Below are 56,878 nucleotides of genomic sequence, written 5' to 3'. Positions count from 1 at the left end.
CGGCTCTGCGGGTGGCGGAGCGGTCCACCAGGTACTGGACCGTGAGGCAGCCCACTGTCCAGGCCAGCAGGGTGAGTACCGCGCCGGTGAGGTGCGCGTTGTGGAAGTAAGAGGCGCCGCGCAGACCCCGGACCGCGGCAGCCGGGGGCATCACCGAGGCCAGCGGGGACAGCCAGGCCGGGAGGAACGTGGGCGGGAGGATTCCCCCGGAGGTGGCGTTGCCGAGTATCAGCAGTACGACCGAGGCGACCGGCATGCCGATCGGCCCGAACAACCGCAGCAGCACGCCGGCGACCGCGGCCGATGCACACGCCAGCAGACCCACCAGGAGGGCGACGACGGCGAACGACGTCGGGAGTGCCGCGAAGGCGGTATGTGCGATCAGCGCCACCGTCACTCCCGAGGCGACGGAGAAGACCAGCATCGACAGGGCGCGAGCAGCGAGTCGCAGGCGCGGGGCGAGCTGGTAGGAGGACACGGCGAAGAGGAATCCTGCGAGCACCACGCCGAAGGAGGCGTAGAAGACCGACAGGCCGCGGGAGTCCCCTGCCGCCAGGGGCCGGACGTCCTGCACGGGCACCGCTTTCCCCGTACCCTCCGCCACCGCCATGGCGAGGCTGGAGACGGTCGACGGCCCCTGCGCGCCTGCCACCAGGAGGCGCGTTCCGCGGCTGTCGGCCACCAGGGCGGCCGGGACCTTGTCGTGGGTCACGGCTTGGCGGGCAGCCTGCGCGTCCGGGTAGCGGTAGAACGTGTAGCTGCTGGGTGCCGCGCTGTTGAGGGCGAGTTCCGTACGAGCGGCCACCTTGTCGGACGCGGCGATACCGAGGGGCTGGTGTCGCGCCGACGGCGCGTGGAAGGCGGCCAGGTACACGGCGACGAACACCGTTCCGATCGCCAACGCGGTGACCACGGGCACGAGCATCGCCTTACGCACTCCCGCAGCAGCGGCGAGCACCGCGCCGGGCAGGCCGGGCTCGGTGTCGACCAGCGCGTGCCGGGCGTGCCCGGCGCGGCCGGCCGCGGGGTCCTGGTCCGGGTCGTGCGGAGGGGGCGAAGGCGGGGCGTCGAGCGGCAGGGAGGTGGGATGGTGCATGAGGTGAGGACTTTCCGGGGTTGTGCGAGGGCCGAGTGACGGTCTTTCCCCGGGAAGGCGGCTTCTCGGGAAACAGGTGCGGGAAGCAGGGTCGGCGGCCGGGACAACCGGCCACCGACCGGAACGTGCGAAGGCCGAGCCCGCCGGTCGAGGGGTCCCGCCGGTCGCCTAGAACATCCCGCCGTCGACCTGAAGGGTGCGGCCGGTCATGTAGGCGGCGTCGTCGCTGGCGAGGAAGGCGTAGGCGGCTGCGATCTCGGCGGGGTCCGCGAGGCGCCGCAGCGCCACCTGCACATCGAGCCACTCGGACATGTCCTGCTTTCCGACCAGCTGCGGGTGCTGGTAGCTGGCTCCGTGCTCGGCGGCCATGTCGGTGGCCGTACCGCCGGGGGCGATGGCGTTGATGGTGACACCGCGCCGGCCCAGTTCGGCGGAGAGGTTGAGAACCATCGCTTCCACAGCGGCCTTGGACGCGGCGTACAGGGTGTGTCCGAAGAACACCTTGGACGCGCTGACCGAAGAGGTGAGCACGATGCTGCCGCCTGTTCGCATGTGTGCGGCGGCATGCTGGGCGGCGAAGAGCTGGCCGCGGGTATTGACGGCGAAGACGCGGTCGAAGTCGGCCGAGGTGATGTTCTCCAGTGCGTCGAAGTGCTCCACGCCTGCGCAGGAGGCCAGGACGTCAAGCTGTCCGAACTCGGAGACCGCCCGGTCGATCAGGATCCCGGTCTGGTCGGGGTTGGCCACATCCGCGCGCAGCGCCATGGCCCTGCCGCCCTTGGTCACCAGTGTCCGGACCAGTTCGTCGGCGGCTTGCTGGTTGCCGCGGTAACCGACGACGACGGCCGCTCCCTCGGCCGCCAGGCGAGTGGCGACCGCTGCTCCGATGCCCCGGCTGCCTCCCGTCACCACCGCGACCTTGCCCGCGAAGCGCTTGTTGTCCGCTGTCGTCATGAGGGGTTCTTCCTTTCGCGTCTACGGCCGGCTGGTCGCTTGTCCGCCTCGGCCGATGGCGCCCACCGCACCGAGTGACTGGTGCGCCGCGTCGCCTATACAACGACACTAACACCAAAGCGAAGGAAATCCTTCACTTACGCTGGGACGTACCCTCGACACACCGCAGACGATGAGAACAGCAGAGGTGGACACGGTGACTGCCAGCACACCAAGCGGACCGCCGGCGCCGCGGCTGCGGGCCGACGCCGCCCGCAACCGCGCCCAGATCCTGGCCGCGGCCCGCGCCGCCTTCCGCGAGTCGGGGACCGCTGTCCCCCTGGACGAGATCGCCCGCCGGGCAGGGGTGAACATCGCCACGCTCTACCGGCGCTTCCCCGACCGTGACGCCCTCATCACCCAGGTCGTCGTGGACGGCCTCAGCCTCGTACTCGACACCGCCCGGACAGCCGCCGAAACAGCACCGACCGATCCGCTCTCAGCCGTGGAGTCCTTCCTGAAAGGCATGATCGACAACCGTGAGCTGCTGTCCCTGCCGCTGATCGGCGGGCCGATGACGAACGACCCTCACGCTCGTGACCTGCAACAGCACATCGCCGTCACGCTGGAGGAGATCCTGGCCGCCGGACGCAGCCGAAAGGTGCTCCGGTGTGACATCACCGCGGTGGACCTGATCGCCACGGCCGCACTGATCTGCCGCCCCCTGCCCCACCTGCCGCACGAGCAGGCCGCCGCGCTCGCCACACGACACCTCGGTGTCTTCCTCGACGGACTTCGCCCGGAGCACACCCGCGCCCTGCCGTCACCGCCGACTCACGCAGAGATGACGGCTCATCTCGTCGCCCAAGACACGACCGCCCGCTAGCAGGGCACCGCGCGGCCGGGTTCGGCGGCGGTGTGTTACTCCAGTTTTCCTCCGCAGCCGCTCCACCTCCTGGCGCAGGGCCCGGCTGGCCGAGGCGGGCTCGATGATGAAGGTCCGCTTGCCGGTGGGGCACGGGAGGCGGGAGACGAGATGAGGACGAATCCCGCAGATTGATCACGCCCCGACACGCCCTGGCGAGGGCGCGGTCCGGCCTCGTGCCGGGGATTGTCTATGGCCTGTCGCTGGCTGAGATCGTGCGGGCTGGGAGGGCCAAAGCGATGATATGGCCGTCTCGGAGGGGCGCAGCGAGGGTTTGTGCTGACTGGTCAAGCCCGCCTCGGCGCACACCCGTGCCGCCGCGTCCCACGGCCGAGCTGGCCCGCGCCGAGCTCGCCTCCGCCCTCGGCAGCGCGCCAAGCCCGGAGGCCGAGACGAAGGCCAAGGCCCTGCTGGAGCGCCTCGGCGCGGCCCCGTACGGGCCGCGGGCGGCCGCGTAGTGGCGGGGATCGCGGTCGTCTTGGACCCGAAGGACCTGTACGCGCCGGTGCTGACGCTGACGGCCAGCGACGCCGAACGGCCGGCCCTGCTCTCCTACATCAAAGGGCTTCGGTTCGTCTGCATTCAGGCGTTCGACACCGACGCCGCCGTCACCGCCACCGAGGTATTGCGGTTCGGGCACTCCTGAGCCGCCGTCCACGCCATCCACGCCGCCCGCCCCTCCGCCGCCCACCCCACCGGCCGCTACCTGCTCACCCTGACACCGAAGGTCTACGCGGGCACCGGAGTCCAAGCCGTCCACCCCAACCCCCAGCCGCGGGCCGCCCGGCGGCAGATCGACACGATCGTCACGTTGCTCCGGCGGCACCCGCTCCTGACTGTCCTGGGGCGGTTGGGGCTTCGCCCGTGTACCCGGTGTCCCCCGTGAACGCGCCGGGCTCTACCGGCGGCGGTCACGCCACCAGGCGAGCCGGTGAGCGGACTCCTGGGGGAAGACTGCTCGGCGTCCCAGGCGTCGTCGCGCATCTCCTTGGCGTGGTCCTTGGCCTCGACCGCGTCATCCCGCCGGTCGCCGGCCGTCTTCTCCGCGGCCTCGGCCTTGTCCTTGGCGTCCTTAGCCTTCGTCGCCTCGGACTCGGCGCTCTTGCGGTGCTCGGCGGCCTCGGCCTGCTTGGCGGCCGCGTTCTCCTTCTCCGCCTTGGCCGTCTTTTCCTCGGCCTCCGCAGCAAGGCGCTTGGCGCGCGCGTCGGCGGCAGCCGCCTTCGCGTCGCCCTCGGCCTTCACGGCTACGGCGAGCTTGGCTTCCGCGGCCTCCTTGTCCTTCTTCGCGTTGTCCCGGTGCACCTTGGCCGCGTCCGCGGCGGCTTTGGCCTGCCACTCGGCCGCCTCGGCGGCCTTCTTGCGGAAATCCGCCCTCGACTGCGCCGCCTGCGCCAAAGCGCGCTGCGCGATGGCCGCGCTGTCCCCGGCCGCGGCACGGGTGGCGGCCTCCGCCGTCTCACCGGCCTTCTCCAACGCCGCCAGCGCGGCAGCCGCACCCTTGGTGACCTGGTCCTTCTGCAGACCCACCAGCAGACCACGCCCCCGCGGGGCGCCATTGGTGTCGGCGATGCCGTAGGCGGCCTGAAGCGCGGTGTCCGACGCAGTGACCAGTCGTCGTGCTGTAGCGGTGGAGGGCCTTGGAGGATTATCGGGTTCTGAAGCGGCGGAAGAGGTTGCGGGCCACGTACACGCCCGGCCCGCCGAAGCCGACGATGTCGACGCGTCCGTCACCGGTGATGTCGGCGACGAAGCGGGGGTGGTGGCCGACCCGCCAGGCGCCTGCGTCGTCGTTGTAGCCGAAGCCGCGGCACACCAGCTGCGCCTGCTCGAACCGGCCGCCGCCGCAGTTGTGCGACACCCAGACCCCTTCGTCGCCGAAGCCGACGATGTCCGGGTTGCCGTCGCCGGTGACGTCGGCGAGGAACCGGAGGTGCTTCTTGCTCGTCCACCCCTGGGCGGTTCCGAAGTCGTTCAGGACGAGCTGGGAGGGCTCGAACGTGCCGTCGCCGCGTCCGCGGGAGACGACGACGCCTTGCGGGCCGAACCCAACAATGTCCACCGCTCCGCCAGCGGTGATCTGGAGCAGGAACCGGGGGTGCTCCGCGACCGAGCTCCACCCCTGGTCCACCCCGAAGTCGTCGAGAACGTACAGAGGGTCGGCGAACGTCCCTTCCTCGTCCTGGAGTGAGATCCAGACGCCGTCGTCGTGGAAGCCGACGATGTCCGTGCGGCCGTCACCGGTCGTGTCGGTGACGAAGCGGGGATGCTTGTCGGCAAGCCAGCCACCCGCCTTCTCGTTGTGGCCGAATGCCCGGAGAGCCGGTTCCGCGGCGAGTGGTGCGAACTTCCCTTCCTCGTCCTGGAGTGAGATCCAGACGCCGTCGTCGTGGAAGCCGACGATGTCCGTGCGACCGTCGCCCGTGGTGTCGGTGACGAAGCGGGGATGCTTGTCGGCAACCCACCCGCCGGCCGGCTGCCCGTGGCCGAACGCCTTGATGACCGGCTCGCCGCTCGCGGGCGCGAATTTCTTGTTCTCGTCCTGCAGGAACACGCGCACACCGTCGGCGGCGAGGACGACGACGTCGGGCCTGCCGTCACCCGTCGTGTCCGCGAGGGTCCACAGGTCCTTGGGACTCGGGGAAGGTACGGGTGGGTGCAGGACTCGCTCGTCGTCCTTGAAGGTGCCGTCGCCTTCGCTGGCGGCCGTCACAGCCCCCTTCGCGGGTTTGAGCCCGACAATGTCCGCCTGGCCTGCTCCGGTGGTGTCGGCGAGGAACCGGTCACCGAGCCCGGCCCACCGGCCCGGTTGCCCGCCGGTCGAGCTGCTGGCTCCGACGTTCTGCCACGCGCCGGCGTCCTGGTCGCTTCCGAACCGCTTGACGACCAGCAGCATGTCGCTGAAGGAGGGTGTCGCGTCGGGTGCCGGCCGCAGCGCGGCCGAGCGGGCCAGTCGCCAGGACTGGCGGCTGTTCCAGTGGCTGAGTGGTGCCCAGTGCAGGACGAGATCGCTCGTGCGCTCGGGGGCGGCCGGGACGAGCCGCCAGTGCTGGCTTGCCGCGCTGTCGTCGTACTCGCGCAGGACGACCCGGATCTCGTCCGCTGCGGGGTCGGCGAGATCGAGAACGGCGCCGTCGGTCGCGTCTTCGATGAAGTAGAGGCCGGCTTCGCCCTCCACGGGGACGACGCGCCACTGCTGGGCCTTCTTGCCGGCGGCGGCATCCCATTGGCGGATGCCGCGGTCCGCGGCGGCGGGGTTGTCGAGGACCTTGCTGCAGAGCGCGTTGCGGATCACATAGGCCTGTTCGTCTTGTGTTTGTCCGCCTTGCGCTTGCACGGGGGTGAGCTGCCATTGCTCCGGGTCCGGGCCACCGTCAGGGAAGTCGCGTACGACCAGTGCCCCGTCCGTTCCCGGCGTGGACCTGGCGCCGAGGATCTTCCCCGTGGCGACGTTGACGATCTCCAGTTTCAGTTCTTGCGTGGGCACGGGCATCGTGGTGCCTCTTCCAGGCGGTGCGGGCGTGGACTCGGGACAGGTGCAGTGGGGTGGGGGCCGCGGGTCACGTGAAGACGTGGTGGTAGGGGACGCTCCACTCGTTGGGCAGCCGCGGGTAGAACGTGTTGATGACCGTCCCGGTGAAGTCCCCGCCCCAGTTGTAGGTCACGCGCACCTCGCTGTCGGCTGCCACCGCGTGGTCCTTGAACCCGAGGATGGTGTCCGGGTGGGTGATCGGCACAAAGGTGATCCCGCCCCACGGGGTCAGCGTGACGACCCAGAGCTGAGTGTCCTCCGGCGCGCCGTTCTTCCCGCGCCACAGGTCACCGACCTTGTCGGGCAGGCCCACCTGGACGGTGTCGGCCGTGGTGCCCGTGGTGCCCGTGGGGGCGTCCTGGTGGACAGTGATCCGCCGGCGCTGCGGCCTGGGCACGCCGTCGTCGCCGCGCCCGGCATCGGCCTGGCCGGCGCCGGCGCCGGCGGGCTTGGGTGTCACCTGGCCCGCAGCGCTCTCGATGAAGTACAGCGGCCGCTGCCCGAAGAAGCCTGCCGGGGTGATGTACCAGAGGTGGCCCTGCGCCTCCTTGGTGAGCGTGTCGAGCTTGGTGGACAGCTGGACCCCCTTGTCGTGGACGCTGTCCTTCAGGTCGGCAGGCCGCAGAAAGCCGCCGTTGAAGGCGTGGACGAGCATCACCGGCCGGTTCTCGACCAGCGCGGCCACGATCGCGTTGTCGTAGCTGTTCACCGCCACCGGGCCGCCGACCACCAGGTTCGACATCGTCGTGCGTTCTTGGGTGTACATCGCGGAACCTCACCTGTTGTTGAAGAGGAGAACAATAAACCAGCCAAAAGGGCAGCGCTTTCCCGCACGGCATCACCGCCGTATTCAACCGTCCCGCAGCGCAGCGAATAATCCCGGTGTTTGAGAAGCGCCCGACTCACCCCCTCCACCCAAGCACCCCCAACATGCGCGTGAAGAAACGGGAATAAATGTGTGAAGGATTATGCGCAGGAGCCCGTAGCGACTGACAGCGCCTCAACCTAGCTCAATCGGCGGCGAGTTGGAGCGGGCGGCGATTTGTTTTCACTCGATTGAGCGTGATGAGCCAAGACGTCTTCCCGTGGAATTTCGCCTCTGATAGTTTCGAATTTCGGAAAGCGCGCGGATATCTGTTCCATTCCATCGAGCGCGTTTCGGACAGATCAGTCTAGGACGGGGAATGCCTTCCACTGCATACAACCTGGAACGGTTCAAGCGTCATCCGCTGACGAAAACGAACCTGCAGGAACTCAACATCGACCTGCAGGCCCTCCTGAACCACCCCAATCTGATCTATACCGACAACAACGGCGTGCAGCACAAGCCTGTCGGCGTCTCCATCAACAAGGCAAGGTCCTCCAACGCTTTCCCGGGCTCTGCGTTCGATCTGGGCTGGCTCGCCTACATGAACCTCGGGGAGCCGCTGATCGAGGAGCGGGGTGACATCACTCCGCCCCGGGCCGACACGTTCTCTTCGCGCGCCTACGTGAACCGCAGCCAGAAGAGCTCAATGACCTTCACCGACGCGGTCGAATTCACCGTGTCGAACGGGGTGACGTGGTCGCTTCACGGGGACGCCAAGCTCACCTTCGGCGGGAGCATCGGCGCGCAGCTGCAGTTGCAGTTGCAGAACCAGCTCAAGATGGATCTCCAGGCGCAGTTCGGGACGCAGATGCGGAACGACATGGCGAACAAGAACGCCAACACGGTGACCAACAAGAACAGCAAGGACAGTGTCGGGGTCGACAACGCCAACGGCACGGAAACGGCCACGACGAACTCGACGGGGAACTCGACTTCGAATTCGGTGACGGACTCGGTGGCGTTCACGACCCAGGGCAGTGCCTCCGGCAACGCCTCGCTCAACGCGCAGCTGGCGCTGGGTCTCGCGGCCACCGTCGGCGGCTCGTTGACGACCAGCTGGACATCGAAATCGCAGATCGGCGGCACGGTCCCGGCAGGATTCCGCGTGGAGACCATGGCCACGCAGCGGCGCGTCCACAGGCATTACGAGTACGAGATCCCGGTGACCTTCGCCGGGTACCTCGCGGTGCAGTACGCCGTACCGGTTCCGGTCCTCTCTCCCCCGCAGCCCGGGAGTCCCGGGCTCGCCCAGGTGGTCGCCCACGACATCGCCAACATCAACCTGGCCGGCGGCGGATTCCGGATGAAGGGGCGGATGGAGGTCGTCTCCGCCCTGGACGTCCATCACACGATGTTCGAAGAAGAGAGCCTGGTCTACAGCCAGCGAGCCCTGTACAAGGGCCCTTGAGCGGGCGGCGACACCACCACCGTCACGACGACGAGAGGCCATGACCATGGTGTTCGACAACATTTTCGGTTTCGCGAAAGGCAGTGCGGGCCTCTTCTCGGTGAAGCCCGGCACCGCGCAGTCGCAGCCGGCTGCGGACGTCGACTTCGAAGACGTCACGCAGGACGCGTACGACGACAGGAGCACGGACCTCTTCATCCATGATCTCCACGGGGCTTCCTGCCGGGCGAAAGTCGTCCGGGAGCAGTCGCCCGAAGCGCGGGTCATCATGGGCATCCTCGGCTCCTTCATCCAGACCACCCAGGACTCGGCCCACACGCAGAGCCAATCGGCCCATGCCGGCACGGTCTCCGGCACAGCGTCCGCCGGCATGGCCAAGGCGAGCGAAACGATGAAGAAGGAGGAGGGGCTGCAAAAGAACGGGGGCCTCCGCAGCAACCCGGACAGGGCGGCATACGCCAAGGCCCCCGAGGCGCCGGAGACACCCAAGGCCGCAGAGCCCCCCAAGCCGCCTCCGGCGGCCGCCGAGACCCCGCAGAAGCTGGGGGAGACCAAGACGACCGGGACGACCGGGACGACCGGGACGACCGGGACGACCACCGAGGAAACATCCGGTTAGCGTCCAGGTGGTGAGGGGGCAGGGGCATGACCGCCCCTGCCCCCTCGGGCGTCATACCGGGATCAGCTGCCACTGGCGGTCCCGGGGGTCGCCCTGCGCCTCCTGCTGCGTGAGCACCGTGCGGGCGTTGGTGTCGACCCGCAGCAGCAGACCGCTGTTGCGGTTCGCGATCTCATAGACGCGCGGGGAATCGGTCACCGGACCCACCGGGATCAGCCGCCACTGCTGGTGGTGCGCGTCAGCACCCTCGTAGGCGCGCTGTGCCACCACCGCCCCCTTGGTCTCCTGCGCTCCCACGACCTCAAGGACCTTGCCGCTGCGCACATTCTCGATCCGGTACAGGACGTTGCCGTTGTCCTGGCCCGCCGCCACCAGCCGCCAGCGCTGATGCTCCCTGGGGACGGCGAGGGTCTGGTGCACCTCGGCCCCGTCCATGGTCGACTCACGCACCACCGCCATCCGCAACCTGCTGCGGACGTTGGCCCAGGAGACCACCGTGCCCGAATCGGGCAACCCCGCCAACTTCGCCGAGCTGACTTTTCGGACCCGGTTGTTGTTGTAGTCGGCGATGTAGAGAGTGTCGACGCAATCCACGGCTAGCCCGTGCGGGCCGCTCAGCTTGGCCGAAGCGGCCGACTCGCCGTCACCACCGAAGGTCGCGGTGCCCGTGCCGGCGAGCGTACTGATCGTTCCGTCAGCCGCCACCTTTCGGACCCGGTGGTTGCTGGCGTCGGCGATGTAGAGAGTGTCGGTGCTGTCCACCGCCACTGCCATGGGCGAGTACAGCGGTGCCGAGGCAGCCTGGACGCCGTCACGGACGTAGGTCGCGGCGCCCGTGCCGGCGACCGTGCGGATTTTCCCATCGGCCTTAGTGACCTTCCGGACCCGCTGGTTGTTGACGTCGGCGATGTAGAGGTTGCCCGCACTGTCCACCGCCACGGCGCTTGGGTTCTTCAGCTGGGCGGCGGTGGCGAGGGCACCGTCAGGGGCCAAGCCAGGAGCGCCCGTCCCGGCAACCGTGCTGATCTTCCCGTCAGCCGTGACCTTCCTGATCTGATGGTTGCCGTGGTCGGCGATATAGACATCGCCCGCGCTGTCCACCGCGACATCGTGCGGCGTGTTCAGAGGGGTAGCGGTGGCCAAGGAACGGTCAGTGGCCCCGGTGCCCGTCCCGGCGAACGTGTGGATCTTCCCATCGGCCATCGTGATCTTCCGGATCCGATGGTTGCCGCCATCGGCGATGTAAAGATTGCCCGCGTTGTCCAGAGCAATCCCGCGCGGGTAGCTCAGCGGGGCCGAGACGGCCGAGACACCCTCTGCCCCCCGTCCCGCGCTTCCCGTCCCCGCGACCGTACTGATCTTCCCGTCAGTCGTGACCTTCCGGACCCGATGGCCGGCGTACTCAGAGAAGTACAGGGTCCCGTCGCGGTCCACCGCGACCCCGTACGGACCGCTCAACTGAGTCGAAAGGGCCAGCTCCTTGCCCTCCTTGGGCACCCCTGGGGTAGCTGTTCCCGCAACCGTGCTGATCAGGCGAGCAGCATGCTCACCATCTGCAGTTCCCGTGTCAGTGCTCATCTTCGTCCCTTCGCCCGTTCACGCGACCGCCGACCTGATGATGACGTCGAGAGCGGACAAACAGAACGAAAAGCAGGACGCCGGATCACACCCTTGTCTTGAAACGGAGCGTTTACCCATCTGCGGCCTGTGGGGCGCCTCCTGCACAAGGCGAACCACACCTCGACACACGACCGAAAGATCAGCCACCCTCACGAGGGGACGACAAGCGTGGCGTTGACGAAGCCCGGATCCGCCGTCGCTGTTGCGTCGCGGCATGCGGCGGCGAAGGCGATGAGCCTGGTCGTGGTCCCGGCCGCGACGCCGGATACACCGCCAACTCACAGCACCTGATCAACCCAAAGTGCGGAAACGGCTGGGGGGCCGCCACGACGTGGCGGCCCTCCAGCCCGTCCCCCTGCCCACCCGACGCTCACACCCGGCATCCGATACCGCCTCCGCGCTACCACTCCATCGCGAGTACCGCCCCGCTCGAGAGGTGTAGGTAGCCGGTGGCCATGTAGTCGCCGCTCACCCAGCCCCGCTGCCCGCGGGGGAAGCCGGCGTACCGGCCGGAGACGACCTCGCCGTACGCCCACCACGCGCGGCCGGCCGTGATGCCCCATCACTGGGCATAGAAGTCGGTGTTCTTCGCCAGGACGGCCAGGAAGCGGTAACGGGTGCCCTTGCCAGTGCGCAGACGCCGATGTGCGGCTGCCCCCTGTCCGCGGCCACAGGCCTGACGCACTCAGGCCTGTCCACACCAGACAGAGGAGACACCATGCTCGCGCCCCACCGCCGCCGGATCGACCGGCCACGCCGGCGGACGCTACGCTCCGCCCTTCCCACCGCGCCGAGCTCGCGCAGCGCCAGGAGCTCATCGGCGCGGACGGCGATCCGGACGGCTTCGCGCAGCTCGGCTTCCCGGGCGGCCGGACGGCCGCACAGCGGCTCTCTGCGAGCAGGGTCGTCGGCGGCGCGGTCACTGTTCTGCGAGGGATCGGCGCGGGGCGAGTCATCACGGGGGGCGTGCCGAGGACTCCTCGGGCGCGCAGCTCGGCGAGGTCAGGCAGGCGGACACCGAGCAGGGAGCCGAGCAGGTGTTCGGTCGTGCGGACGGTAACTCCGTAGGTCACCGGGATTTCCCCGCCGACCCAGAAATGTTCCGGGCCCGGGCCAAACGTCCCCATGAACGCGGGGATGATCCCCACATGCCCCTCGGTCCCGCTCGCAGGGGGCGGCGGCAGGAGTGCGCGTGCTAGTTCACAGCAGGGAGGTGAGCTGCCGTAGCTGGCCGACCAGTCCGAAGGTGGGCAGGGGGACGGTGCCGATCTCGGGGTGCTGCTGGTGGACGATGTGGGCGTGGATGGGATCCATGCCGGGTGGGTTGAGGACCGGGGCGGTGGAGCGGTCGCCGCACAGCAGGTCGGGTGAGAAGTGGTGGTGCACAAGTTCGGTACGCCAGTGGTCGGCGTCGTCGTACTCGCCGCTGTGGGCGTGTTCGAGGAAGAGGCAGTACTCGGCGACGGGGTGGCCGAAGCCGGCGGCGAAGCGCCACCAGAAGCGGGCGCCGCTGCTGTCGCCGCTGAGGTGGAGCAGGCAGGCGAAGGCGAGGGCGCCGGCCTTGTCGGCGTAGCGGCTGGTGATGAACGCGGCGAGTTGTTTGTCTGCGTGGGGCCGAGGGTCAGCAGGCAGACGGCGTTCAAGTCCCACCAGGCGCGGTCGGCGTCCGGGGTGCGTTCGTCCTCCGGCGCGGTCCACTCGGTATGAAGAGGGGCGGTGTCGGTGGTGCGCTGGCGTGGTGGGCGGTGGCGGGCGGCCTGGCGGGCGCGTAGCCGGGCTTCGGCGGCGGCCATGTCGTAGGCGGCGTAGCGGTTGCGGGTGCGGGCGGAGGTGAGGAGGTCGTCGATGGTGCGGTCGTCGTCGGGCAGCACGGTCATGAGCGGTTCTTCCCGTCGGGGTGCTCCGGGCAGCGGAGTTTGAGCAGGGTGGTCAGGCGGCGGCCGGTGCGCAGCTGGGAGCGGACGGTGGATTCCTGGTTGCCCATCACTTCGGCGGCTTCGGCGGCGGTGAAGCCCATGCCGTAGTGCAGCAGGATCGCGTCGCGCTGGCGTTCGCTGAGGACGCTGACCGCGGCATACAGGGTGATGGCGTCGGTCAGCGTGTCGTAGGGGTCCTCGACGTGGTCGGCGAGCGCTGCCTCGAAGGCGGCGGTCTCCATCAGCTCCGGGCGGCGCCGGCGCTTGCGGTACAGGTCGATGATGCGGCGCTTGAGGATCGTCCAGGCGTAGCCCTCCAGGCTCTCCATCTCCATCTCCAGCATCCGCAGCCAGTGGTCCATGATCCGGTCGAAGGTCAGGTCGACGGCCTCCTCGGCGTCGGCGTCGGAGCCGAGCTGGAGGTAGGCGTAGCGCATGTAGTGAACGCGGCGCTGCTCGTGGAACCCCCAGTACGACATCTGCGCGGCGACGGGCCGGCCCGGCAACCAAGCAGCCCAGCGACGGCCGAACGAACCAAGCGCCCCAGGCAGCGGCCGCACCCACGCCGCGACCACCCGACAGCGGGACGGCGCGGCCGGCGGCGAGCGCCGGCCAGGCGGAGCGCACCCACGGCCAGGCGGGGCGCACCACGGCAGAGCGCAGCAACGACCGTGCGGCGGCACGGCGGACGGACGGCCGGGACCACGGCGGCATCCCAACGAACCGCAGCGGACCGCGAACGGATGCTGACAGGACGCACCGACGCCGACAGCGGCCGGACACCCCCGGCCACGGCCAGCCGACGGCCGGCACGGGAAGCAGTGACACAGCACCGGGCGGCCAACAGCGAGCGGCCGGCGGCGAGGCCGCAGACGAGGCACAACCCCGGCGGCCGGACAGGACTGAGACGCGGACCAGGCACGGCACAGCAGCCAGAACGGGTAAGGGAACCCGCCGGCAGCCGGACAACCCTCGACGACGGACGAGCGCCAGCGGACGGCGACGCGGTACTCAACCCGCCAGGGGGGAGCCCCGGACCACGGCCCGGCGCACAGGTGACAGTGACGCAGCGGCGGAACCGCGGGACCGCGAGCCCGCCCACCGCCGGGCAGGCGCGGCGCGCCAGCGGCCGGACGACGGCCCGGGACGGCGACCGGGCGGGACGCGGCACATATGCGTCACCTCGCGCACGGTCGCGTCCCCCGGCACACCCCCGCGACGGCGGGGAAGACAGCGAGTCCGTCTCCCTCGCAACCCCCACTTACGGCACACCCCCGCGACCGGCGGGGAAGACTTTCTGACCTGCACCTCAAGAGCGCTGGCTGGGCGGTCATGTGAATCAGGGAAAGGCCGTCGAAGTCGACGAGCACGGCTGAGCATCGACGGCCCCTGCTCCGTCCTGCCGGCGGCGCCCTCACATGCCCCCGCACCCCCAGCGCGTACCCCGACCCTCCCCCACACAGCGACGGCAGACGGCCCGCGACAGCGCGACCACGGGCGACAGCCTCCGCCGGCCCACAGCGGCCCGCCAGCACGGCGGGCCTGGGGCGGGCGTCGCCTCACCTCCGGGGGGCGCAGTCGTAGAGGGTGAAGCTGCCGTCGGTGCGGACGCCGTAGGCCGTGGGTCGGACGCGGGTGCAGTGGGACTTCACCCAGGTGGTGGCGGCAGTGGTGGGGCGCTGGGTGGTGAGCAGCGCATAGCGCAGCTGGTGGGCGGTGACGAGGCTGCCGAGCTGCTGGGCGCTCGGGAAGGGGGTGCTGCCGGTGAAGCCGCCCATGACGAGGATGGGCTCGGACTTCGCGCGCAGCAGGGGCTCGGCGGTGTAGGCGGCCTGGGTGGCAAGCAGGTACTTCTCGCCGTGGCGGTGCGCGGTGAGGTAGCCGAGCAGGGCGGTGTCACGGGCGCTGGGCCGGTCGAGTCCTCTCCTCCGCGGAGCGTGACGGGGATGCTCGTGGTACGACTTGCCGACCGGACCGGCCATCGGCGAGGTGGCGGCGCCCGCGTAGAGCGGGTCGAGGCTGGAGACGGCCCAGCCGGCCGGTACGACCAGGGTGGCCGCGATCCCGGCGGCGAGGGCGGCGTGGATCTTCCGCGGGGAGGTGCGCGGCCCGCGGCTGCACAGGCCCACCACGCCGCACAGCGCGAGCATCACGGCGACCGGCAGCAGCCAGGAGACGAATCGGGTCGGCCAGTCGAGCACCAGCGCCCACGCCGCCGTCAGCACGATCACCGCCGGGAGCACAAGGTGTCGCCGGCCGGCCGCCTCGTGGTCCGCCGCCGGCTCCGGCTCGTACGTCGCCTCGTACTCCGAGCGGAAGAGCGCGAGGCCGCCGCCGGCCAGCGCGGCGAGCGCCGGGGCGGTGACGGCCGTGTAGTAGGCGTGGTTGCCGTTGGAGACGCTGAACACCAGCGCGTGCACGGCCAGCCAGCCGCCCCACAGCAGGAATCCCGCGCGCGGCAGGTCGGTTCGCGGCCGGCCGACGCGCCGGCCGACGCCCAGGACCGCGGCGAGCACGGCGAGCGGCAGCAACCAGGCGACCTGCGGGCCGACCGTGTCGTTGATCAGCATGTCCCAGCCGGTGTTGCCGGTGGTGCGGCTGGCGGCGGTGCCCGCGACGGCGCCGAACGCGGTGGGATCGCTGCTGAAGCGGCTGAGGCCGTTGTAACCGAAGACCAGGGCGAACGGATTGTTGTCGGACGTTCCGTCGAGGTACGGGCGGTCGGCGGCCGGTGTCGCCCAGGCGATGAACATCCAGGAGCAGGAGACCGCCAGCGCGACCGCCCCGCCCACCAGGACGCGCGCAGCCCGGTGCAACGGCCTGCCGGGCGCGACGAGTTGGTACACGGCGGCGAAGACCGGCAGCACCAGCCACGCCTGCAGCATCTTCGCCTGGAAGGCGAGCCCGACCCAGATCCCGCAGGTGATCAGCGGCAGCAGCCGCTCGGTGCGCACCGCCTTCTGCAGCGCTCCGGCGGCCGCCACCAGGAGCAGGGTGAGCGCGGTGTCCGGGATGGTGGCACGGTTGAGCGCCACGGTGACCGGGGTGAGGGTGAGCGCCAGTGCGGCGATCAGCGCCGCGAACGGACCGGCCCAGGCCCGTACGATCCGGTGCAGCAGCCATATGGTGAGCACGCCTTCGACGACCTGCGGAAGCGCGGCCGCCCAGGTGTGCGGGCCGAAGAGCCAGACGGAGACGGCGTCGGGCCAGAAGGCGCCGGGCAGCTTGTCGATGCTGATCGAGCCGGCGGCGTCGAGCCCGCCGAAGAAGAACGCACGCCAGCTGCCGGCCATCGAGCGTATCGCCGCACTGTAGAAGGGGTGGAGCGCGGCCTGCCCGATGCCCCAGGAGTACAGCACCGTGGCGACGGCCAGTACCGCGGCGAGCGCCGGGCGCTCCCAGCGCGGGGCGTCCTCCGGCCGGCCGGAGCGGCGGTTCGCCGCCCGGCGGCCTTGCTGCGCTCCGGTGGGCTGGGCGGCGGGGATGGCGGTCATGGCAGTGGTCCTCGGATCAGCAGGTCAGGTGAAGCGACGGAGTCACACGCGGCGCGGTCACAGGCGGCGGGCCGCCCGGAAGCCGCGGGCGTAGAAGTCGGTGCCGTCCAGCAGCGCGTGGCCCGACAGGTCGCCCAGGGTCGGGCCATTGGCGGCGGAGCGGCTGGAGTAGAAGCGGTGCCGGCCCTGGTCGTCGAGGCCCATGTACATGCCGACGTGGTCGATGAAGTCCGGCCGCTCCTTGATGATGGCGAAGAAGACCAGATCCCCGGGTTGCAGGGCGTCCAGATCGGTGGCCTGCTTCTTGCCGGTGTGGGGGATCACCGTGCGGCCGGGACCGTAGGCGGCGATGGCGTAGGCGCGGCGCGGCAGACCGGCGCCCTTGGTGTTGGTGTTGTGCAGGGGGATGCCCATGCGGTAGCCCCACACCAGGCGCTGGAAGCCGGAGCAGTCGACATCGCCGTAGCGGGCCTGCTCCGGCTGCGCGCGTGTGCCGTCGGGGAACGTCCAGTCGATGCCCAGATAGTCGTAGAAGTCGGACTGCTCGTCGTAGTAGGCGAAGTCCAGCGGGTTCTTGACCGCGGAGTTGCGCGGGCCGAAGTGCGCGGTGCCCGCGTAGCGCACGCCCTTGGCGTCGTGCTTGTCGGGCGCCCCGGCGCTGCTGTACTGGAACGCCACGGCGAAGACGTCCGGGCTGCTGTCGCCGAGGGCCTTCTTGAACCAGCCCTTGAACCAGGCGGACTTCTCCATGCCCGGCTGCCACGCGTGCGGCAGCACCCGCACCCAGGCGTCCGTGATCACCTTGGCCTCGGTGGTCCGCGGCTCGCTGAAGGTGCGGCTGGGCCCGGTGAGTACGGCCGTACGAGCGCCGTCGGTGAACGTGGCGAGCGTGCCGCCGTCGCCGGCCCGGACCACGGTGCGATCGGGGGCGGACAGCCGCTCGAAGGTGTGGGGCCCGGTGGACCGGGCGCCCGTGCCGGAGCCCGTGCCGTCGGCGGCCGTACCGCCACTGTCGTCGTTTCCGTGCCCGAGGCGGTCCCAGGCGTACCCGCCCGCCACCCCGGCGGCCGCCACGCCCGCGATCGTCCGGAACACGGCGCGTCGAGTCGGGCGGCTACGTCCGCCGTCATGTGCGGAGTGCATGGCCGATCCTCCTTGGAACTGTGAGGTGAGGGGGGTGAACAGGTCAGCCGGTGGGCAGTGCCCCGATCAACAGACCGGCGACCAGCACCACGTACGTGGCCAGGGTCACCGCCGTGGTCGAGATGACCGTGGCCGCCAGCGGCTGGCGGGCCATCTGGTAGGAGACCAGGCCCGGGACGATGAAGCCAAGCGTTTGTGACGTGTACAGCAGCGGGAACTCGTGGCTGAGGGCGAGCATTACGGTGGTCTGCATCAGCACCGCGCACAGCACGACGGCGGCGAACAGCCGCTTGCCGTAGAGAATCACCGTGCGCTGCACCAGCTTCGTCAGGAAGTACGTTGCCGTCGCCACGGCGACCATCAGTCCGGCCATCCGCACGTCGGTGACGAGCGTGAGGGCGATCCAGCCGGGGGTGATCATCCCCCCGGGGGAGAGATTGGTGGTCAGATAGCAGACGAGCGAGAAGATCAGCCCGAGGGCGATCCCGAGCGCGGCGGTCTGTGCGTTGAGATTGGCGGGGATCACGGGTTCCTCGTGAACTGGGACGGATCGTAGGAGTGGTGCTGCTCGTCCGCGGTGCTCCGGTCGTCGGACCGGCCCTGACGGGCGGCGGCCCGGCGGGCGAGGTCGCGCTGATCCGGGATGCGGATGGCTTGCGTCGGTGAATCCAGCGGTGCCACCCAGCTGTACGGCTCCGGCTCGGGCGGCCGGGCCACCGAGACCCACGGCCGGGGTATGGCGAACTGCATGGTCTCCTGGTCCAGGCCGTCGCCGTCGGGGACGACGTCGAGCGGGTCCTCGGATTCGTCCAGCGGCAGCTCGGCCAGGCACTCCAGGAACAACTCGCCCTGGCCGTGGATGTTGCCGATCGCCACCAGCGAGGAGTCCGGGCCGAGTTCCGCGAGGATCGCCGCGGTCAGCTCCTCGGGGTCCCGGCGGTCGCCGCCGAGATCCACCACCCGCCCGGTGAAGCCGGCCGGAATCGCGTCGGCGGCGCTCTTGGTCGGGTGGCCGATCAAGAACACCGTCTCGGCGGCGAGGTCGGGAACGATCGTGCCCATCTGGCCGTTGCGCTCCACCCGGTCCGGGCGGCAGTTGATGACCACGCCGATCGGCCGTCTGATGGCCCCCAGATCCTCCAGCTGCTTGACGTTCATCAGCGTGGACTCGGGGTCGTTGGCCGCGAAGACGTTGGCGAACCGCAGTCGCTTGCCCTCGGGGGTGACATAGCGTTCCACGGACAGCACGCCCGGGTCGGGCGGCGCGTCCCACATGCCCTGCATCGCGGTCTGCCGCTCGATGCCGAGCAGTTCGGCGACGGCGAGCGCGATCGCCACGTTCTCCTTGAAGGTGAACCAGCTGAAGCCGCGCAGTTCGGCGTCGGTCACCGTCTCCGGATCGACCGCGATCAGCCGGCAGTTCCGCTTGTCGGCCTCCTCCTGGAGGATGTGCAGCCGGTCCTTCTCCGCCGTCACGCACACCCCGCCCACCGGCATCGAGCGGGAGAGCGAGCGGGCGACGTCGTCCAGCGTCGGCCCCATCTCCTCCAGATGGTCCTCGCGGACGTTGCACAGCACGCCGATCGTGGAACGGATCAGCTTCTCCTGGTTGATCTCCTGCAACGCGGGCATCACCGCCATGCACTCGATCACCAGCGCGTCCGGCCGGTAGGTCGCCGCTCGCCGCACGATGCCGATCTGCTCGACGATGTTGGAGATGTTGAACTTGCGGTAGATCGGCTCCTCGGTGGCATCCGGATGGATGAACCGGGCCGCGGTGCCGGTGGTCTTGGCCACCGTGACCAGGCCGCCGCCGCGCAGCGCGCCCGCGCACAGCCGGGTGATCGAACTCTTGCCGCGGATGCCGTTGACCAGCACCCGAATGGGTATCTGCTCCAGCGAGGCGAAGTGCCGCCGCTGCTCCAGGGCTCCGGCGATCCACAGTCCGGCGCAGCACAGCAGGACGATGACATAGAGGAAGAGCACGCCGATTCCGTCCTTCTACCGCTGGAGGGTGTTCTCACGCAGGGACCGCGGCGGCGCGGCGGCGTGGCCGGACCTGGCCGCCCGGTCCTGTTCCGCCAGGGTCTGGCGCACCAGCTCCAGGCCGCGGGTGACCGAGCCGATCTCGTCGTGGTTGACCGGGTGCAGCACGGTGCGGCGGTCCCCGCCCGCGAGCCGTTCGACGAGCACGGCGACCGCGCGCAGCGGCCGGACCACCACGACGTGCAGCCAGCCCAGGCAGGCCGCGGCCACGGCGAGGCCCAGGATGCCGGCGAGCATGGTGCGCTGCTCGGCCTGCACCGCGGGGATCTGGAGCGCCGCCGCGGGCTCCGCGGTCACCACGTGCCAGCCGAGGCGGGCCGTCGGGCCGCTCTGCGCCAGCGGTGCGGCGGCGTCGACCGACGGTCCGGAGGAGGTGCTGTGCACCGCCGAGGTGGCGGTGCCCGTGGTGCCCGGGGCGCCCTGGGTGGTGCGGACGAGCCGGGTCAGGCCGGAGTCGGGCAGCGACTGGAAGGCGCGGTAGCCCACGCTCGCCGCCAGCACCCTGTCGTGGCCGTCCGTCACCCAGACGCTGCCCAGCTTCGGCCTGGGCAGGATGGAGTTGAGCGCCTTCACGTCGATCTCGCCGAACAGCACCACCCCGGCCGCCGGGGCCTTGCCCTTGACGGCCCGGACCTGGGCGTAGGCGGCGATCGCCGGGATCCGGCCCGAGGTGTTGACCGTGGTGATCCCGCCGCCACGGGGCACGTGGACGAGGGTCCGCAGCGGTGTGCCGCCCACTCTCAGCGTGATGCCCCCCGAGCGGTCCAGGAGATACAGCGAGCGGTACTGCCTGTGGTCCGCGAGGGACTGCCGCAGGACCTCGGTCTGGGCGTCCCTGCTCCTGCCCGCCAGACTCGCGGCCGCGTCGCTCAGGTCGGTGTACGACTGATCGAGAGACTGCCGGATCCGATGCGTCGCGATCTCGGTGCGCGCCTGCTGGTCGGCGAGGACCGGAGCCGGAACCGCGGTCGCGGTGTCCGCCCGGTTCAGCAGGAAGACCATCGGAACCGACCAGCAGGCCACGACCACCAGGCAGACCACGGCCAGCGCCCGGTAGCCCGGTCCGCGCCGGGCCGGGAACTCCTGCGGGCCGCTCTCGCCGAGCAGTTGCCGACGCAGTGAGTCCAGTGCCCGCCCGATCCGGGCGAGCTCCCCGAAGCCGTGCACCGGAACCGGCCTGGACAGCTCCTCCGACGCGGCCGGCCCGTCTCCGGTCGCGCCCCGGGCCAGGCGGCCGGCGGACAGGTAGAGCCGCAGCAGTGGCTGCTGCACGGAGAAGTACAACGCCAGCCCGAGCAGCAGCGCGACCACGGCCAGCGCCCCGGCTGCCTCGAGCGCGAAACGCGAGTAGTCGGCGGCGGTGGTCGTGACGGGCACCGTGCGGGAGGTGAGCACCACCAGGCCAAGGTCGTCGGTTGTGCCCGGACCGGTCGTCGAGGCGACCTGGGCCCAGGCGGCCACGGTGCGCCGGCTGCCGGTGGCGGCGCCCAGCAGGCTTCCCGAGGCGTCGGTGTCACTCCCCGACCCGTTCGCCGCGCGGGTCGCCGCCGCGGACAGACCGCTGTGGGCAGCGGCCGGCGAGGCCTTGCCGCGGACCGCGGTGGCGAGCACTGTGCCGCTCGCGTCCAGCGCCTGTGCGGTGCGTCCGTCGCCGTACGCCGCGAGGGCGGGGAGCGCCTCGGAGACCACCAGCAGCCACTGCCGCTCCGTCCCGTTCTGCGCCTGGTACTGGTCCTGGTCGGGGTCGTCCTGCGCGGGCAGCGTGACCCTGGCGAAGTACAGCATTTCCCGCGTGCCGCCCGACGTCACCAGCCGGGGCGGGATCTCCCCGTGCCCGGACGCCGTCCTGGCGACGTCCACCCCGGCCAGTGGCACGGTCCTGCCGCCGGTCGCCAGCAGTTTGCCGGTGCGCGCGTCGAGCAGCGCACGGCCGAGGAACGCCTTCCTGCCGGAGGTCAGCGCCTTGAGCGTCGTCGTGGGGGTCGATGTGCTCGTCGCCGGGTACGCGTGGGCCTTACGTCGTACCGTGCCCGCCTCGGCTTCGATTGCGGTGCGCATCGACACCGCGGTGTCCGCGGCGATCCGCTGCTCCCCGTCCAGCACGGCCTGGGGGACGCCACCGGTGTGGATGCCCTCGAGGCCGATCACGGTCAGGGCGGCGACCACCAGCAGGAGTACGACCAGTGAGGCTATCGGCGGGCGCACCCCGCCGAGCATCGGCATATCGGCGCGGCGGCGAGTGCGGTGCCGGCGCGGGGCACGGGGTGCGGAGGACAGGGGAGCGGGTCCTTCCTCAACTGGCGCCGAGCGCCCAAATGTTCGACAAGGCGAACATTCTAGCTCGCGGTGCTCGCAACACCATCACACTTTGGCGCTGTGTGTCGTAGTAGACAGCAGGACTCCGCGCGGCGGCGGCACATGCTGGGCCCCGCACGCGCCGAAGGCCGGACCCACGAGCGGGCCCGGCCCTTCGGATGTCCGGTCAGCCGTCCCGTCACGGGACGAAGGAGATCTCCGGGTACTTGCTGGTGGGCCCGTCGAGCAGGGTGCTGTGCTTCTTGCGCAGCTCCTGGTCGAAGAACGCGGCGAGGTAGTCGCGTTGGACCTTCACCGCCCGGTTCGGGTCGATCGTGCCGTACTGCTGCTGGACCTGGGTCTGGGACATCCCGACCAGGCGCGCCCACTGCGGCACCAGGTACTCGTTGTCACTGAACGACAGGTGCGCCGCGCCCTTCAGCTTGATGTCGACCTTGTACCCCTTCAAGTGCGACCACAGCGTCCGCCACGACGAGTCGTTGTTGCGGTTGTGGGAGCCGGAGCTGAAGAGCATGAAGGGCCGGTCGAGGTCCTTGCTCGGCGCCGTCCCGAAGAACTGGCCGTCCAAATTGACACCGGCGGCGATCCGCTTGTCGAGCTGCATGGCGGTGTCGACCGCCGCGCCGCCCAGCGACCAGCCGAACATCCCGATACGGGACATGTCCACGTTCTTCGACAGCCCGGAGGGCAGCGTCGCGTGGCCGTAGTCCGGGTTGCCGCCACTGCTGATCTTGCCGAGCCCGTTGATGACGAACTTGATGTCGGCCGCGCGCACCTTGAGCGTGTCGGAGGAGTGGGCGCCCGAAGGCATCCTGTTGAGTTCGAGCCGGTTGGCGGGGAACTGCACCTCGTTGGCGTCATGGGTGTGGTCCACGATGACGACGAGGTAGCCGCGGCTGGCGAGGTCCTGGGCGAGCGCGGTGCCCATCGCGCGGTCCGAGTGCAGCCCGGTCGAGTACAGCAGGACGGGCAGCTTGCCGAGCGAGGTCTTGACCGGGGCGAGGACATGGCCCGCGGTCTTGGGCAGCGTCACCTGCTGCGGCGACAGCCCGCGTGTACCGAGGAAGTGGGCGCCGGAGACCGACGGCATCCACGGCGCCTGGTAGTGCCCGGACGTCGAGGTGGCCGGATAGAAGAGCGACACCATCAACTCGCGCTTGCCGCCCACGTACGGATCCGTACGGGACGAGTCGACGAGGTGCAGGCCGACCATGCCCACGCTGTTCGGCCCGGTCGGCGCGGGCATGGTGAGCTGGAGACCGGACCCTGCCGTGCGGGCGGACGCGAGCGCCCCGGGATGGACGGGCTTGTGGTGCAGCGGCAGCTCGTCGTTCTCAGGCGCCCAGGGTGTCTTCGGGGCGGGCGTGTCCGCCGGGGACCCGGTGGCCGAAGGCTGGTCGGGCGTCTTCCCGGCGGCCATCGCCGGCGTCGTCCCCATGGCCAGCGCGACGGCCAGCGCACCCGCCGAGCCGACCGCTCTGGCGATCACTCCACGACGGTGGCGCGGGCGGCGGTGTGTCATAAAACCCCCTAGTCGGTCAGCGATCGCAGAACGCGCGATCGACTGCCGCACACCGTACCGCCGCGGCAGCACGCGGACTCACCCACCCGGGATGCCGCCGTAGCGAATTCCAACGCCCAGGCCACTTCGTGCGGTGTGGGAGGGACGCGTGCCCGTTGACCCGCTCTGGAACAGCAGGACAGCACTGCAGTCAGCCGCGTAGCGGCGCCCCGGCGCGCTCATCCGGATCGGACGCCGGCACCGCTGCTGGACGCTGGCCGTGCTCGCAGACCGGATCGGCTGCACGCCCGCCACCGTCTCCCGGTTGGAGCGCCGCACCCAGATCGCGGACCTGGCCCTGTGCACCGTGCCGCACAAGAAGTCGGCGTGCCCCGGCACATTCTCATGGCATCCCTCGCGCCACCGCCCGCTACCGCCACGGCGGCCACTAGAGTGACGGCCAGCCAGCGTGACGCCGAGAAGGACCCCATGCGCCGCCGTACGCTGCTCGCCGCCGCGGCGGCCGCAGGCCCCGCCGCCCTGCTGGTGGGCCTGGACGATGCCCTGGCCGATACCCCCGCACGGTGCGGGGCCGCTGGAGCGCCGCCTGGTGGGCGCCCGCGCACTGTACGACCAAGGTGAGCACGCACGGCTCCTGGCCGCCATGCCCGGCCTCATCGCCGACGCGCACCACGCCGCCGGCTCCCGCCGCAGCCTCGACCAGGCCTGGCTGTCCGCCGTGTACAGCATCGCCTCCACCGTTCTCATCAAGCTCGGCTCCTACGACCGTGCCCGGCTCACCGCGGACCGCGCCCGCACCTGGGCCGAGATCTCCGGCTCCCCGCTCGCAGCCGCGGCCGCAGCACGTGAACTGGCCATCGTCCTGCGCCACCAGAGCCAGCACGGCGCTGTCCAGCGCCTGATGTCCTCGGCAACCGACGACCTCGAGGCGAGCGGGCTGCGCACCGACGCCACAACGGCCGCCTACGCGCAGATGTTGTGCACCCTGGCCTACACCGCCGCCCGGGCCGGGCAGCGCGCCGAGGCCCTGGCGATGACCAAGGAGGCCCGCCGCGCCGCCCGCCGCCTGCCCCAGTCCCTCCCCGCCGGCCGGCTGTTCACCATCAGCCCAGCCGCCGTCGGCCTATACGCGGTCGGCGTGCACTGGGCACTCGGCGACGCCGGCGCCGCACTCGACGCCGGGAAGAACCTGCGCCCTGAGCGCTTTCCCACCGGCGAACGCAGAGCCCGCCTGGGCACCGACATGGCACGCGCCTGGTGGGCCTGGCAGCGGCCTGAACAGACCACCCGCGCACTGCTGGACGCCTACCGCGCCAGCCCCGGCGAAGTCCGCGACCGACCCGCGATCCGCCACATCGTCACCGAGCTCGCCGAACGACACCCACGCACCAGCGGCGTACGCGAGCTGCACACCGCCGTAGCACAGGCCCTCTGACGCCCGTACTGCGGCACAGGCGCCAGGCGATGGTTCGGTGCGGGGACGGGCTCCGCTGGTCCGGCCCGGCATCCGACTCAATCGATCTGTGTGCACACGCTCGCCCGCAGCGCGCGCTTGATCACCCATCCCGCGCCGCTGCGAGGGTCAGTGGGGTCATGCCTGCCAAACCCGCCCCGACGCAAAGGTGTTACGGCGTGAGGCCGGAGATCACCCGCGCGAGACACGGCCCTAACCAGCCCGCGACCGGGCGGGGGAACAGGCAGACTTCTCCTCGCAGCGGGCTATCAGGACGAGCCAAGCCCCAACCTGGGCAGCGGCGCTTCGAGCACCGACCCGAGACAACCGACATCCCCCACATCCTGCTGCTCGCCATCAAGGGAGAAGCACTCGGGAATCAGGCCGAGGGCATCACCCAGCTCGACCTCGCCGCCCGGGAAGCGGAAGCGGCCGGCTACGACGACGGCGCGCTACGGGCACTCACCGCCCTCCTGCGGGCATCGGCGAACCCAGAAGTCCAGGCACGATACGACGCGGCACTCACACGACTCACCACACGCACCTGAACCCTGACGCCCCCCGCATTGGTCCGCCGCCCGGCCTCAGGGCCGCCCCACAGGTTGCGTCCCTGAGCCCCCGCACGCCGCCGCACCGTCACCCAGCGCGCCGCCTCCACCTCGTCCACCACCGCCGACGCCGCCGAGATCGGCTGACCCGCGCTCCTTCCCGAGTGGTGCCGCAGGCACCAGCCCCCTCCCCCCGGTGCATCGCCTGATGCACCGGGGGAATCACAAACGATGCCCCACCCCGGAGGACCGGGAATGGGACACCAAATATCACCCGCACTTCAATCCGGCAAGCCGAAATACCGGCGCCCGCCCTCAAGGGACTTCCGATAGACCTTCTCCCCGAAATGAACGGCCTGCGCCGGAGTTTTGTGTCGTCGTAACAGCCGGTCCGTAGCTGGAGGATGTTGACCGCGACGGCGGTGCGGCGCAGGACCGGCTTTCGGGTCCTGCGCCGCGGCTTAATCACTGCCAGATCTGCCAGTCACTACCATTGCACTTATTGGTGTAGACGGCGCCATTGGCGTCACCGTCGAGGCACAGGCCGGTCTGCCGGTTGACGATTTGCATGCCGTCGCCTGTCCAGTTCTCATACCACTGCTGGTAGTAATTCGCCGGACTGCCGCAGGGCTCGATGTAGACCTTTCCAACGCCACTCCCGTCGGCGTACCAGCTGGCCAGGCAGCGGCCATAGAAAAACGTGTTTCTGGTGGTGATCTTCCAAGCGCCGTTCGCGTTCTGGAGATTACTCTGCGAGTCGTCCCAACTGAGGCTGGGCCCCTTGGAGACGTCGACGCAATGCACCATGGCCCCGGCGCTACTGTCGACGCTGGCATCATTCCAGACTCGGAGACAACCACCTGTGTGTTTGTTACGCCATACAATATCGTCGGATGCCGATGCAGGTGTAGAGACGGCGGCCAGAATCGCCGGGACTGCGGCTAGCGCTAGGACAGCGCGCATTTTCGACGCCATAATCATGATTCTCCCCGTTCGTTCTGAATCAAAGGCGAGGGAGGGTAGAAAGAGCAAAAATCCCCCGCGCGCTTTTGATTCTAGGTGAGAGGGTTTGAGGCACACAAGGAAGTTGATCAAGACTTGAGAATAGAACATTTCACCTCTCCCCCTTGTGGGAACAGCCACCTCCACAACAGCCGACCCACCCCACACCGGTCAGAAAACAACAGCCGCTTGTCACCCCAACAGCGAACCAAGGGCCTTGCTGCGCCCTGAAGCCCACGCCGCGCCCCTCGCGGCCCCACGAGGGCGTCGAGGGGCGTCCGGGGCCCCCTCAGCGCGGCGCACAGAGCGCCTGTGATGGCGGCCTACGCCTGACCGCGGGTTCCTTCTTCGGAAGGTTCTCTGCTGGCCGGTACCCCGTGCCACCCGCTCCGGCAGACTGAGGGATGCCGGCCTCTGACACCTGTCTCGACCGGGGCCGACGTCGGCGGCTGGCCTGCCGATGGTGGGGGGGCCAAGGGGCCGACCCGGGCCGTGCACCCCTCATGACAAGGGCGCCCCACAAGCGGGTCAGATGGCGCCAAGCCGGCGTACCGGCCGGAGACGACCTCGCCGTACGCCCACCACACGTGGTCGGTCGTGATGCCCCAGCACTGGGCGCAGAAGTCGGTGTTCGTCGCCAGGACAGCCAGGGAGCGGTAACGGGTGCCCATACCCGCGCGCAGGTGCACGGGGGCGGTGGTAGGCACTGCCGCGTCGGCCCCTTGGGTGTTGCAGGCCCGGGGCTTGTGCGGTGCGACTACCGCGGGGGCCGGCGAGGCCGAGACGAGGGTGGCGAGGACGGCAGCCGTCACGGTGGCCGCGCTCATGAAGCGTCGGATCATGCCCCGCCAGCTGCCGCCCACGTCGCCGTCGTCACGGGTGGGCAGGGAGGATCACCGGGCGAGGCCTTACACGGCGCGGTCCAGGCCGTCGGAGACCAGACCCATCGGGACCCACCTTTCAAGATCGGCTGTATGGCGCCGTGAGAGCCGCTCCCCCGCCCAGCAAGCGCTGCCCGATCCTCTCCGGGACGTGCGGGGACGAGGCTTGAGCGAGGGATCGCAGCGCTCGTGGCCCTGGCCGTGGACGGCACCACCCGGCGGGGCCGCCGAGCCGCTCCGCACGGGAGGCCGGCCACCCCGGCCCGGGGACCGGACTGCCACGCGCGGACCCGAACTGACGAATCATCAGCTGTGGGAGGCGAATTCCATCGGTCGCCCTTAACAGAGTTGACACCCTCTCCAGAACCCGACCATAAACACGGAGTGGCCTCGGAACACAATCGGTCCCGAGGCCACTCCAAGAGAGTCTTTTGTAATTGATGGGTCAGGCGGCGGCTTCGAAGGACTGAGCCTTTTCCAACCTGCCTTATGGCAGTTCAATGGGACCCGTTTGCGCGCGCACTTACGGTCGATCGGCAGCCGTTGAAGGCGCCTGAGCGCAGGCCGGCAGGCCCTGCTCACCCTCGCCCACTTGCGCAATGGGTACTCCCACGGGCAATTCGCGGCCGGTTTCGGCACTCGCCCATTGCCGACCGCTACATCACCGAGGCGTCGAGCTCCTGGGCGTTTTCGCTCCCCCACACTCACCGAAGCGGCCAGGACGGCGGGGCATGCGTTCTACCGGACGGCGCTGCGCAGCCTGCGCCGGTGCGGGCACACCGCCGCAGAGTTCATGCCTTTCTGCGGGTGATCGCCTGTGTCATAGCAACTGCGGCCGCCAAGAAGCCCGCGGTGACGGCGAGCAGGGCACCCGTGGGTGCCAGGGCGTCCGCCGAGTCCGACGCGTTCTGCAGGTGGGTAAGCATGATGTTGACCGGGGAAACGCCCTTGCCCAGCAGAACGGCCAGGAGGAGCACCAGGGCGAGGACGAGCGCGTAGCCCTGCCGTCGGAATACCAGCCGCGAGCAGACCGCTCCGATGGCGATGCCGGTGAAGGCGCAGGTGAGTTGGGCCGCGGTCCCCAGCGCCAGATCCGCGAGGCCGGGTGTGTGGGTTGCGAACAGCAGTGGCAGCACCAGGCCGGCAGACGTCAGCAGCAGGCACCCTAGGGCGGCCGTCCCGACCGTCGCGAGCAGGACGCGTAGAGGGCCGCCGGCGCTGACGACGACGATCGAGCGGTGCGCCTGGTCCTCGAGACCGATCAGTGTGATGGTCAGCCAGACCGAGCACGGCAGCATGGCCCCGGCCACCGCGGCGTAGGTCGCGGTGAGCGGGCCGGTGTCACTGCTGGTCAGCACGGCCACCAGGCCGAGGAACAGCAATAGCGGCGCGAGGTAGCGCTGGGAGAGCAGCAGCACCGTGGACATATAGCGGACCAGCGCGATCACAGGGCGGTCCGCCACGCATCGGCCCGGCAACTGTGTTCGTCCGCAGCCCCGGCCAGGCCGGCCACCGACCACCGGTGCTGCAGTGCCGTCAGCAGCACGGCGTCCAAGTGCTCTCGCGCCACCCGCAGGACGACCTCCCCGCCGCGCTGGGCGGTGTCCGTCACACCCGGCAGCGCGGACCAGTTCACGTCGATCGGCATGACGCCGGTGGGCGGCACGGTCAAGACCAGCTCGACCATCGAGGTGCGGCTCCCGGCGTGCCGGCCGCAGTGCGAGGTGACCCGGCCGTCGCTGATGGTGTAGGCGCCGCGGGCGTGCGTCTGGGTGATCGCCTCGCGGTGGTCGGTGAAGACCACTGCTCCGCCCTGTGCAGCCACTTCGTCGATGAACTCGGCGAGGACACCGTGGGCCGAGGCATCCAGACCTGACCAGGGTTCGTCGAGGACCAGCAGGTCGGGCTGGACAAGGAGGGCCTGGGCGAGCGCCACCTTCTGCGCGTTGCCCTTCGACAGCGTGCGCAGCGGCGCGTTCCCCCCGCCCACCAGGGACAGCCGCTCCAGCAGTTGATGGCCTCGGGCACGGGCGGCGGAGCCTGACAGGCCACGGATACGCCCCATGTGAGTGAGATAGGAGATCGCCGAGATGCGGTCATGGCCGGTGAAGCGGTCCGGTACGTAACCGATGCGCGGTGGTCGGCCCGACACGCTCCCGGTGGTGGGTTGCGACAGTCCGACGAGGATCCTCAGCAAGGTCGACTTCCCCGAACCATTGCTGCCGACCACCGCGAGGACGTCACCGGTCGCGACTTCCATGTCCACGTCACTGAGGATCCATCGTCCTCCGCCGTACCGTTTACCGACCGCCTGACAACGTAACAACTCGACTCCTCACTGTGGCCTACACGCCTGGTCCTTCCAGCCTGGCGGACAGGCTTGGCAGTTAAGCTGACAGGCAGGTAAAGCCCCTGGTAGATGGGTTTTCGACCAAGACAACCGTCTCCACCAGAGGCTTCGCATGCTTGTCTACCCGTCCGGCGTCGACGTGTCCAGCACGGCCCTGCGCTTCCTCGCCGCCCGTCTGAAAGAACACCGCCGCGCTCTCGGAACCCGATGGCGGCGCCTGAACGCAGGCCGACAGGCCCTGCTCACCCTCGCCCACCTGCGCAACGGCCAGCCCTACGCCCAGCTCGCGGCCGGATTCGGGATCGGCACCACCACCGCCTACCGATACATCACCGAGGCCGTCAACCTCCTCGCTGCCCTCGCCCCCACCCTCGCCGAAGCCGTACGAGCGGCGTCGACGAAGGCGTACGTGATCCTTGACGGGACGCTCCTGCCCATCGACCGAGTCGCCGCCGACCGCCCGTTCTACTCGGGCGAACACAAGAAGCACGGCATGAACGTGCAGGTCATAGCCGATCCGAAGGGGCGTCTGATGTGGGCTTCACCAGCCTTGGCCGGCGCCGTCCACGACGTCCGGGCCGCGCGCGAGCACGGCATCATCGAGGCACTCGCCGAGGCCGGCATCAGCTGCTGGGCAGACAAGGGCTACCAGGGTGCAGGCGACACGGTCCGTCTCCCTTACCGCGGCCGATGGGACAGCCTCTCCACCGGCCAGCAGGCCGTCCACCGTTCCCACGCCAAGATCCGGGCCCTCGTCGAGCAGGCCATCGCCACCCTCAAGTCCTGGCGCCTCCTCCGCAGACTCCGCTGCTCGACCACCCGCATCACGAGTCTTGTTCAGGCCGTCCTCTGCCTGCATCTGGCCAGCTCAAACTGAGGGTGGAAAGAGCTCACTGCATAGGAATGGCCTGAATCGCAATCCGAGCGTGCACGTTCACCCAGTCCCAAAGGTCGTCCATGTCCTCGAAGCCGTCCACGCCTGTGGCAACGCCCTGCACCGGCTGCGGTCACGCCCGCCCCGGGGCCACGAGGGGCAGATCGTCGATGTCCAGGTCGTCGCGGACGCGGACGAAGCGAACCGGATGCCTCCAGCGGCCCTCATCGACCGCGGTATCGGCGAGGAACTCGGCGACCAGCCCCGGCTGCACGAGGGTGAAGTCGAGATCGCCGCGCCCTGAGCCGGCCGAGAAGCGGACGCCGTGCCACGGGTGATCGGCTCCCGCCAGGGTCAGCAGGGCTCCCACCGCCCGGCGTGCCGCAGCCGGCAGCGGTGCGGTCAGGACGACCAGATGGAGACGGCCCGCCGTGTCGTAGCGACCCACCAGCAGGGCGCTCGGCTCCTGAACGGTCCCCGTAACCGCGTCGATCGGTGTGAGAAGAGGATTGGCGGGCGGCGATGCTGCGTACTGGGGAAGGGGGTCATTCGGCGGTAGAACTGCCGGGGGTGACCAGGCCCGTCTCGTAGGCGAGGATGACGGCTTGGGCGCGATCGCGCAGGGCGAGCTTGGCGAAGATCCGGGCGACGTGGGTCTTCACGGTGGCCTCGCTGAGGGTGAGGGTGTCGGCGAGTTCGGTGTTCGACAGGCCCCGGCCCATGAGGACCAGCACTTCGCGTTCGCGGGGTGTTAGCGGAGCGAGGTCCCGGTGCAGCGGGGGTGTACCGTGCCCGGTTGCCGCAGTGGCGGGGCGGTGAGCCGCCTCGGCTTCGGCCTCCTGGGTGGTCGCGTAGCGTTCGACTAGGCGGCGGGTGATCGAGGGGGCGAGCAGCGCGTCGCCCGTGTTCACGAGTCGCACGGCTGCGGCGAGGTGTGCGGCGGTGACGTCCTTGAGCAGGAATCCGCTCGCCCCGGCGGCGAGCGCCGCGTAGACGTAGCGGTCGAGGTCGAACGTGGTGAGCATGAGGACCCGACAGCGAGGGAGTAGCCGCAGGACGCGCTTGGCGGCTTCCAGGCCGTCCAGTTTGGGCATGCGGATGTCCATCAGAAGAACGTCTGGGCGTAGCCGTTCGGCTTCCGAGATGGCCTGTGCGCCGTCTGCGGCCTCGCCGATGACCTCGATGCCGCGCGAGGTGAGGATGAGGCGGAAGCCGGTTCGGATGAGTTCCTCGTCGTCGGCGATGAGGACTCGGGGCGCGACGGTTTTCTTGCTCGGGTCCGGTTCCTGCTCCTGGCTGTCCGGGATCCGGTTCGGGGCATGGGGGGTGCCGCGGTCGGCGGCGGGCTGGGTCACGGGCGCTCCAGAGGGATGCGTGCGCGGACACGGTACCCGCCACCGACGCGGCGACGGGCGTCGAAGTGGCCTCCGTAGACGGCGACGCGCTCGCGCAGACCGATCAGGCCGTGTCCCGCTCCGTCGTTCCGGCGCTGGTGGCCACCGGATCGGGCTCCCGTACTCGCGGGGCCAGCGGACAGCACGCTCGGCCCGCTGTTGAGCACCTCGACCCGTAGACCGTGGTCCGCATAGCGCACCACCACGGTCGCCGTGCCGCGGTCGCCGTACTTGAGTGCGTTTGTCAGCGCCTCCTGGACGATCCGGTAGGCGGTGACGTCGATGCCGGGCGGCAATGGGCGTGGTTCCCCGGAGATGCGCACCTCGACCGGGAGGCCGGCGAAGGCGATCCGGTCGACGAGGGCGCCTAGCTGCCGCAGGCTCGGCTGAGGGGCTAGTGCGGAGGGGTCACCTTCGCCGTCGCGCTCGGTTCGGTCGTCGTCGCCGTTGGGCGACGGTGCCAATAGGCCCAGCAGGTGCCGCAGTTCGGTCATCGCGTCGCGTCCGGCACCCTCTACGGCCTGTAGCGCGGTCTCAGCCGCGTCCGGCAGGATGGCGAGCACCTCGCGGGCGGCGGTCGCCTGGACGACCATCAGGCTGACCTTATGGCTGACGATGTCGTGCAACTCCCGGGCAATGCGGGAACGTTCTGCGGCCACCGCCGTGCGGGCGGCAGCCTCCCGCTCGCGCTCCAGCAACCAGCGCCGGTCCTCCAAGACCTTGCGGTAGCGGCGGCGAGCGCGCGCCAGCAACAGGGTGGCGCCCCCGGTCACCGCCACGCTCACGGTCACCAGGGCGATGAGTAGCCAGCCCGTCTCCGATCTCCACACGTCGTCCATCGTGCCAGTCGGCCGAGGAGCGGGCGTCCCTCTCCGGGGCCACCCCGTACATCGCCAGGATGACCGTCGCCGCGGGATACCTCCGGGGGCTGATGCTTGGCGCTGCCCACGCCGCCTACCGTCCCCGTCATGACCACCGAAGACATCAGCGGCACGACTGCGGAGGCCGGTCCGGCGGCAGTGCGCGAGCAGAACGTCGTCCGGGTGAGCGACTTGCGCAAGGAGTACGGCGACACCGTCGCCCTGAACGGGGTGTCGCTGGAGATCGGCGCCGGGGAGGCAGTGGCGGTGATGGGGCCGTCCGGCTGCGGCAAGTCCACTCTGCTCAACATGATCGCCGGCCTTGACCGGCCCAGCGCCGGCCGGGTGCACGTGCACGGCGAGGACCTGGGCGCGATGAACGAGACCGGGCTGGCGCTCTTCCGGCGCCGCCGGATCGGCATGATCTTCCAGTTCTTCAACCTCATCGACGACCTGTCCACGATCGACAACGTCGCTCTGGCTGCCCAGCTCAGGGGAACGTCCGCCCGGCAGGCCCGGCGCCGGGCACTGGAACTCCTGGACGAACTCGGTATCGCGGACCGCCAGAACGTCTACCCCGCTGCTCTCAGCGGCGGCGAGCGCCAGCGCGCGGCGGTGGCCCGCGCGCTGATGAACCGCCCCGCGCTGCTGCTCGCGGACGAACCCACCGGCGCGCTGGACAGCCACGCGGGCGAGCAGGTCATGGACCTCCTCATCGACCTCAACGAACTCGGTCAGACCCTGCTGCTGGTGACGCACGACCAGACGCTGGCCACCCGCTGCGCCAGCCGCCTGGTAATGATGGCGGACGGCCGGATCACCGGCGAGCGGACCCTGGAGCAGTCGGCATGAGCGCGGTGTGGCGGGCCTCGCGCGCGGCCGTGCGTCGCCGGCGGCTCCAGACCTCCGTGATCGCGGCGGTGGTCCTCGTCTCCAGCACGGCCCTGGTGGTCGCCCTCGGCCTGCTCGACGTCGCGTCCGGTCCCTTCGACCGGCTCTTCGGCCAGGCGCACGGCGCGCACGTCGTCGCCACGTTCGACGCGGCGAAGGTCTCCGGCGCGGAACTGGAGCGGTCTGCGGAGCGTCCGGGCGTACGGGCCTCGGCCGGGCCGTTTGCGCAAGCCGTGATCGACATGCCGGAAAGCGCGGCGTCCCAGATGCCCGGGATGGCGCCCGGCCCCCTGACACTCGTCGGACGGGCGGACCCCGGTGGCGACGTCGACCGACTGGACCTGTTCGCCGGGCACTGGGCCGCCGGCCCGGGCCAGATCGTGCTGGCGTTGCCGGACGCGCCCGGGATGGGCAATGGGCCGCACTCGCCGCTCGGCAAGCGGATCCAACTGCCCGGGCAGCGGCCCCTGACCGTGGTGGGCCTCGCCTCCAGCGTGAGCGGCACCGCGCAGGCATGGGTCTCCCCGCAGCAGATCACGGCACTGCATCCCACGACGTACCAGATGCTCTACCGGTTCGACCGGGCCGCGACAGCCCGCGAGATCAGTGAGAACCTCTCTGCGGTGAGCGCCGGCCTGCCCACCGGATCGCTGGTCGCCCACCAGACGTACCTGACCTTGAAGGCGCAGTTCGCGGCCAATCCCAACGCGTACGTGCCGTTCCTCGTGGCCTTCGGGATCCTCGGCCTGCTGGTGGCCTTCCTGATCGTGGGCAACGTAGTCAGCGGCGCCGTCGTCTCCGGCTTCCGGCACATCGGTGTCCTCAAGTCACTGGGCTTCACGCCCAATCAGGTCGTCGCGGTCTACCTGGTGATGGTCTGCGTCCCTGCCACTGCGGGCGCGCTGGTCGGCACGGCCCTGGGCGGGGTGGTCGCGCCGTCGCTGCTGCACCAGGTCTTCCAGGGCGCAAAGCTCGGCACTGCGACCGTGAAGCCGACGATTGGCTCCTGGTCGTACGCGACCACCGCACTCGGCATGCCCCTGACGGTACTGCTGGCCGCGCTGATCCCGGCCCTGCGCGCACACCGGCTCCCGGCGGCACGCGCCATCAGCGCGGGCAGCGCACCGCACGGTGGACGGCGACCGGCCGTACAGCGGTGGCTGAGCGGCGTCCGGCTGCCGCGCTCGGTGACCCTCGGCCTGGGCCTGCCCTTCGCCCGGCCCGGACGGGCGCTGCTCACCGTCGCCTCGGTCCTGCTCGGCGTGGCCACGGTGACCTTCGCAACCGGCCTGTCGGCCACCATGGTCTCCTACGGCCGCGCGGCACAGGACTACGGCAAGGCACAGTCGACCGTCTGGCGAGGCCAGACCAGGTTCGGTCAGACCGCCCCGCATCACAACGACGCCGCGGCACAGAAACTCCTGCGCGGTCTGCCGCATGTCGCAGACGTGGCCGCAGTGGGCTTCATCAACGTACGGATCCTCGGCCGACGTGAAGGAGTGGCGATCGAGGGCGTGCGCGGGGGACCGTCTACTCTCCCGGACAGCCTGGCGAGGGGCCGCTGGATGAGCAGACCCGACGAAGTGGTGGCCTCCGGCAGATTCCTCGCCAAGCAGGGACTACGGCTCGGCGACTCCTTCACCCTGACCACGGCGGACAGCCGCCAGGAGCGCGTGACCCTGGTCGGGGAGATCCTGGCAGGCCCGGAGGACTGGATGCGCGCGGACTGGTCGACGCTGACCGCTTTGGCACCGCACGCGCAGGCCAACCAGTACTGGGTGCGCCTCACCCGCGGCGCCGACTTCAACGCCTACAAGAAGGTCGTACAAGCCGCCGACCCGGGGCTCTACCCGACAAAAAACACCATGCTGAACGCGGACGCCGTGACCGTCATCAGCTCCGCGTCCGTACTGACCCTGATGCTGACGCTGGTCGCAGCGATGGGCGTGTTCAACACCGTCGTACTCAACGCACGGGAGCGTCGGCGCGACCTCGGGATGCTCAAGTCGATCGGCATGACGCCACGCCAGGTCACGGGGATGATGGTGGTGTCCATGGCCGGACTCGGGCTGGTCGGCGGGATCGTGGGACTGCCGCTCGGAGTCGCGGCGTACCACGTGGTGATCCCGATCACCGAGCACGCGGCCCAACTCACCTTCCCAGACCGGATGCTGGATGTATGGCACCCAGGAGTGATGACCTTGCTGGTGCTGTCCGGGGTGGCGATCGCCGCACTGGGTGCGGTGCTGCCGGCACGTGCGGCGGCCCGGCAGACCATCGCCCGCGTCCTGCACACCGAGTGACGGCCAGCGGTCGTCCCTGGTGCGGCGTCGACGCGTCAGACGAGACCTCCTTCGGCCCCAGCCTCACGGAGGCCAGGAGCGCGTCGGCGTGCGTCTGCCAGAACTAAACGCGTGCATGGGACCGGGTCCCTCATGTTGGGGGATCCGACCCAGTTTTCATTGCGGACAACGGACAATCTCAAACCCTGTCCCTAACTTCTGCTCCATCACCAGCCCGCCCGCAAGTGCCCGCTCCGGCGGCAGCGCAGGGCAGGCCTCGGCGAGCATCGGCTCGATCGGCGGTAGCAGGACCACAGCCCACATGTACGCGCTACCCGACGACCACGCACACGCACAGACCCCCCGCGCACCCGAGCGGATCCGAACGAGGCGGCTCACGCGCTGCATGGCCGGCTGCTCCATCACGGTCGCCCTCTTCGGCCGCAGCAGCTCCTGCACCCTTTCGCTCGGCGTGCCTCCTGGGTGCGCGAGGCCTTCGCCTTCTGCACCGACTCGTGCAGCGCAGGCCGAAGAACCCGGGCCGGCTGCCCGGGCTCGGGCACGTGCACAAGCGGACTCCAGAGCGTCAGGCGTTCGTGAGGATGCTAGCCGCGCACCGCGGCCGGGCCCTGGTCGTACAGGTCAAGAATGTCGCTCTGCCCGTTACTTTCGATCCACGTCGCAGTGGCGGCATCGAAGCATGCGAACGCTGTCGCCACGATGGCGCGGGCTTGCCCTTTGTCGGTCCCCGAGGGGGCCAGTCTGGCTTCGAGCAGTGGCAGAAGTTCCTCCTGACAGCGCACGCGCTTCCCGAGATAGGCGGCGCGCAGCGAGTCGGTGCGGTGCACCAAGCGGAAGCGCTCCAGTGCCTGCTCGGGGGTTGCATGGAGGGAGAGCGCAGCCTTGAAGGCCGCGCGCAACGCCTCCCAGACGCCGGCATCGGCGGGCTGCTCGCGGACGGTTTCCGTCAGGAGGGTCACGAACCGCTCCTGGCTGCCGGCGACGAGGTCTTCTTTGGTGCCGAAGTAACGGAAGAGGGTGCGCTGGGAGACGCCGGCCTCGCGGGCGATCTGCGCGATGGTCGTCTCGTCGTACCCCTGCTGCGTGAACAGGCGCAACGCGGTCTGGAGGATCTCCTGGGCAGCCAGTTGCCGCGTGCGATCCCAGAGCGGGCCGGCGACGCTATGGGGCACAGATGGGGCCGCGGCCGGACTCACGGGGGCCCGCGGCGGGACTACCCCGGGGGGCGGCCGCGGCAGAACCCGGGAGTATCGGCTTCCGGGCCTCGGAAAGTACTGGTCTGGGGCAATGCACCGCCGGGCTGCGCCACCCCACCACCTCAGGCAGACCTCACCCGGAAGTGAGTAACAGCCCTGCCCAGACAGCTCGGAGGCGGCAGCGGCCCGCCGACCGTTAACGCCGTTGCCACTCCCGACGCTGAACAGGGGCCCTGGTGCACAGCCCGCCTGACAGCACGCTGGGACTACTGGGACAGGGGTGGCCTGAGGAGGCCGGCGGCGGGACGGCCAGCCTCCTGGGCCCGGTCGGTGTCGTCGGTGCGCAGGGCCCTCGCTGTCCGCTCACAGGCGCTGGCGACTGCCTGCTCGGTTCCCCGTCCGCCGCCGGGGAGGGGTGGGACGACTACGTCTCCGTGGAGCAGCTGGTGCACCGCGGCGCGGTCCGCGCCTCCTGCGCGACTGGCAAACTGCCGCTCGCCGAACCGTTCCGGGAGACGGGGTTCTTCATCCCATCGACCCTGGCCCCCGACTTGCTGGACCAGGTCGTGCAGCTCGCCACGGACGCCGTACGCGCCCTCGGTATCCGGGACGCGGTGGCCCATACGGAGGTCAAACTCACCCCGAGCGGCCCCAGGATCATCGAGGTAAACGGCCGCGTGGGCGGACACGTGGTGGACATCGTGCCCCGCGCCTGCCGGGGCAGCCTGAGCACCGCCGCCCTGGAGCTGGCCCTCGGACGGCTCCCCGATACCGAGGCGTTCCGCTTCACCGGCGTCACGTTCGAGTGGGTGCTGCTTCCTCCGGTCGACGCCCGCGAGCTGATCTCGCTGTACGGTGCCGACGATGCGCGGGCCCTCGAAGGAGTCACGGCGGTCGATGTGCACGCCCGCCCCGGCGAACCCATCGACTGGCGGCTGGGCAACCAGTCGCTGGGCCTCGTGCACGGGCAGGTCGCCGACCACGCGGCACTGCGCCGGCTCGTCGAGCGGCTGGAGCGGACGGTGGGTGGCACGTACGAGCGCATGGGCTGACGCCCGCCGGCGGGCCGCCGCCGGCAGACACCCCGCACGCATCGCTCGGGGTCGGCCGGACAGCCGGCCCCGTACCTCGACGGCACGTCCCCATGGTGTGCCGTGTTCAGGAAGGGCACGTCATGTTGGACCAACTGCGCCAGCCGCTGCGCTCCAGGCCGTTCCGGTGGGTGTGGGCGGGCGAGAGCGTTTCCATACTCGGCGACCTCGGCTTCGAAGTCGCCTTCATCTGGCTAGTGCTCCAGGAGACCGGTTCCCCCACGGCACTGGCCGGCGTGGTGCTCGCGCAGGCGGTGCCGCGCGGCCTGCTGATGCTGCTCGGCGGCGCGCTCACCGACCGGCTGTCGCCACGGGCCGTGATGCTCGCCTCGCACCTCGCGCGCGGTGTCGCGGTACTCGTTCTCGGCGTGGTGAGCGCGTTCGGCGGGGTGCAGGTGTGGCAGCTGTACGTCATTGCGGTCGTGATGGGCGTCGCCGAGGCGTTCTTCTGGCCCGCGAGCGGGAGCATCCTGCCGTCCCTCGTCGAGGAGGAGGCGCTGCCCCGGGCCAACGCCCTGACCGGCTTCAGCGAACAGGGCGCAAGGCTGCTCGGCCCGGTCCTGGGTGGCGCGGCGGTCGCCGCGACCGGTCCGACCGGCGCGATCTTGTTCAACGCCGCGACCTTTTTTCTCGCCGCGCTCACCCTGCGCGCGGCCCCCGCGGCCGTCCCGGCCGAGGACGCCAATTCGCCCTCGCTCGCGGCGATCCGCGAGGAGATCGTGTCCGGGCTGCGCTACGCCCGGCGCAGCCAGGAGGTCCAGACGGTCCTCCTGCTGATCTCCGCCGCCGCGTTGAGTTACAGCGGCCTCTTCTCGGTCGGCCTCCCGACGTTGGCCCGCACGTTCCCCGACGGCGCGCTCGCTCTCGGCGTGCTCGTCTCCGCCTGGGGGCTCGGCCAGCTCCTTGGAACCGTAGCCGCGGCGATCACCGGTCTGCCCCGCCGCTGGGGCCTGCTGATCGTCGGCATGACCCTGTGCGAGGGAACGTCGTTCGCCGTCCTCGGGTGCCTTCCCCACGCCTGGGCCGTGGCCGTGCTCCTGGCGCTCCTCGGCATCGGCGTCGCCTACTCCAGCGACGTCGCGCTGCCCACCTTCATCCAGACCCGGACCCCTGCGGACTTCCTGGGGCGTGTCAACAGCATCATGAACCTCCCCCGCGTCGTCTTCGAACCGGTGTCGTTCCTGGTCATGGGCCTCCTGGTCTCGGGCGGCGTCAAATGGGGCTTCCTGATGGCCGCCCTCCCCATGCTCACCGTCGGCATCCTCCTGGCCTGCAGAAGCTCGACTCGAGACCTCACCACCCACCGCACCTCTACCCCGACCGGCATCAAGCCTCCGGTCCACACGCTCGACACCTGATCCCCCGCACACCAAAAGGCCCAGGTTTCGGCCCTGGGCCTTCCCCATGAAGCGGGTGACGAAAAGCGACCTCGCCCACCCGCCCACCACAGGAGCTCGCAGAGCGCCAGGGCCAGCAGTCCGGCGGCTTCCAGGCGGTCGGGAGTGTCAGTGGCCGGACGGCGAGGGGGCGGTGGTGGTCATGGTCGATGAGCCTTCCGTGTGGGATTGCGCAGATTGGCGTCGCAGCGGGACGCACGGAGGCACGTGAGGCGGGCGGGCAGCACCGGGGGAGGCACATGGGCGTGAGGCCGCGCGCCTCCCATCCGGCCGGGTCGTGCCGCGGTTCAGGTCCGGTTCTCCGCGGTCACCTTCAGGACGTCCAGCCATGCCAGGAGTGATTCCTCAAGAGCCTGGTGCAGGGCGTGCGGGGACGCCTCGACGGGGCCACCCGCCCAGGACTCACGGGTGCTCACCTGTACGCCCTCGCCGGTCTCCTCGAACTCCCAGACGTGGATGCCGGTGATGCCGTGGGCGGGGCCGCCCCAGACGATGCGGCGCATCGGCATCAGCTCGGCGACGGTGGAGCGGATGTCAAGGCCCGCTGTGGTCCAGTCGAAGGAGACGCCAGGGGCGAGGGGCCCGTGCAGGACTGCGGTGTCGATGTCCTCGTTCCATGCCGGCCAGGAGCCGATCTCGGTGTGCAGGCGCCAGATCGTCTCCAGCGGGGCATGCACGGTCTGACGCAGTTCGACGACGACGGGCGCGGTGCGGTCGATGTCCATCATGTTCGTTCTCCAGAAAAAAATGGTGACCGGTTGGGGCGGGGTGAGTGGTGCAGGAAGTGCGGTTGCGGCTTTGGCCGGCGATTCAGGAACTGCCGGGCAGGGCCGGCTCTGCCGTGGCCGCACGGTTGCGGCCATGTAGCAGGTGGGCGCCGGCCCCGGCGGCGGCGAGCAGCGCGATGAGGGCAGCTGCGACCAGGGCGCGGCGGTAGCCGTACGCCAGGGTGGCGAGTGCAGGGGCTGCCCGCCCTGCAGCCGGAGCTGCGAGGGTGGTAAGGACCGCAAGGCCGAGGGCGCCGCCTACCTGCCGGGAGGTGTTGATCAGTCCGCCGGCGATGCCGGCGTGCCGGGGTTCGGTCTCGGCGATGCCCAGGGCGGTCAGGGGGACGAAGGCCAGGCCGAGTCCGGCGCCGATCAGTACGGACGGGCCGAGGAGGTCGGGCAGGAAAGCGCCGTCGATGGGGAGCCGGGCCAGCCAGAACAGGCCGGCGGCGAGCACGATCAGGCCGGGCAGGAGAGTGCCGCGCAGGCGTCCCGCGGCCCAGGAAGCGACCATAAGGGCCGCGGCCAGAGGTAGTTGGGTGAGGCCCGCTTCCAGGGGCGAGTACCCCAGGATCTTCTGCTGGTAAAGCGGGAGGAAAAAGAATGTGGCAACCCATATCGCTCCGAGCAGCAGCATCAGGAGGTTGCCGGTGACCAGGGACCGGTTGCGCAGCAATGCGGGCGGCAGCAGGGGGTCTTTCGCCCGTCGCTCGATCAGCATCAGTGCCGAGAGCAGCAGCATTCCGGCTGCCGGGAGGACGAAGTCGGGCAGGGGGGTGGCGTTCTTGGCGCCGAGTCCGTAGACGAGGAGGGTGAGGCCGGCGGTGACGGTGAGCGCGCCGGGCACGTCGAGGCGGGCGGTGCGCTTGCGCTCGCTCCGAGCCAGGAGGAGAGGGGTTGCTACTAGCGCGGGGAGGGCGAGCAGGGCGCTGATGGCGAAGACGGCCCACCAGCCCAGGGTGCTGGTGAGGACTCCGCTGAGCAGTACCCCTGCGGCTCCACCGGCTGCTGAGGCCGCTCCCCAGATGCCCAGAGCTTTGCCGCGGCCGGGGCCTGGGGCCCAGTGAGCCAGGAGGATGGCGAGGCTGGCCGGTGACAGCAGAGCCGCGCCGGTGCCCTGGACGGCTCGGGCCGCGACGAGTATCCCGGCATCTGAAGAGATGCCCGCGGCCAGGGAGCCGACGGCGAAGACGAGGAGTCCTGCCAGAAATGCGGTGCGGTGGCCGAGGAGGTCGGTGAGGCGGCCGCCGAGGGGCAGCAGGGCTCCGAAGGCGATGAGGTAGGCGTTGACGATCCAGGCCAGGCCGGTCGGGGTGAGCTTGAGGTCTTGGCCGATGGCGGGCAGGGCGACGTTCACGATGGAGGTGTTGAGCACGACGAGGAACTGCGCACCCGCCAGGAGGACGAGGAGGAGGCCCGGGCGGAAGGAGCGTGGTGGGGAGGAGGCGGGGATGGACATGATGCCTTTCGGGAACTTGTCCGGGACGGGGCAGCGTGGCGGCGGAGCGGGCCCCGGAATGCCGGCGGGGCTGTTGCTGCAGCACGCGCACCGAGGACGGCGGATTGCTTGAGGTCGGTCCGGGTCCGGTAGGTGCGCGAGCGGCCGCCCGTCAGAGGCGTGGGGTGTGCGGCCACTGTCGAGCGGCTTCGCCACCGGAAGGGGCCCGCACCGGGGATCACGGCCGTGGCCGGGCCTGCCGTGTTTAGGGGCGCTGGTCGCTGTCGGGCTCGGAGTGGCGCTTCTCGGCCTGCCGCTTGAGGTTGTTCAGCCAGTTCTCCAGGGAGGCGTCCAGGGCTCCCTGGAGATAGACGGTGTTCGCCGTGACGGGGTCACCGGTCCACGATTCCTCGGTGCGGACGTGGATGCCGTCCCGGGCCTGGGTGAAGGTCCACACGTGAACCGCCGTGATGCCCTGGGCCGGCCCGCCCCAGACGATGCGGCGCTTGGGCAGTACCTGCTTCACCGTCGAGGTGATGTTCTCCAGACCTTCGGTGGACCAGACCCACGTGGAGCCCGGACGTAGCCGGCCCGGGGTCTGCTTGACGGAGGAGCTGATGCCCGGCTGCCAGGTCGGCCAGTTCTCGACGTCGGTCTGGACGCGCCACACCCGGTCCAAGGAGGCGTGGATGACGATGTCGTCCCGAGTGATGACCGGGGCCTTCTCGTCGATCCCTACCGGTGCGGGCCCTCCGCTCCCGAAGGCCAGGGGCAGTGCGGCGAGGAGTGCGGTGACGCTGGTGAACATGAGGGTTCCTCCAGGGGAATCGAGAGATGACACCAATACGAACAGGAGAGTGTGGTTGTTCACTCAGTTCCGGATCGGCCTGAACTTTGCGAAATGGTGTGCGGATAGCCTGCAGGAAGGACCGTATCGAGTAGCCGAGGCGATCCACCTTCCGGCATGTGAGTAGTCAACCACTCTCTTTCGTTCGCCGCAACTGCCTCTTCGCCGATCCAGGTGCGGCCAGGTCTGGAGGCGCTCCCGTCGCAGCTCTCGGACGAAGGACCGCGAGACGCGCCCGTGGACCGAGCGGGCAATGAAGCTGCCACAACCGCGCCCTGGACGGCGCGCCCGATCCTCCCTTCCACACGAAGGGACGGCGACGCCGCGGTGGAGCCGGACCCGGAACTGCGCCAGTGCCCCCCCCGGCGGAGCCGCGGCGACCGGAGGACCCCCATGACGCCGCCGATCAGCGCACGGGTTTGAGACGGATCCGCCGACATGCGTCGATCGGAGCCGGCCATTATGGAGGCCTCTGAACGGGCGCCCCGCCATCGACAGGCCTGCGAGACATGCGGTCTTCTCCTTTCGATGACACCCTGGCCGGGGCGGCCGCCGACCGGCCCGCACCTGCCACCGGCGGTCCGGCCGAGCGCGCCTCAGGACGCGGCGTCCGAGCACCGCTGTCGCGGTTCCGGAAGGACGCGCCCCCTGTACGGATGCCGACTTCTCCCCCTTCAGCCGCCGGGAGAAGACCGTTCCCCACCCGGCCCGGGGCGCGCCCGCTCTCCACCGCATGGCCATGAGGCGCGCCGGAGGAGCGGGGTACCTCAAATGCGCGGAGCACTACCGCCGGCCCGGGGACAGCACAGGACGCCTACGCGATCGCGCGGTCCGCGCCGGCTGCTCGACTCCAGCACCCCATGCCCGGCGGCCAGAGGGCCATGCTTGACACACTTTTGTGTGAGTGGTTGAGTACTCACATGAAGACGGAGCGACGCCAACTGTCCACAGCCGACGAACGCCGGGAGACGGTCCTGCGGACCGCCATCGGGGCCTTCGCGGCCCGGGGGTACTTCGGGACCACCACCACGGAGGTCGCCAAGGCGGCGGGCATCTCGCAGGCGTACGTCTACCGCCTCTTCCCGAACAAGGAGGCCTTGTTCACCGCAGTCGTCGAGCACTGCTTCGTGAGGGTGCGCGCCGCCCTGGAAAGCGGTGCGGCAAAAGCCGAGAGCAGTTCCCCCGAGGCCGTGCTCGCTTCCATGGGTGACGCCTACGCCCGCCTGATCAAAGACAACGACCTGATGCTGGTACAGCTGCACGCCCAGGCGGCGGCGGTGTCCGAGCCGGCCGTCCGGGAAGCGGTGCGGGCAGGGTACGCCCGCACCGTCGAGTACGTGCGCAGCGCCTCGGGCGGCAGCGAGGAGCAGGTGCAGGAGTTCTTCGCCGTCGGCATGCTCTGCCACCTGCTGGTGTCCATCGACGCCGAGGCGATCTCCGCCCCCTGGACCCGTACCCTGACGGCGGGGATCACGCACTACTGACATCGCCTCCTCGAGGGCGGCCGCATGTCCGCGGGTCCTGCGGGCGCCCTTTTTTCGTCCCAATAGTGAGTGTCTGACCACACACACTTCCTACTGAGATTGAGGTCCGTCATGACCAGCAAGCCCTACCTGACCGGTCACTACTCCCCCGTCGCCGACGAGATCACCGCGACCGAACTGCCCGTGGAGGGAACCCTGCCGCCGGAGCTGACCGGCCGCCTGATCCGCAACAGCCACAATCCCAAGCCCGGCATCACCCCGTCCCACTGGTTCAAGGGCAGCGGCATGGTGCACGGCATCCGGCTGAACCAGGGCCGCGCCGAGTGGTACCGCAACCGGTGGGTCCACACCCCCGCCCTGGAGGGCGCCCCGTACATGACCGACCGGGGACCGGACCTGAGGGTCAGCACGGCCGGCACGCACGTGATCGAGCACGGCGGACGACTGCTGGCCCTCTCGGAGGCGGCCCTGCCCTTCGAGCTGACGGCCGATCTGGAGACGGTGGGTGCCTACGACTTCGGCGGCAAGCTCACCTCCGCCATGACCGCCCACCCCAAGGAGGACCCGGCCACCGGCGAACTGCATTTCTTCGCCTCGTCCCCCTTCCCGCCGTACCTGATTCACCACGTCGCCTCCCGCGACGGCCAGGTGCTGGACAGCCAGGAGGTGCCCGGTGCGAGCGCCGCGCTGAAGCACGACTTCGCCATCACTGAGCACCACGTGGTCTTCCTGGAGGGCTCGGTCACCTTCAACCCCGCCGAGCACTCCGGAATCCCCTACGGCTGGAGCGACGCACAGGTCCCACGGATCGGCGTCATGCCGCGCGGGGCGGGTGGCGCGGCGAAGATCCGCTGGTTCGAGATCGGCCAGGGGTACGGCATGCACTTCGCCAACGCCTACGAGGACGCCACCGGGCGCATCGTCGTCGAAGGCCCCACGGTGGGACGCGAAGGCTGGCAGCGCTCCTGGAACTGGTGGGTCGGGGCCCCCGACCGCGGCGCCGAGCCGAACTCCGGCTCCCGCAACCGCCGCTGGACCATCGACCTGGCCGCGGGAACCGTCAGGGAGCAGGAGACCGACGACCTGACGGTGGAGTTCCCGACGATCAACGACAACTTCACCGGCAGCGAGCACCGCTACCAGTACGCCCTGTCCTTCCCCAACGACCTCGGCATCGGCAACCACACCCTGGTCAAGTACGACCGCGCTTCCGGCACCCGGCAGCTGCGGCCCTTCGGCACCGGGCAGCTGCCCAGCGAGGCGGTGTTCGTCCAGGCCGAGGGCGCCACCGGCGAGGACGAGGGATACCTCCTCACCATCGTGAGCGACCTGAACGCCGACGCCTCCAAAATGCTCGTCCTCGACGCCTCCGACCTCACCGTGCCTCCGGTCGCCACCATCCACCTCCCCCGCCGGGTGCCCGCGATGATCCACGGCTCCTGGATCCCCGACTCCGCCCTCTGAGAAGACGTCCGCCCCTCGCCCCGGCAGTGTTGTACTTGCCGACCAGCGGCTCCAGCAGCGGGCGTACACCGGCGCAGAGTCGTGACGTGATCTGTCCGTCGGGTTGGGCGGCAAAGTCAGGCAACCCTGACACGACCGCGCTGCCGGGCAACGTGCCCAGCGGGAACGATCCGTTGTCGTGCGATGAGTTCGCCTATGCCTCCACCTGCAACAGCGGCGGCATGCCGGCCCCCGACGGACTCAACCCAGTCTCTTCGGGTAACCAGTGAGCCTCTTCCAACCTGTTCGCCGCGAGCGTGGTGCTCGGCTGGTCATGCACCTTCGGTGTCAAGTCGCTCCGCGGACTGGAGCAGGTACTCGGGCAGTTTCGAACTGGCCGCCAATACCTCGACGCCGATGAGGCGGCCCTGCTCGTCGAAGTCGAGGTTGATCATGCCGTCGACGTCCACTGGATCGCAGGGATACATGCGCGCGGACTTCACGCGGGCCTGCGGTTCGGTGAGGTATACGTACGCTGCGTTGACGGTCTTGTCGTAGGTGATTCTGACGTCTGTCACGGTGAGCGGTCTCCCTTGCTGTCGTTGATGGTGGCGCTGTCCTTGTCCATGCCTCCGGCCACAGCGATCTCAGGCTGCCGTGGCGAGGTGCAAGGCCAGGACGGCCTTGACGATGTCGGTGATGCGGGTGGTGCTGCAACGGAGTTTGCGCAGGAGCCGCCAACTCTTCAGGGTGGCGCTGGCCTGCTCTCCGACGGCTCGGATCCTGGCGTGGGAGGAGTTCACCGCCCGCTTCCCGGCTGGGAGCGTGCTCCAGCGGCCCCGGTAAGGCACCCGGATCGTCCCCCGGGGCTCCCTGATATCCCTTGTCGGCCCACGTCCGGATGCCGGCTTGGGTGAGCGCTTCGATGATGCCGTGGGTGCGTGCGGCCTTGATGTCGTGGACGGCACCTGGCAGGGCAGGTGAAGCCCGGAGCAGGCGTCCGAACGCGTCGGCGATGACCTGGACGTTCATACCGTGGCGCTTGTGCTTGCCGGAGTAGTAGGCGCGGTCGGCGGCAATGCGATCGATGTGCAGCAGGGTGCCGTCCAGGATCACGAATGCCTTGTTGGCGGCGACGGTCATGGCCTGCTGGAGGGCGGGGGCAAGGGCGGCCAGGACCTCAACCGCCACGACGATGTACCGGTAGACGCTGGCCAGCCCGATCCCGAAGCCGGCCGCGAGCTGGGCGTACGTGTGCCCGCAGCGCAGATGGGCCAGCGCGAGCAGAGCCTGTCGGTCCGCGGTCAGGCGGCGCCAGCGCGTGCCGCGCTCACGACGCCAGGGCTCTCAGCAGGTCGGACAGGTGGCGCAGGGTCGGGTTGGACAGATCGATCCCCGCTGGGCAGACAAGCACGTGAAGCTCCGGGCGGACAGGTTGATCTTGGTCGACAACCCATCCACCGGCGTCGCGAGCGGGACGCCGCGACCCGGCGCGTCGCGCAGCCTTCCCTCATCGACCAGCCATGGAGGACCCGGTGGCGACCTCGAACACAACCAATGCAGGACCGCAGCGGGGCAGGCGCACCAACCAGCCGTCCACCTTTTTCCGATGAAGGCCGCAGCCGCACCGGCCGTGGCAACGCTGGTGGGCTCGCGAGGAGATCGCGCGGGACAAGTTCCGGCGCTCGGCCGCCAAGCCCTCCTTGACGTGCTTGCGCAGGTCCGGGCAGGAGGAGAAACCCTTGGGCGGGCGGGCAAGCGACCACGAGCGCAGAGCGTTGGCCAGGTCCTCGGGCAGGTCCAGCCGAAAGTCGTCCATCTGGACGTTGCGGGTGAACGCATCGGCCTCGTCCCAGGCCCCGGCATGCTCCCGTTCGTACAGCGGAGACGGTTCGCCCTGGGCGCGTACGAGCAAGCGCCGCGGTTCTTCGAAGGTCATACGGGGTTTGCTCAGATCACGTATCCCTTGTCACCCACACTGACGGCCAGGCGCTGGGTCTTGCCGTTGAAGACGACCCCGTAGATCGGCCTTCCGGTTCCCTGGGTGCCGACCCTTGCGCCCTCGGTCAGGGCCTTCTTCACCAGAGCCGGGATGTCCTCCACTCTGACGCCCGCGGTGGCGAATTCTCCGGCGTGCCCGAAGACGACATGGACCAGGCCCGCGTTGACGTTTCAGCTGCGGGGCTGCGCCTTCCGCGCTCGGGCCGACCCGGCCCGGCACCCGCACGGGCACGGCCGCATGGGGATCTACCGGCCCCACCACCGCGAAGACCACGGGCCGGCATACGGTGTGTCCTCAGCGGTTGGTCATGGCTCGCCAACAGCCGGGCGCGACGCTGCGCTCCCCCGGAGCGCGGCAGGTCGGCTCCGACGGGGCCCGCCACGCCCCGCAGGTCCAGCGGGCCGGGGTGACGGGAGCGTCCGGGCAGCGGCCAAACTCATCGCTCAACGCGGCCTGTTCATCAGTGTCGATGCTCAGGCGCCAGCCCAGTTTGTCGGCGACCCAGTCGGTGACGTTCTGGCAGCGGTACCCGGCGGCCAGCGGCAGCCAGGTGCTGGGGTCCTGGTCGGCCCTGGACCGGTTCGACGTCGCGGACACCGCGATCAGCGCGCGGTCGTCGCCGAGGTCGTTGACGTACGCCTCGCGCTCGGTCGCCGACCAGTGGAGGCGCCGGAGTCCCAGGGTTCGGCGAGCGGGACCAGGTGGTCGATGTCCAGGCCGCTGGGCCCGTTGATGTAGCGGTCGTCGTAGGGCGAGTGCCACTGGCCTCCGCTCAGCTTGCAGCGCGGGCCCTGCTCGGGCGCGACGATGGCTTCGGCCTTGAGGACCTCGGTGCGGGTGTTGCAGCCGTCCCGGTCGGCGTCCACCCAGCGTGGATGAGCACGGCTTCCAGCGCGGCCGCGAGGTGGGCACGGGCGTACTCCATCGTCGGCTCGTCGCTCCTCGTGATCGACTCACCACGCAAGGCCTTCGGCAACAACGACTCCGACCGGCAACGCGCGGCCGAGATCTACAGCCGCTTCAGGACTATGGCCGACGCGTACGGCGAACGCCGGCAGCTGATCATCGCCGACAACAACCCCCCACCCATCACCAGCGAATTCTTCGGCAAGGTGAAGTTCGTCTACGACAACGCCAAGGTGCCCGGCGTCGACCACCCTGGGGCCCCGACGACGCCGGCCGCCTCGAAAACGAAGCGGACGGCTGACCCCATCGTCAACTCCACTACCTGTCCGACCTGGCAGCGCAGTGCGTGGCGGCTACGAACTCGCAGGCCGTCTTGCAGACAGTTGGTCAGGCCTGATCCGCTGCCTGGGCAGAGTCTCCTTGTGTCCCTTGGGTGGGGGCGCAGTGCCTCGTGCACGGAAGGGGCCACTGATAGGACCGCGATGGCCTGGGTGATGTTCGGCATGCGGCTGATGAGAGGGGTGGGTGCGGCCAGGGTGAGCGCGGTGCCAGTGGCCTGACCTCGCTGCCGCGCTCCCAGCAGCATGGCCAGCACCGAGGAGTCGAAGCAGTCGATGTGAGATAGGTCCAGCACAAGGTAGCGGCAGTCACCCTCCTCCAGCAGCGCCAGTATGCGAGGGCGCAGCTCAGTGACCGTTTCGAAGGCCACGACGTCCGGCAGCCGAGCCACGGCCACGCCGCTGTGGCCTGAACCGTCACCACGATGAGCCGGGGGTAGTCGGGGGCTGGGGGCGTTGATCTTGACGCGGCGCTTCCGCCTTCGTCGAGTGCATGAGGTGCTTCGCACGTACTGCATGGATGCATCGCCATGAACATCGGAACCCCGGCCGGCAACCCGAACGATCCTGCTGGCACCGGCCCTGTCGCGCACCGTCCCCGTCGCCTGTCGACCGAGACGAAGTCGGCTCTGAAGGCGACCGCTTTCTTCATCTACCTCGCCTCCGTGGTCACGGTACTGATCGCTTCCATGGTCGTGGGCACCGAAGAGGGACACACCGACTACTTCCGCGCCGACAAGGCATGGCTGTACATCGTGATCCTGACCGTCGGCTACATGATCAGCCGTGGGCTGGCCAAGTCCGGCAGCCGCGACCCCTGCGACGAGTCCCGCCAACCCGGCGGGGAAAGGCAGCATCCGGTGTGCTGTACGCCGCGGCCCGACGTGTAGCGCATGAGCGCGCGTCGCGACCAGTACGTTGGTCGCGGCGCGCGCTTGGCCATGCCGCCGTGCCCCGCGGGAGGAAGGGCCGGGCCGTGAAGTGCTAGCCAGATGTTGGCGCCGCCCTGGCGAGCGAGGGGTTTCAGGCGGTGGTGCGGTTGCCTTGGCGTGCGGCGAGCGCGGCGTCGGCGCTGGAGTAGGCGGGCAGGAAGGTGTCCATCCCGGTGACGCTGAGCAGGCGGCTCAGCCGGTCGGGGATGGCCGCCAGGGCCAGGGAGCCGTCGGCTTCCTTGGCGCAGCGCCAGATGCCGACGAGGGCGCCCAGTCCTGAGGAGTCGCAGAAGGTGACGCCTGAGAGGTCGGCGACCAGGTCAGGGTGGCCGTTCGCGATGAGTTCCAGGGCGCGGGCCCGTACGGCGGGTGCGGCGGCGATGTCGAACTCGCCGGACAGGGCGATCACGGCCAGGGCAGCGTCGGTGTGCGGGACGTCGATGTGGAATGCGTCGGTCATGGGCGTGGGTTCTCCTGCCCGACGGAGACGTCGGCGGTCGGGGCGGCGGCGCTGTGGGCGGTGGTGGTGATGCCGGCAGGAGCAGCATCGGGGGTGGGGACGGACAGGGCCAGCAGGGCCACGTCGTCGCGTTCGGTGTCGGGGAGGGTGTCCAGGAGCGCGACGGTGTCGTCGATCAGGGCGCCGGCACTGACCGGCGCCGGGCGCCGGGCCAGGAAGTCGGTCAGGCCCGTGTCGGCGAGCATGTGGCCGTCGGCGGTGCGGGCCTCGGTCAGCCCGTCGGTGTAGAGCAGCAGTCCCTCGCCGGGTGCCAGGTGGAGGGTGCGTGAGGCGAAGGCGGCTTCGGCCAACGCGCCGACCAGCATGCCCCCCGTGGCGCGGACCGCCTCCACCCGCACGCCGCCGCCCTCGAGGGGGCTCAGGTGGTAGGCGGGCGGGTGACCGCCGGTGGCCAGCGTGACCGTGAATCCGCCGTCCCGGGCCGGATCGAGCATGCCGAAGACGGCGGTGCAAAAGCGGGTACCGACCGCCGCGTCCAGCAGCAGCGCGGTGTTCAGGGCCTTGAGCGCAGCCGTGGGGTCCGCGTCGACGAGGGCTGCGGCCCGCAGCGTGTAGCGGGTCAGTGAGGTGATCGAGGCGGCTTCGGCGCCCTTTCCGCACACATCGCCCAGGAAGAACGCCCACCGGCCCCCGCCCACGGGGAAGACGTCGTAGAAGTCACCGCCCACTTCCTGCGGGGAGGCGGTCTTGTAATGGCAGGCCAGCTCCAGGCCCGGTACCGCGGGCAGTGCCGGGGGCACCAGGGTGCGCTGCAGGGTGGAGGCGAACGCGGCGATGGCCGCCTTGTCCCGCTCCGCACGCTGGCGGGCCTCTTCCTCCGCCTGGCGCTTCTCCTGCTCGACCTTACGGCGCTCCTGCTCGGCGCGTACCGCGTTCAGTGCCGACAGCCGCAGCTCAAGCTGGTCACGCACTACCGCGGCCAGGTCTGCGAGGGTGGATGCGTCGGCCTCGCTGATCTCGCGGGGGCGGGTGTCGAGGATGTTGACCGTGCCCAACCGGTACCCGTCGGCGGTGATGATCGGAGCGGCGGCGTAGAACCGTACTCCCATCGGGCCGGCGACCAGCGGGTTGGAGCAGGCGACCGGGTCCAGCAGAGTGTCGGGGATGACGGTGGTGTCATCGGTGAGCACCGCCGAGGCACACAGGCCCGGATCGCGGCCGATCTCGCTGACGCCTTCCAGGCCGTGCGCGGCCTTGAACCAGATCCGGTCCTCGTCCACGATCGTCACCGTCGCCACCGGCACCTCGAACAACCGTGCCGCCAGCGCCGCGACTCTGTCGTAGGCGCCGTCCGGCGGAGTGTCGAGGATGTCGTAACGGCGCACCGCCGCCATCCGTGCCGCCTCGACCGGCGCGGCCACAAGCCCGCTCGGTGCTATCACAGGCGGGCTCGCTTGCTCCGGCATGTTCCTCGTCTCGTCATCCCCCCAGGAAGGCACCGACCAGACAGCCAGCACCCCGGAACCCTACCGAACGCCCCCACGTCACCGCTCAGGAGGCGCCGCCGAGCGGCCGGTCCACAAGCATGCGGAAGAAGCCCGTGACCCACGGACGTACGCGCTCGCGGTCAGCCAACGTGACAATGCCCACGCACTCCCCCACGATGTCGTCCACTTCCGGCCGGTCCCGCAACACCTAGTGGCCGTGATCGGGCAGACACAGGGGCTCAGCAAACGCGAGGTCGTGGAGCACGCGCTACGCACCGCGTATCCGCGGGAGTACCGCGCCCTGGTGGAGCGCGAGCAAGCGGGCGAGCGAGAGTGACGCCTCAGTCTGTCTGCATACAGACATCCGGCCGCGCGTACCGCTTCGCCATCCATCCGGTGGTGCCCTCGCGCAGCCCCGAGGTCTTGTGCATGCCGAAATCGCTGCCGGAGTCGTAGGCCAGGCGCACCTTGTACCACCCGCTGCGGGCTTGGGTGGCATCCACCATGTCGCCGCGGTGGAGCTGACCCAGCGCGGGGTACCGGCTGCCCGGTCCGGTCCGCAGCCGTACGCCGTCCGTCGTCACCTGATAGCCGCATTTGCCGAAGGGGGCCCGGGCCTCAGCTGTGTGAGGTCGTTCGACCGGGCCGGCCGTGGCGGGCTGACGCTTCATGCCTCAGCAACACCCAGGGAGGGGCCGGGTGTCACGGTCCCGGTGGGGAGATCACCCGCGCGAGTACCTATAGGTCGAACTCCAGCTGCTCGACGTCGGTGAACTCCACCTCCAGGCCGTGGGCGCGGCGGCCGCTGTCGCGGAAGTAGACCTCGCCCAGGGCTTCGGCGGCGATCTCGCGGAGCTGTTGTTCGCCGGCGCCGGCTTCTTGTGACTCGCCGCCCAGTTCGCAGGTACTGTCGCGGCCCGGGTCGTGGCAGAAGAACCGCACCCTTTGCGGGGAATGCTTGGCATGCACGGCCCACCCGCAGGGCAGGCCAGGGGAACGCGGGGCCGCACCTTGTAGACCTGGGCCCAGCCCATCGCGCACCCGAGATCAGGCTGGGTGGCATCCAGTCGGCCGGCATCAGGGTGCAGCGCGGTGAACCGCACGGCTCGTGACCCCCGGGAATCTGGACCTCAGCGCCGTGAAGCTGACGCAACAGCAGATACCACGCGCATCTGACACACCAGGCCGACCTGCAGATATCCGATCTCCCGGAGCCGCCGAGCGCCTGGACCATGCCGGCGAGGTACGCACCACACCGGCAGGGGCCGCCGTGCCCTGGGAGGCGAGGGGTTCGCCCTACGGGCACCCGGGCCGGCTCGGGGATCAGCTCGGTGCGGACATATTGCCCGCGCGCCGAAGTGCGCGCACCGCGTGGGGGAGCTGCCCTGGAGGGCATCCGGGGCGCCTCAGAAGCTGTGTCTGAGGACTGCATGACAAAATGATCTAAGCTCGGACCAATCCTGATTCTTTAAATCCGTGCGGTCAGGGGCTTGTCGCTTCGGACGGGGCTGCCCGAAGCGACGGGGGCAGACGGACGCCGATGCCGTCAATCTCGGTTTCCTGAGTGCTCGTCGTCACCTCGCGGCCCAGCCGTCGTTGGCGCATCCGCGGTTTAAGCGGCGCCCTTCTTGTCGTTGATCTGGAAGGTGATGACGTCGACTTCGTCGGTTCCCGTCAGATCTGGGTAGTGGCCCTTGAGGGCTTCCCGGAGTTCGGCTGCGGTCGTCAGCCCCTCAGCTTGGGCGTCCTGGTTGGTGAGGTCGCTGACCAGGCAGTGCCTGATGCCGGTCACCTCTGCCGACAGGACGACTTCAGGGTCGCTCTCAAACACCAGCCGTGCCGGGCCGAGCTGCGCCGGGTCGCGGAATCGGGTGGTCTTGGTCTTGGCGCCGGAGCGGACGACTTCGAGGTAGCGAGGATTGAACCGAATGATCGGGGGGCCGGCCGTCTCGGGGTCTTGGTAGAGCGATGGTTCGAGACCGTTCATTCCCGCCTCCGGGGTCCATCGCTGAGCCAGCGGCACCAGGTCGGCGGCGAGCACGGACATGAGCCCCGCGGGGGTGGGCACGATGACGCGCATGGTGGGGTAGTAGTCCAAGAAGACCTGCCGATCGCGCCCGCACGGGCCGATGACCCCGCGCCCGTGGTTTCCCACGGCGACGATGCAGCGCATCTGGCGGGCGCCCTGGGCCCGCGCGGCTCCCAGAGCCACGAGTTCGGCGCAGGGGCCGCCGGTGAAGTGGTAGAGGTTCACGCCGGCGAACATCCGGTAGTCGGCGGCCATGACTGCGGCGCCCACCGTGTGGATTCCATCTTCATCGGGCCCGGCATCGGTATGCGCGTCTATGGTGCGGCGTGCCAGCTCCACGAGCTCACGCTCATCATCATCGAGAGCTCGTGCAGATGACGGGACGTACACCTTTTTGACCTTCCCTTCCTTCAGTAGCCGCCCAAGAGCATTCCACGCCACGCGGGCGGGCTCCACAGGGTTTCGGCTTGCCTTGGCTGGACCCTTATGGTGGTCCCGTGGGTAGGGATGCCGTGCCCAAACTGAGGCTGATCGTGATCGCGGACGACGATCCAGGTCCGCTGCGCACCGCGTACTTCTGGTCCCGTGGGGTGGGGTCCACGCCCGGGGGTGTCGTGAGCCGGTTGGTGACGTCGACCAGGTAGTCCAGGCCGTTCTCGACCGGAGGGAAGCGCAGCTCGGGTCGCTGCGGGGTGGCGCTCACGCGTCATCCTTCGGCCAGCTGCCGGTGAACTCGGTGATCTCGGTGCCGGACCCGTCGGTGCGCACGGTCTCCTCGAAGTCGATGCCCGCCGCGGTGAGCAGGTTCCGGACCTGGGCGGCGGGACTGGTGTTCTCCCGGCCGGCGCTGCCGAACACGGGCGTGCCTCCGGGAAGGGCGGTGTCCGCCTGGCCGGCGCCGCCGTGGAGACCATCAAAGCCGGCCGCCAAGGCCCCCGCCCGCGGCGGACTACCCGCCCTGGCGGGCCGCCGGCCTGCACCAGCGGGCGCGCGCCGCACTCGGCCCGGCGCCGCCAGGGGGCGACGCCGTACGCGGCGTGTGCGAGGCCGGAAGCGGCGGCTGAGACACACAAGGCCAAGCGCCCGGCCGGAGGTCCGTCACATTCCTCCGTCCGGGCGTCTGAAGACTACGGGCCCGTCAGGGCCTCGGTAGCGACAGGCCGGAGCGGTGCGGGAACCGGCGGCCGGCACCGCTTCGCCGCACCGACGAGTTCGGGGAAGGCCGGCAGCGCGCGGCTCGGGGAGGGTTGTGTGTCCCCCAGTGCGAGGGGCGCTGCTGTTCGCGGCCGGGGTCAGCGGGCGGGGTGACGGTGGCGGACACGTTGGGGCAGCGGCTGAGGACGTCCGTGAGCGCTGTCTGTTCGGTGGAATCGACGCTCAGGCCCCAGCGCAGCTTGTCGGCGACCCAGTGGGTGGCGTACGTGCAGTGGTAGCCAGCGGCCGGGGGCAGCCACGTGGCCGGGTCCTGGTCGCCCTTCGCGGGGTCCGAGGCGGCCGACACCGCGCGCACGGTCGTCACCGAGGTCGTTGGCGTAGGCCTCCCGCTCCGCCGCCGTCCAGACGGAGGCACCCGAGTCCCAGGCCTCGGCGAGCGGGACCAGGTGGTCGATGTCCACACCACCGGGCCCCTCGAGGTACCGGTTGTCGTAGGGCGAGCACCACTCGCCCCCGCTCAGCCGGCACCCCGCGTCCTGCGCGGGCGCGGTGACGGCTTCGCCCTTGAGCACTTCGGCGCGGGTGTCGCAGCCGTCCCCGTCGGCGTCGATCCAGTGCCTGAAGGCGGTGCGCTCGTAGCCGGTGCGGTCCTCGGCCCGGACCGGAGGGCGCGCGAGGAGGTCCTGGACGGGTGCGGTGACGGTGTCACCGGGAGCTGCGGCCGCAGCTGCACGAGCGCCGGCCGGAAGAAGGAGGCAGGCGAACACGACAGTTGCGGCAGCGGTACGGGCGAAGGACATGCGATCTTCGTAGCGGCTCCCGCAGGAAACCCGCCTGGCAACCGGTGCTGCTCCACCCGATCGGACGGCACGGGCGACGACCGGTGCATGTTCCCGGCCGCCTAAGCGTTGTCCCGTAACTCGGCGCAGGGGCTGGCGAGTCACCGCCGCCGGATCTGGTCAACCCGCGAAGTCCTGCGTGATGTAAACAGTGCCATCCGCACCTTTCGCAATACCCACACCGATCAAACTGTAAGAAGCAGTGGCCGGAGGACAATTCTCCTGATTATTTGGACAGAAGGGTTTATGGCTGAAGGGGTTGCTGCTGTCGTTGGGGTCACAGCCGATGATGTTGTACTTGTGACCGAAGGCAGGAGTTGCATTCTCGTCGTGATTAATCCAATCATCCATCGCCTTGTCGGGCGAGTCACCCAAACCCCAGTGGACGTTCTCGCCCTGGGCCCGATCAGCCGCAGAGCCCAAAGCCATATGGATGCGCCCCTTTCCGCCGGGCGTGTCCCAGGCCAGTGAGCCGTCACTCCCAATATGGCCGCGGTTCGGTTGAGTCGCGGCGGTCAGATTCGGATGGCTGGCCAGATCTCGGCTGTGTTCTCGCGCTATTGCTACGAGCCGCCGATCGACCTGCAACACTGGGCATCCATGCTGTTGGCGCACATTGTTGACCAGATCAATAATCCGCTGCTCGTCCGAACTTGGTGTGTTACTTTCGACAATCAGATTTCGATTGACTTCGCCGGCCCCAACAATGCTCCAGGGTGATCCAATGAAGATGGGACTGCTCTGTTCGTCGACCACCGTGGGCCGACGGGTGATCTGGTTTCCGTTCATGAGCCAGATCTGAGTCTCCGCGGTTTCAGCGTTATGCCAGAGGATATCGACACTGCCGTTCTGATCGAAATCGCCGGTCCCAACAATGCTCCACGGTGATCCAATGAAGATGGGACTGCCCTGTTCGTCGACCACCGTAGGCCGACGGGTGATCTGGTTCCCGTTCATGAGCCAGATCTGAGTCTCCGCGGTTTCAGCGTTATGCCAGAGGATATCGACACTGCCGTTCTGATCGAAATCACCGGTCCCAACAATGCTCCACGGTGATCCAATGAAGATGGGACTGC

The 56,878-nt window shown here is 69.8% G+C and carries 50 protein-coding genes and 4 pseudogenes (1 of these 54 cut by a window edge); 15 read left to right on the top strand and 39 right to left on the bottom strand.

Features of this window, described 5'->3' with window-relative positions; genetic code table 11:
- Window positions 1–1,096 carry the 5' portion of an ABC transporter permease gene (locus ACGFT1_RS33720; protein WP_373912788.1) on the bottom strand. 44 nt of this gene lie to the left of the window's left edge, so 1,096 of the gene's 1,140 nt are visible here — the first part of the coding sequence; its start codon is at window positions 1,094–1,096; its stop codon lies beyond the left edge, outside the window.
- 168 nt (window positions 1,097–1,264) lie between these two features.
- Window positions 1,265–2,050 (bottom strand): SDR family NAD(P)-dependent oxidoreductase, encoded by a 786-nt coding sequence (locus ACGFT1_RS33715; protein ID WP_373912787.1) that lies wholly within the window; start codon window positions 2,048–2,050, stop codon window positions 1,265–1,267.
- Window positions 2,051–2,246: 196 nt separating this feature from the next.
- Here ACGFT1_RS33715 and ACGFT1_RS33710 point away from each other — a divergent pair, with 196 nt between their 5' ends.
- From ACGFT1_RS33710 to ACGFT1_RS33700, 3 genes are all read left to right on the top strand, one after another.
- Window positions 2,247–2,915, top strand: a complete 669-nt coding sequence (locus ACGFT1_RS33710; RefSeq protein WP_373912786.1) for a TetR/AcrR family transcriptional regulator — start codon at window positions 2,247–2,249, stop codon at window positions 2,913–2,915.
- Between the two features lie 350 nt (window positions 2,916–3,265).
- Entirely contained in the window at window positions 3,266–3,412 is a 147-nt protein-coding gene (locus tag ACGFT1_RS33705) for a hypothetical protein (RefSeq protein ID WP_373912785.1), read from the top strand.
- A 20-nt stretch (window positions 3,413–3,432) separates the two neighbouring features.
- Window positions 3,433–3,600 (top strand): hypothetical protein, encoded by a 168-nt coding sequence (locus ACGFT1_RS33700; protein ID WP_373912784.1) that lies wholly within the window; start codon window positions 3,433–3,435, stop codon window positions 3,598–3,600.
- A gap of 83 nt (window positions 3,601–3,683) precedes the next feature.
- On the opposite strand, the gene ACGFT1_RS33695 is transcribed toward ACGFT1_RS33700, so the two are convergent.
- From ACGFT1_RS33695 to ACGFT1_RS33685, 3 genes are all read right to left on the bottom strand, one after another.
- Window positions 3,684–4,481 carry a hypothetical protein gene (locus ACGFT1_RS33695; RefSeq protein WP_373912783.1) on the bottom strand — a complete coding sequence of 266 codons (798 nt, stop codon included), beginning with the start codon at window positions 4,479–4,481 and terminating at the stop codon, window positions 3,684–3,686.
- Between the two features lie 118 nt (window positions 4,482–4,599).
- The gene (locus ACGFT1_RS33690) at window positions 4,600–6,444 is read right to left on the bottom strand and encodes an FG-GAP-like repeat-containing protein (RefSeq protein WP_373912782.1); all 1,845 of its coding nucleotides are present in this window, start codon (window positions 6,442–6,444) and stop codon (window positions 4,600–4,602) included.
- Window positions 6,445–6,511: 67 nt separating this feature from the next.
- Complete coding sequence (locus ACGFT1_RS33685) at window positions 6,512–7,249, bottom strand: hypothetical protein (protein ID WP_373912781.1); 738 nt, start codon at window positions 7,247–7,249, stop codon at window positions 6,512–6,514.
- Between the two features lie 418 nt (window positions 7,250–7,667).
- Here ACGFT1_RS33685 and ACGFT1_RS33680 point away from each other — a divergent pair, with 418 nt between their 5' ends.
- Together ACGFT1_RS33680 and ACGFT1_RS33675 are read left to right on the top strand one after the other, a co-directional pair.
- Window positions 7,668–8,759: a hypothetical protein gene (locus tag ACGFT1_RS33680; protein ID WP_373912780.1), complete on the top strand. Its 1,092-nt coding sequence runs from the start codon at window positions 7,668–7,670 to the stop codon at window positions 8,757–8,759.
- 40 nt (window positions 8,760–8,799) lie between these two features.
- A complete protein-coding gene (locus ACGFT1_RS33675) occupies window positions 8,800–9,378 on the top strand; it encodes a hypothetical protein (RefSeq protein WP_373912779.1) in 579 nt (192 codons plus the stop codon).
- A gap of 51 nt (window positions 9,379–9,429) precedes the next feature.
- Here the strand turns inward: ACGFT1_RS33675 and ACGFT1_RS33670 are convergent, their stop codons facing one another.
- From ACGFT1_RS33670 to ACGFT1_RS33630, 9 genes are all read right to left on the bottom strand, one after another.
- Window positions 9,430–10,956: an RICIN domain-containing protein gene (locus ACGFT1_RS33670; protein WP_373912778.1), complete on the bottom strand. Its 1,527-nt coding sequence runs from the start codon at window positions 10,954–10,956 to the stop codon at window positions 9,430–9,432.
- A 1,242-nt stretch (window positions 10,957–12,198) separates the two neighbouring features.
- On the bottom strand, window positions 12,199–12,648 hold the full coding sequence (locus ACGFT1_RS33665) for a hypothetical protein (RefSeq protein WP_373912777.1): 450 nt from the start codon (window positions 12,646–12,648) through the stop codon (window positions 12,199–12,201).
- 223 nt (window positions 12,649–12,871) lie between these two features.
- A complete protein-coding gene (locus tag ACGFT1_RS33660) occupies window positions 12,872–13,420 on the bottom strand; it encodes an RNA polymerase sigma factor (protein WP_373912776.1) in 549 nt (182 codons plus the stop codon).
- 1,053 nt (window positions 13,421–14,473) lie between these two features.
- A complete protein-coding gene (locus tag ACGFT1_RS33655) occupies window positions 14,474–16,408 on the bottom strand; it encodes an ArnT family glycosyltransferase (RefSeq protein ID WP_373912775.1) in 1,935 nt (644 codons plus the stop codon).
- Between the two features lie 57 nt (window positions 16,409–16,465).
- Window positions 16,466–17,551, bottom strand: a complete 1,086-nt coding sequence (locus tag ACGFT1_RS33650; protein ID WP_373912774.1) for an NlpC/P60 family protein — start codon at window positions 17,549–17,551, stop codon at window positions 16,466–16,468.
- Between the two features lie 43 nt (window positions 17,552–17,594).
- Entirely contained in the window at window positions 17,595–18,077 is a 483-nt protein-coding gene (locus ACGFT1_RS33645) for a poly-gamma-glutamate biosynthesis protein PgsC/CapC (RefSeq protein ID WP_373912773.1), read from the bottom strand.
- On the bottom strand, window positions 18,074–19,537 hold the full coding sequence (gene pgsB, locus ACGFT1_RS33640; RefSeq protein ID WP_373912772.1) for a poly-gamma-glutamate synthase PgsB: 1,464 nt from the start codon (window positions 19,535–19,537) through the stop codon (window positions 18,074–18,076). Before pgsB ends, ACGFT1_RS33645 begins: the two co-directional genes overlap by 4 nt.
- A gap of 15 nt (window positions 19,538–19,552) precedes the next feature.
- Window positions 19,553–21,802, bottom strand: a complete 2,250-nt coding sequence (locus ACGFT1_RS33635; protein ID WP_373912771.1) for a HAMP domain-containing protein — start codon at window positions 21,800–21,802, stop codon at window positions 19,553–19,555.
- Between the two features lie 289 nt (window positions 21,803–22,091).
- Window positions 22,092–23,402, bottom strand: coding sequence for a hydrolase (locus ACGFT1_RS33630; RefSeq protein WP_373912770.1), 1,311 nt, complete (start codon window positions 23,400–23,402; stop codon window positions 22,092–22,094).
- A gap of 571 nt (window positions 23,403–23,973) precedes the next feature.
- Between ACGFT1_RS33630 and ACGFT1_RS33625 the strand changes: the two genes are divergently transcribed.
- Together ACGFT1_RS33625 and ACGFT1_RS33620 are read left to right on the top strand one after the other, a co-directional pair.
- Window positions 23,974–24,870: a transcriptional regulator gene (locus tag ACGFT1_RS33625; RefSeq protein WP_373912769.1), complete on the top strand. Its 897-nt coding sequence runs from the start codon at window positions 23,974–23,976 to the stop codon at window positions 24,868–24,870.
- Between the two features lie 197 nt (window positions 24,871–25,067).
- Complete coding sequence (locus ACGFT1_RS33620) at window positions 25,068–25,436, top strand: hypothetical protein (protein ID WP_373912768.1); 369 nt, start codon at window positions 25,068–25,070, stop codon at window positions 25,434–25,436.
- Window positions 25,437–25,901: 465 nt separating this feature from the next.
- On the opposite strand, the gene ACGFT1_RS33615 is transcribed toward ACGFT1_RS33620, so the two are convergent.
- From ACGFT1_RS33615 to ACGFT1_RS33605, 3 genes are all read right to left on the bottom strand, one after another.
- Window positions 25,902–26,531 carry a ricin-type beta-trefoil lectin domain protein gene (locus tag ACGFT1_RS33615; protein ID WP_373912767.1) on the bottom strand — a complete coding sequence of 210 codons (630 nt, stop codon included), beginning with the start codon at window positions 26,529–26,531 and terminating at the stop codon, window positions 25,902–25,904.
- 1,579 nt (window positions 26,532–28,110) lie between these two features.
- Window positions 28,111–28,767 carry a hypothetical protein gene (locus ACGFT1_RS33610; RefSeq protein ID WP_373912766.1) on the bottom strand — a complete coding sequence of 219 codons (657 nt, stop codon included), beginning with the start codon at window positions 28,765–28,767 and terminating at the stop codon, window positions 28,111–28,113.
- Complete coding sequence (locus tag ACGFT1_RS33605; RefSeq protein WP_373912765.1) at window positions 28,764–29,585, bottom strand: ATP-binding cassette domain-containing protein; 822 nt, start codon at window positions 29,583–29,585, stop codon at window positions 28,764–28,766. The genes ACGFT1_RS33610 and ACGFT1_RS33605 overlap by 4 nt, the downstream gene beginning before the upstream one ends.
- A 196-nt stretch (window positions 29,586–29,781) precedes the next feature.
- Here ACGFT1_RS33605 and ACGFT1_RS33600 point away from each other — a divergent pair, with 196 nt between their 5' ends.
- Entirely contained in the window at window positions 29,782–30,546 is a 765-nt protein-coding gene (locus ACGFT1_RS33600; protein WP_373912764.1) for an IS5 family transposase, read from the top strand.
- Between the two features lie 130 nt (window positions 30,547–30,676).
- Here the strand turns inward: ACGFT1_RS33600 and ACGFT1_RS33595 are convergent, their stop codons facing one another.
- From ACGFT1_RS33595 to ACGFT1_RS33585, 3 genes are all read right to left on the bottom strand, one after another.
- A complete protein-coding gene (locus ACGFT1_RS33595) occupies window positions 30,677–30,991 on the bottom strand; it encodes a hypothetical protein (RefSeq protein ID WP_373912763.1) in 315 nt (104 codons plus the stop codon).
- Window positions 30,992–31,088: 97 nt separating this feature from the next.
- Window positions 31,089–31,850 (bottom strand): response regulator, encoded by a 762-nt coding sequence (locus ACGFT1_RS33590; RefSeq protein ID WP_373912844.1) that lies wholly within the window; start codon window positions 31,848–31,850, stop codon window positions 31,089–31,091.
- Between the two features lie 44 nt (window positions 31,851–31,894).
- Window positions 31,895–32,776: a sensor histidine kinase gene (locus tag ACGFT1_RS33585; RefSeq protein WP_373912762.1), complete on the bottom strand. Its 882-nt coding sequence runs from the start codon at window positions 32,774–32,776 to the stop codon at window positions 31,895–31,897.
- 129 nt (window positions 32,777–32,905) lie between these two features.
- Here ACGFT1_RS33585 and ACGFT1_RS33580 point away from each other — a divergent pair, with 129 nt between their 5' ends.
- Window positions 32,906–33,649 (top strand): ABC transporter ATP-binding protein, encoded by a 744-nt coding sequence (locus ACGFT1_RS33580; protein ID WP_373912761.1) that lies wholly within the window; start codon window positions 32,906–32,908, stop codon window positions 33,647–33,649.
- Window positions 33,646–35,991, top strand: a complete 2,346-nt coding sequence (locus ACGFT1_RS33575; RefSeq protein WP_373912760.1) for an FtsX-like permease family protein — start codon at window positions 33,646–33,648, stop codon at window positions 35,989–35,991. Before ACGFT1_RS33580 ends, ACGFT1_RS33575 begins: the two co-directional genes overlap by 4 nt.
- 584 nt (window positions 35,992–36,575) lie before the next feature.
- Here ACGFT1_RS33575 and ACGFT1_RS33570 read toward each other — a convergent pair.
- Entirely contained in the window at window positions 36,576–37,163 is a 588-nt protein-coding gene (locus ACGFT1_RS33570; protein WP_373912759.1) for a TetR/AcrR family transcriptional regulator, read from the bottom strand.
- A gap of 260 nt (window positions 37,164–37,423) precedes the next feature.
- Here ACGFT1_RS33570 and ACGFT1_RS33565 point away from each other — a divergent pair, with 260 nt between their 5' ends.
- Both ACGFT1_RS33565 and ACGFT1_RS33560 read left to right on the top strand, forming a co-directional pair.
- The gene (locus ACGFT1_RS33565; protein WP_373912758.1) at window positions 37,424–38,239 is read left to right on the top strand and encodes a hypothetical protein; all 816 of its coding nucleotides are present in this window, start codon (window positions 37,424–37,426) and stop codon (window positions 38,237–38,239) included.
- A 122-nt stretch (window positions 38,240–38,361) separates the two neighbouring features.
- Complete coding sequence (locus tag ACGFT1_RS33560) at window positions 38,362–39,636, top strand: MFS transporter (RefSeq protein WP_373912757.1); 1,275 nt, start codon at window positions 38,362–38,364, stop codon at window positions 39,634–39,636.
- Window positions 39,637–39,962: 326 nt separating this feature from the next.
- Here ACGFT1_RS33560 and ACGFT1_RS33555 read toward each other — a convergent pair whose 3' ends face one another.
- From ACGFT1_RS33555 to ACGFT1_RS33545, 3 genes are all read right to left on the bottom strand, one after another.
- Entirely contained in the window at window positions 39,963–40,403 is a 441-nt protein-coding gene (locus ACGFT1_RS33555) for an SRPBCC family protein (protein ID WP_373912756.1), read from the bottom strand.
- 82 nt (window positions 40,404–40,485) lie between these two features.
- Window positions 40,486–41,901 carry an MFS transporter gene (locus tag ACGFT1_RS33550; RefSeq protein ID WP_373912755.1) on the bottom strand — a complete coding sequence of 472 codons (1,416 nt, stop codon included), beginning with the start codon at window positions 41,899–41,901 and terminating at the stop codon, window positions 40,486–40,488.
- Window positions 41,902–42,145: 244 nt separating this feature from the next.
- On the bottom strand, window positions 42,146–42,688 hold the full coding sequence (locus tag ACGFT1_RS33545) for an SRPBCC family protein (protein ID WP_373912754.1): 543 nt from the start codon (window positions 42,686–42,688) through the stop codon (window positions 42,146–42,148).
- Between the two features lie 959 nt (window positions 42,689–43,647).
- On the opposite strand from ACGFT1_RS33545, the gene ACGFT1_RS33540 reads away from it, so the two are divergent.
- Both ACGFT1_RS33540 and ACGFT1_RS33535 read left to right on the top strand, forming a co-directional pair.
- Entirely contained in the window at window positions 43,648–44,211 is a 564-nt protein-coding gene (locus tag ACGFT1_RS33540; RefSeq protein WP_373912753.1) for a TetR/AcrR family transcriptional regulator, read from the top strand.
- Between the two features lie 111 nt (window positions 44,212–44,322).
- Window positions 44,323–45,675 carry a carotenoid oxygenase family protein gene (locus tag ACGFT1_RS33535; RefSeq protein WP_373912752.1) on the top strand — a complete coding sequence of 451 codons (1,353 nt, stop codon included), beginning with the start codon at window positions 44,323–44,325 and terminating at the stop codon, window positions 45,673–45,675.
- Between the two features lie 311 nt (window positions 45,676–45,986).
- On the opposite strand, the gene ACGFT1_RS33530 is transcribed toward ACGFT1_RS33535, so the two are convergent.
- The 6 genes and pseudogenes from ACGFT1_RS33530 to ACGFT1_RS33505 form a co-directional block, all read right to left on the bottom strand.
- Window positions 45,987–46,232 carry a DUF2283 domain-containing protein gene (locus ACGFT1_RS33530; protein ID WP_361994084.1) on the bottom strand — a complete coding sequence of 82 codons (246 nt, stop codon included), beginning with the start codon at window positions 46,230–46,232 and terminating at the stop codon, window positions 45,987–45,989.
- A 69-nt stretch (window positions 46,233–46,301) separates the two neighbouring features.
- A pseudogene (locus ACGFT1_RS33525) lies at window positions 46,302–47,068 on the bottom strand (transposase family protein).
- A gap of 96 nt (window positions 47,069–47,164) precedes the next feature.
- Window positions 47,165–47,593, bottom strand: a complete 429-nt coding sequence (locus ACGFT1_RS33520) for a hypothetical protein (protein ID WP_373912751.1) — start codon at window positions 47,591–47,593, stop codon at window positions 47,165–47,167.
- An 11-nt stretch (window positions 47,594–47,604) separates the two neighbouring features.
- The gene (locus ACGFT1_RS33515) at window positions 47,605–47,757 is read right to left on the bottom strand and encodes a hypothetical protein (RefSeq protein ID WP_373912750.1); all 153 of its coding nucleotides are present in this window, start codon (window positions 47,755–47,757) and stop codon (window positions 47,605–47,607) included.
- A gap of 307 nt (window positions 47,758–48,064) precedes the next feature.
- Window positions 48,065–48,525, bottom strand: a pseudogene (locus ACGFT1_RS33510) (HNH endonuclease family protein); the annotation flags it as partial.
- Between the two features lie 254 nt (window positions 48,526–48,779).
- Window positions 48,780–49,418 carry an STAS domain-containing protein gene (locus ACGFT1_RS33505; protein WP_373912749.1) on the bottom strand — a complete coding sequence of 213 codons (639 nt, stop codon included), beginning with the start codon at window positions 49,416–49,418 and terminating at the stop codon, window positions 48,780–48,782.
- Window positions 49,419–49,430: 12 nt separating this feature from the next.
- On the opposite strand from ACGFT1_RS33505, the gene ACGFT1_RS33500 reads away from it, so the two are divergent.
- Window positions 49,431–49,790 (top strand): hypothetical protein, encoded by a 360-nt coding sequence (locus ACGFT1_RS33500; protein WP_373912748.1) that lies wholly within the window; start codon window positions 49,431–49,433, stop codon window positions 49,788–49,790.
- A 133-nt stretch (window positions 49,791–49,923) separates the two neighbouring features.
- Here the strand turns inward: ACGFT1_RS33500 and ACGFT1_RS33495 are convergent, their stop codons facing one another.
- The 9 genes and pseudogenes from ACGFT1_RS33495 to ACGFT1_RS33455 all read right to left on the bottom strand — a co-directional run.
- Complete coding sequence (locus ACGFT1_RS33495) at window positions 49,924–50,292, bottom strand: STAS domain-containing protein (RefSeq protein WP_373912747.1); 369 nt, start codon at window positions 50,290–50,292, stop codon at window positions 49,924–49,926.
- Window positions 50,289–51,686, bottom strand: coding sequence for a PP2C family protein-serine/threonine phosphatase (locus ACGFT1_RS33490; protein ID WP_373912843.1), 1,398 nt, complete (start codon window positions 51,684–51,686; stop codon window positions 50,289–50,291). The genes ACGFT1_RS33495 and ACGFT1_RS33490 overlap by 4 nt, the downstream gene beginning before the upstream one ends.
- 434 nt (window positions 51,687–52,120) lie before the next feature.
- The gene (locus ACGFT1_RS33485) at window positions 52,121–52,450 is read right to left on the bottom strand and encodes an SH3 domain-containing protein (RefSeq protein ID WP_373912746.1); all 330 of its coding nucleotides are present in this window, start codon (window positions 52,448–52,450) and stop codon (window positions 52,121–52,123) included.
- Between the two features lie 67 nt (window positions 52,451–52,517).
- A pseudogene (locus ACGFT1_RS33480) lies at window positions 52,518–52,667 on the bottom strand (XRE family transcriptional regulator); the annotation flags it as partial.
- 724 nt (window positions 52,668–53,391) lie between these two features.
- The gene (locus tag ACGFT1_RS33475; protein WP_373912745.1) at window positions 53,392–54,147 is read right to left on the bottom strand and encodes an ASCH domain-containing protein; all 756 of its coding nucleotides are present in this window, start codon (window positions 54,145–54,147) and stop codon (window positions 53,392–53,394) included.
- A gap of 145 nt (window positions 54,148–54,292) precedes the next feature.
- Window positions 54,293–54,511 carry a hypothetical protein gene (locus tag ACGFT1_RS33470; RefSeq protein WP_373912744.1) on the bottom strand — a complete coding sequence of 73 codons (219 nt, stop codon included), beginning with the start codon at window positions 54,509–54,511 and terminating at the stop codon, window positions 54,293–54,295.
- Window positions 54,508–54,666, bottom strand: a complete 159-nt coding sequence (locus ACGFT1_RS33465) for a hypothetical protein (protein WP_373912743.1) — start codon at window positions 54,664–54,666, stop codon at window positions 54,508–54,510. The genes ACGFT1_RS33470 and ACGFT1_RS33465 overlap by 4 nt, the downstream gene beginning before the upstream one ends.
- A 445-nt stretch (window positions 54,667–55,111) precedes the next feature.
- Window positions 55,112–55,763, bottom strand: a pseudogene (locus ACGFT1_RS33460) (HNH endonuclease family protein); the annotation flags it as partial.
- A gap of 159 nt (window positions 55,764–55,922) precedes the next feature.
- Window positions 55,923–56,878: CAP domain-containing protein (locus ACGFT1_RS33455; protein WP_373912742.1), on the bottom strand; the 956-nt coding region annotated here is incomplete at its 5' end.

Origin of the sequence: Streptomyces sp. Y20, from assembly GCF_043195475.1 — a bacterium.
Lineage (GTDB): Bacteria > Actinomycetota > Actinomycetes > Streptomycetales > Streptomycetaceae > Streptomyces.
This window is presented reverse-complemented; position numbering and strand designations above follow the sequence as displayed.

What these genes read in the sequence shown, in the direction of transcription:
- ACGFT1_RS33715 (WP_373912787.1), bottom strand. Translation starts at nt 2,050, where the DNA reads ATGACGACAGCGGACAACAAGCGCTTCGCGGGCAAGGTCGCGGTGGTG.
- ACGFT1_RS33690 (WP_373912782.1), bottom strand. Translation starts at nt 6,444, where the DNA reads ATGCCCGTGCCCACGCAAGAACTGAAACTGGAGATCGTCAACGTCGCC.
- ACGFT1_RS33685 (WP_373912781.1), bottom strand. Translation starts at nt 7,249, where the DNA reads ATGTACACCCAAGAACGCACGACGATGTCGAACCTGGTGGTCGGCGGC.
- ACGFT1_RS33680 (WP_373912780.1), top strand. Translation starts at nt 7,668, where the DNA reads ATGCCTTCCACTGCATACAACCTGGAACGGTTCAAGCGTCATCCGCTG.
- ACGFT1_RS33675 (WP_373912779.1), top strand. Translation starts at nt 8,800, where the DNA reads ATGACCATGGTGTTCGACAACATTTTCGGTTTCGCGAAAGGCAGTGCG.
- ACGFT1_RS33670 (WP_373912778.1), bottom strand. Translation starts at nt 10,956, where the DNA reads ATGAGCACTGACACGGGAACTGCAGATGGTGAGCATGCTGCTCGCCTG.
- ACGFT1_RS33655 (WP_373912775.1), bottom strand. Translation starts at nt 16,408, where the DNA reads ATGACCGCCATCCCCGCCGCCCAGCCCACCGGAGCGCAGCAAGGCCGC.
- ACGFT1_RS33650 (WP_373912774.1), bottom strand. Translation starts at nt 17,551, where the DNA reads ATGCACTCCGCACATGACGGCGGACGTAGCCGCCCGACTCGACGCGCC.
- ACGFT1_RS33625 (WP_373912769.1), top strand. Translation starts at nt 23,974, where the DNA reads ATGCCCTGGCCGATACCCCCGCACGGTGCGGGGCCGCTGGAGCGCCGC.
- ACGFT1_RS33600 (WP_373912764.1), top strand. Translation starts at nt 29,782, where the DNA reads ATGCTTGTCTACCCGTCCGGCGTCGACGTGTCCAGCACGGCCCTGCGC.
- ACGFT1_RS33585 (WP_373912762.1), bottom strand. Translation starts at nt 32,776, where the DNA reads ATGGACGACGTGTGGAGATCGGAGACGGGCTGGCTACTCATCGCCCTG.
- ACGFT1_RS33580 (WP_373912761.1), top strand. Translation starts at nt 32,906, where the DNA reads ATGACCACCGAAGACATCAGCGGCACGACTGCGGAGGCCGGTCCGGCG.
- ACGFT1_RS33575 (WP_373912760.1), top strand. Translation starts at nt 33,646, where the DNA reads ATGAGCGCGGTGTGGCGGGCCTCGCGCGCGGCCGTGCGTCGCCGGCGG.
- ACGFT1_RS33560 (WP_373912757.1), top strand. Translation starts at nt 38,362, where the DNA reads ATGTTGGACCAACTGCGCCAGCCGCTGCGCTCCAGGCCGTTCCGGTGG.
- ACGFT1_RS33555 (WP_373912756.1), bottom strand. Translation starts at nt 40,403, where the DNA reads ATGATGGACATCGACCGCACCGCGCCCGTCGTCGTCGAACTGCGTCAG.
- ACGFT1_RS33550 (WP_373912755.1), bottom strand. Translation starts at nt 41,901, where the DNA reads ATGTCCATCCCCGCCTCCTCCCCACCACGCTCCTTCCGCCCGGGCCTC.
- ACGFT1_RS33545 (WP_373912754.1), bottom strand. Translation starts at nt 42,688, where the DNA reads ATGTTCACCAGCGTCACCGCACTCCTCGCCGCACTGCCCCTGGCCTTC.
- ACGFT1_RS33540 (WP_373912753.1), top strand. Translation starts at nt 43,648, where the DNA reads ATGAAGACGGAGCGACGCCAACTGTCCACAGCCGACGAACGCCGGGAG.
- ACGFT1_RS33535 (WP_373912752.1), top strand. Translation starts at nt 44,323, where the DNA reads ATGACCAGCAAGCCCTACCTGACCGGTCACTACTCCCCCGTCGCCGAC.
- ACGFT1_RS33520 (WP_373912751.1), bottom strand. Translation starts at nt 47,593, where the DNA reads ATGACCTTCGAAGAACCGCGGCGCTTGCTCGTACGCGCCCAGGGCGAA.
- ACGFT1_RS33505 (WP_373912749.1), bottom strand. Translation starts at nt 49,418, where the DNA reads ATGCAGTACGTGCGAAGCACCTCATGCACTCGACGAAGGCGGAAGCGC.
- ACGFT1_RS33500 (WP_373912748.1), top strand. Translation starts at nt 49,431, where the DNA reads ATGAACATCGGAACCCCGGCCGGCAACCCGAACGATCCTGCTGGCACC.
- ACGFT1_RS33495 (WP_373912747.1), bottom strand. Translation starts at nt 50,292, where the DNA reads ATGACCGACGCATTCCACATCGACGTCCCGCACACCGACGCTGCCCTG.
- ACGFT1_RS33490 (WP_373912843.1), bottom strand. Translation starts at nt 51,686, where the DNA reads ATGGCGGCGGTGCGCCGTTACGACATCCTCGACACTCCGCCGGACGGC.
- ACGFT1_RS33485 (WP_373912746.1), bottom strand. Translation starts at nt 52,450, where the DNA reads ATGAAGCGTCAGCCCGCCACGGCCGGCCCGGTCGAACGACCTCACACA.